Here is a 57125-nt window from a genome sequence, read left to right as displayed (position 1 = left end):
TAAAGGATGATCATCGCGAAGAAAACGTCTGATTTCTCCAATAATCATTGGCACCGCATAGGTAGAGAATTTGACACCATAGGAAAAGTCAAATTTATCAATTGCTTTAATTAGACCAATGGTACCAATTTGAAAAAGATCTTCAAGTTCGTAACCTCTATGGGCAAAACGCTGAACAAGGTTAAATATAAGTTTCAAGTTGCAATTGATTAACCGTTCTCTTGCTTCTGTATCTCCATCCTTAGCAGCATGAAGATTTTCCATCATCTCTTCATCAGAGAGAAGGGGAAAATGAGGAAGATTCATATCCGTTAGTCGTTGAATCATGTCCGGCCCCCCTAATGAGAAGCATTGGAGGTTTGTTTCAGCTGCTTCTTCATGGTTACAGTAGTTCCGATGTCAACAGTTGAGTCAACCTGCAGGTCATCCATAAATGACTGCATAAAGACGAAGCCCAGTCCCATGCGTTCCGGATCAGTGCTAAAGGCGGGCTGCATGGCTTGCTCAACATTAGAAATCCCACAGCCTTCGTCCTTAACAACAATCTTAAGGGCGTCATCCATTACTTCTAATTCGAGAAAGACAATATGATTAGCTTTGTTGCGGTAACCATGGATGATGGCATTGGAAACTGCTTCAGAAACTGCGACTTTAAGTTCTTCAATGTCATTAAGAGGCAGATCTAATTGAGCTCCGACAGAAGCTATGAGCAACCGCGCAATTCCTACATTTTCTGCGATGCTCGAAAATGAAAGGGCTAATTGATTTGATTTCATTTATGCTCTCCTTCCTTCCTCATAGGCATGGGTCTCATCATCATAAAAGTTAATAATTTTCGGTAAGCCTGAAAGTTCCATGATTTTATAAACATTCGGGGGTACATTGGTAATTTTTAGTTTTCCACCTAAGGAGAGTAACTTTTTATATCGGCCTAAAATAACACCTAATCCGGAACTATCAATGAATTGAACGTTTTGAAGATTGAGAATTACCGTACGAATCCCCCTTTTCTCAATTTCTATGTCTATGGCTTGCCTTACAAGATCTGATGTGTGCATATCCAGTTCTCCGTCTAAACGTAAGAACAGGGTAAGGCGCTCTATCTTTTTTTCAAGGTTCAAGACCATCCCCCCTAAAATGTGTTCAAAAGGCACAAGCCTCATTGGGAAACTATAGAGAAATTAAAGGTGAAGTATGTTTTCGCTTAATAACCATAATTTTCCTGCATGCTTTTTAAATAATTCTTGGCAAGCTCTGTCGAAATATCTGCATAAAAATGGAAATAATAAGTATAATTTATACTGTTTTCATTAATAATACAAATTAGTCTATAAAGGGAGGGAGCTGAATGCCTAATCAAACGCTGCGCAAACCCGCCATTTCAATCTCACCTGAAGAATACAAAGCACTAGCGCAAAAATACACTCCTAAACCACCGCTTACTAAGAATATTTTGAGGGCTTTTTTGGTTGGCGGCCTCATTTGTGCTTTGGGACAAGTGATTATAAATATTTTTTCCGGGATTGGGTTAACTCCAAAAGAGGCCTCAAATGCTGCCACTGCTGCGATGATTTTCTTAGGTTCCCTGCTCACTGGGCTTGGAGTTTATGATGAGATTGGAAAATTTGGGGGAGCCGGCTCAATTATTCCTGTCACAGGTTTTGCCAATTCCATTGTTTCACCGGCGATGGAATTCAAACGCGAAGGATACGTTCAGGGAGTGGGGGCGAAGTTGTTTACCGTTGCAGGTCCTGTCCTCGTATATGGTATTGCCGCCTCCATCATTATTGGCGTTCTAGCTTATTTCTTGCATTAAGACAAGAGGATTAATTGCTCTACGAAGATTTGGGATTATGGACATGAGTGAATGAATGGGGATGAACATATGACATGGGTTTAAAAAGAGCGGGTAATCAGACGGTGCTGTTTGACAATCCGCCGGTTATTTTATCGTCTTATGCCGTCGTTGGACCGAAAGAAGGAGAAGGCCCCCTTGGCAAAACCTTTAACTCAATTTGGCAGGATCAACTGAACGGTGAAAAAACTTGGGAATTAGCAGAGAGCAAGATGCTTCAAGAGGCTTTGCAAGGGAGCATCAATCAAGCAGGGATAGGAAAAGAACAAATTGACTTTATGTTGGCCGGCGACTTACTGAATCAGATTGTTTCTTCGAATTTTGCTGCTCGGCTAATGGCCTTACCCTTCATTGGAGTTTATGGAGCATGTTCTACCATGGCCTTAAGTTTGGCCTTGGGCAGTATGATGATTGATGGCGGATTTGCCGAGCACGTGCTTGTGGGAGTCTCAAGTCATCATGACACTGCAGAGCGCCAATTTCGTGCCCCAACGGAACAGGGAACACAAAGGGCCATGAGTGCTCAATGGACCGTTACCGGAGCGGGAAGTGTTCTCCTGGGCAAAAAGGGAGCTGGACCAAAAATCACTTCAGCAACGATTGGAAGAGTTATTGATTATGGAGAGACCGATGCCAGCAATATGGGTTCAGCAATGGCTCCGGCAGTCGCTGATACGATTCTTAATCATTTTCATGATTTGCAGTGTACAGGGCAGGATTATGATCACATAGCTTCCGGGGATTTAGGAACCGTTGGTCTAGCTCTGGCCAGTGAGGTTCTCAAACAAAGCGGTGTCGATACAGGGACGGAATTTACAGATTGCGGCGTCAGGATTTTTGATTCCACTCAGGATGTCCATGCCGGCGGCAGCGGATGTGCTTGTTCTGCCGTTGTTTTTGCCGGTGATTTAATGCAGAAGTTAAGGGCTAGAGCCTTGAAACGTGTTTTGCTTATAGGAAGCGGGGCTTTACACAGTCCCACTTCAGCGCTGCAGGGCGAATCGATCCCTGGGATAGGTCATGCCGTTGCTATTGAAGCATGAAAGGAGTCTTCTGATGTTTCATTTGATATTTCCAGCCTTTATCGTTGGCGGACTGATCTGTGTTATCGGGCAGTTAATGATGGATTTAACGAAACCATCTTTTACACCTGCTCATGTCTTGGTATCGTTTGTCACAGGGGGAGCTGTCTTGGGAGCTTTAGGTGTATATGAACCTCTCGTTAAGTTTGCCGGAGCCGGGGCGACGATCCCTTTATCTGGCTTTGGCTATAGTTTAGCTCAAGGCGCTATTGAGGGTGTAGGCAAACGGGGCCTGTTAGGCGCTTTGTCAGGCGGCGTCGAGGCAACGGCGGTCGGAATCGCTGCTGCAGTATTTTTCGGTTATTTGATGTCTGTGACCTTTAACCCCAAGGGATAAGCCCTTGTCTTTTGGCCTAGAAAAATATCCGGATAAAGGGAGGTTAGCATGAGCAATATTTCTAGTGAAAAAAACGTTCCTGTCAGTAAAAATTACCAGGAAAATGTAGATTACTTAAATAAGGAATTAGGGGTACCGGATAGTTTTGACGTTGTTGTTCGGGAAATGTCGATTGGCGGTAAAAAAATAGCAATTTATTCTATTAATGGTATGGTTGACACTCACGTTGCTAGTTATATTCTGGATGCCTTAATTGACTTGGAACGCTCTGATCTTATCGTTAATGCCCTGGACAAATTGGTGAAAGGCCGAATTGTTGATTTACAAGTTACAGAAGTTGAAACGATGGACAAAGTATTCTATTTTGTTTTGTCAGGTCCCATGGCAATTTTTGTTGAAGGGCAAGAAAAGGCAATTATCGTCGATTTAAGGACTTATCCTGCCCGTCAGCCCCAGGAACCGGATATCGAACGTGTTACCCGAGGATCACGTGATGGATTTGTTGAGACACTGGTGATGAACACTGCCTTAATTCGCAGGCGTTTGCGTGACCCCAAACTGCGCATGAAATTGGTGCAGGTTGGAGGAAGATCAAAAACCGATGTCTGCATTGCCTATATCGAGGATATTACCAATCCGGAGATGGTTCGAAAAATCCAAGAAGATTTGCAGGCGATTAAAATTGATGGGATTCCTATGGCCGAAAAAAGCGTTGAAGAATTTATTCTCGGGAGTAAGTTCTGGAATCCTTATCCCCGGGTCAGATATACAGAACGCCCGGATGTGGCAGCTATTCATTTATTGGAAGGGCACGTTGTCATTCTTGTCGATACGTCTCCATCGGTTATTATGGCGCCAGCAACTTTTTGGAGTCATCTCCAGCATGCAGAAGAATATCGCCAAGAACCTATTGTTGGCGCCTATCTGCGCTGGATACGGTTCGCCGGGGTATTCGCCGCCTTATTTCTCCTGCCGCTTTGGCTGGGAGCAGCTCTAAACCCTCAATTACTTCCCAAAGGACTCCAGTTTATAGGAGTTTCTAAGCCGGCAAAAATTGGTCTATTTCCCCAAGTGTTATTTGCCGAATTTGGCGTGGATCTTTTGCGGATGGCCGCTGTGCACACTCCGGCTCCTTTAGCGACGGCCTTAGGATTGATTGCCGCCTTTATGCTTGGAGATATTGCTGTTAAAGTGGGGATGTTTTCTCCGGAGGTAATTCTCTACGTTGCCGTAGCGACAGTGGCTACTTTTGCAACTCCGAGTTTCGAGCTGGGTTTAGCTAATCGGTTGGCGCGTTTATTCATTATTGTTCTGACAGGTCTCTTTAATTTTTGGGGTTTTTTGGCCGGAACAGTACTTGTTATCTTTCTCCTCTGGAGAACCAGATCCTTCGGTGTCCCTTATCTCTGGCCTCTGCTGCCCTTGAATTTCAAAGCTATGGGCACCGTTTTGGTTCGGTCGCCGGTTCCTATTAAGAACACACGTCCAAGTATCTTAAAACCTCAGGATCCAATCAGGCAGCCGGAGGGTAAAACAAAAAAATGATTAGAGAAAGGATGCCAAGAGAGTGAAAATTGGGTTTCCGCGTGCTCTTTTTTATTTTGATTATTTTCCTTTTTGGGCTGGCTTTTTTTATCATCTTGGCATAGAGGTGGAAACATCGCCTCCGACGCATCGTCAAATTATGGAGGACGGCCTTAAGAAAACCAGCGACGAAACGTGTTTGCCGCTAAAGCTTTTAGCTGGGCATATTCAGGCCCTAAAGGATGTTGATGCCATTTTTCTGCCTCGCATGGTGAGCATGGAAGAAAATACTTACAACTGTCCCAAGTTTCTTGGAATTCCTGAAAGTCTTCTTGCTGCAGTTCCCCCCGAGATTCCTGTTTTAAGCGCAGTGATCAATTGGCGCAAGGGTCAGCGTCAAGTTCTTAAAGATTTGCGAGTTTTAGGAATGCAGCTTGGCAAAAGCGGGGCAGAGATCCATAGGGCGTTTCTGGAGGGTCATGAATGGCAGCGGCATTACCAGGACTCCCGAGGGCGAAAATGGGATTTTGAAGAAAAAATGCAGGAAATAGAGTATGTCACGAGACAGACAAGAAAAAAAATAAAACCTGAAAATTTCTCGATGCAGGTCAGCGAAAACCATCAGAATTGCCAAAAGGACTTAAAAATCACCTTAATTGGCCATTCCTATCTTGTCCAGGAATGCTATGCCAATCTAAATCTTCTCCAACGTCTGAGAGAACATGCGGAAGTAAATCTTATCCAACATGTTGAACGAGAAGACGTTGAAGCGCATCTTTCGGGATTACGTAAGAAGCTTTTTTGGAGCCATGCTAAACAAATTTATGGTGCAGGGAATAAATTTGTCGAAGATCCTACGATTGACGGGATTATTTATTTAACTTGCTTCGGCTGTGGTACCGATTCGATGGTCCAAGAATTGCTAGCCCAAAAAGTTGGGAAGCACCATAAGCCTTATATGGTGATAACCCTTGATGAACATACCGGTGAAGCGGGATTAGTAACTCGCCTGGAAGCCTTTCTGGATATGGTTGAAAGGAGGAAGGTTCGTGAAAGTTACGTTTCCGCATATGGGGAATGCTTGGATAGTCATTCAAACACTCTTTGAATCTCTAAACATTGAGGTTGTTGTCCCTCCTCAGAACAGCAAACAGACGTTAACCTTAGGCTCAAAATTAGCCCCCGAAGCTGCCTGTTTGCCTTTGAAATTAAATCTGGGCAATTATATTGAAGCGGTTCGAGATGGTGCTGATACAATTGTTATAACAGGGGGAATTGGTCCCTGCCGCTTTGGCTATTATGGAGAGATTGAACGGCAAATCCTCAGAGAAGCAGGTTATCATTTTGATGTCGTGACCCTAGAGCCGCCGGATGGCAGTCTAAGGGGACTGGCGCAGCGAATTCGCTATTTAGCCGGCAAGAAAAATTCTTGGGCTTCAATCCTTAAAGCCCTGCGCTTTGCTTACCTTAAATGTGTTGCTCTGGATCAAGTTGAGGATATGATCCATGCCGCTAGACCAAGGCTGTCTGATTCTCACGAAACGGAAAGGCTTTATGAGGAAGGTAAAAAACGCTTGGCTCAGGCTATGACCGTTAAAGGGATTCGAGATTCGGTATGTTCAATACGCCAAAGTTTGCGTGATCATCAAATGACTGGTATTAAGAATGCTGATAGGTTTCATAAGCCATTGCGTATTGGAATTATCGGAGAAATATACACGATTTTAGATCCCTTTACCTCCGTGGGGATAGAGGAAGAATTAGGACGTCTGGGAGTAGAAGTAGATCGTTCAATTTATCTTTCAGGGTGGGTAGGAAATCATATTTTTCAAGGACTTGCTCCTGGTTACCGTTCAATTCGTTCCTATCCAAGTCATGCCAAACCTTTTTTGTCTCATTTTGTTGGAGGGCATGGGCAAGAGACTGTCGGAGCTGCAGTAAAATTCGCGAGGGAAGGTTTTGACGGGATTATTCAGATTTTTCCTCTTTCATGTATGCCTGAGATCGTGGCAGCCAGCGTATTGCCAAGAGTCCAAGAAACCTATCAAGTCCCCATTATGACGCTTATCGTTGACGAGCATACTGGGCACGCTGGAATACAAACACGTTTGGAGGCCTTTGTGGATTTATTGGAAAGACCCAGCCTCAAAGGCATTTCAGAAACTTCTAGGGAGGGTGTGTCGCTTGTTGGGGAACAATAACTATTATTTAGGCGCTGATGTAGGATCGGTCAGCACAAATTTAGTGTTACTCAGTGAAAAAAATGAAGTGGCTTTAACTCTATATCTGCGAACTCAAGGACGGCCTATGCAAACGATTCAGGAAGGAATTAAAGTTTTGAGGTCAAAGATTGGAAAATCTGCCAAAATAATCGGGGTAGGGACAACTGGCAGCGCTCGTCAGCTAGCGGCAACGTTATTAGGCGCGGATGTCATTAAAAATGAAATTACTGCTCACGCTGTAGCCGCTTCCAGAGTTAATCCTTCAGTTCAGACGATTCTGGAAATCGGAGGTCAAGATTCTAAAATTATTATCCTTCGTGATGGGGTTGTTTCTGATTTTGCCATGAATACGGTCTGTGCTGCAGGAACCGGATCATTTCTTGATCAGCAAGCAGCCAGACTTGGTATACCCATTGAGGAGTTTGGCCATCTAGCCCTTGAAGCCGCAAGTCCCGTCAAAATTGCTGGAAGGTGTTCAGTCTTTGCAGAATCAGATATGATTCACAAACAGCAGCTGGGACATGCACTGCCGGATATTTTGGCCGGACTCTGCCAAGCGATGGTTCGCAATTATTTAAATAATGTTGGCAAGAACAAGGATATACGAGGCCCAATTTTCTTCCAAGGGGGTGTGGCTGCCAATCCTGGTATTCGCAAAGCCTTTGAAGAGGAGCTTGGCCAACCTATTATAGTTCCTGAACATTTTGGTGTGATGGGCGCTCTGGGTGCTGCTTATTTGGCTCAGGAAAAGGTAGGAAGGCAATCAGAATTACGGACAAGGTTCCGAGGGTTACAATTGGGTGATATCCAGTTTAATGCTCGAAGTTTTGAATGTTCCGGTTGTGCCAATCGCTGTGAAGTTGTTGAGATTCTGCAAGAAGGATCAATCTTGGCACGATGGGGAGATCGCTGCGGAAAATGGGCCAACGCCGTTGGCAAGGGTACCTACAAGGGCAAATCACAAGAAGGTGAGCAACAAGGAGCATAAAAGAAAAGAATCGGAATATTTCTGGAAAAATTCCCAGAAAAATATTTTGACCTTCCATTAGAAGTTTGGTATACTAAAAAAAATTTCATATGCCTCATCTCTTTGGAGGTGTGGTAGAGGCGCGAATGACATAAGTACTATGGAGAAGGTTGCGGCAACTGATGAGACCATAGAAAAGGGGATTTCGCCGAAGCACAAAAAGCAGCGTAATTTTTGTTGCTGGTCCTATAGTCAACAACTGTGGGACTGTCATACGATAGTTTTATTAAAACTATCGTATGGAGAACTACTCCCAACAGGAGAAGAGGGTCAATGTTTACGTGCAGTCGTACGGCAACAGAGGACCTCCTTCTGTTGCCGTTTGTATTTTATTTACTAGAGAAGGAAAAGTAATAGGAGGAAGAGAATATGAGGCTGCACGGTACACAACGAGTTAATGAACAGGGACATTTGGAAATTGGTGGGTGTGACACCGTTTCATTGGCACAGGAATTTGGCACACCTCTTTATATTATGGATGAGGCCCATATTAGGGAAATATGCAGACAATATTATTTATCCTTTATCCAAGGGATGAAAAATGCCGAGGTGATATATGCTTCTAAAGCGTTTTCCACTCTGGCTATGTGTCGAATCGTCAACCAAGAGGGATTAGGCCTGGACGTTGTCTCAGGCGGAGAACTGCATACTGCTCTGCAGGCGAAATTCCCTGCCGAGCGTATCTACTTTCATGGTAATAACAAATCGGCAGAGGAATTGGCAATGGCTATTAAGGCCGGCGTTGGACGTATTGTTGTCGATAATTTTTATGAAATGAGTCTTCTCAACGGATTGGCTGAAGAAATGCATGAATCGGTCAGCATACTTCTGCGCGTGACCCCTGGCATTGAAGCCCATACCCATGAATACATTCAGACAGGACAAATCGACTCCAAGTTTGGCTTCACCCTTGTGAACGGAACCGCTGATCGAGCTTTGGATTTGGCATTATCCTCTTCGAACCTTGTTGTCAAAGGAATCCATGCTCATATTGGGTCGCAAATATTTGAATTGGAGTCCTTTAGTCACGAAGTTCACATAATGATTCAGTATATGGCAGATATTCACAAACGGACGGGATACCTGTTAGAGGAGTTAAACTTAGGCGGAGGATTTGGAATTTACTACGCTTCAGGTGATGAACCTGCCCGGATTGAGGACTATGCCAAAACCGTGCAAAATGCTCTTGAAAATGCCTGTCAAAATTATCAATTTCCAACTCCTAAAATTATCATTGAACCCGGACGTTCTATTGTCGGAACGGCGGGTACTACCCTCTATACGGTTGGGTCAATTAAAGAAATTCCCGGAATACGTAAATATGTTGCTGTTGACGGGGGCATGGCTGATAACCCGCGTCCCGCTCTCTATCAGGCACGCTATGAAGCTGTCTTGGCTAATCGTGCCGGTGAAGAGACTGCTGAGGAGGTTTCAATCACAGGGAAGTGTTGTGAATCCGGCGATATGTTAATTTGGGATATTAATCTGCCCAAAGTTGAATCAGGTGACCTATTAGCGGTATCTTGTACCGGAGCTTATAATTACTCGATGTCTTCCAATTACAATCGCCTTGTCCGCCCTGCTGTTGTTTTAGTTGAAGGCGGCAAGGGTGATGTGATTGTAAAACGTGAAACATATAGTGATTTGTTGAGAAATGATGTTCTCCCTGAACGTTTAACCCACTTGCCTATAGCCAGCCGCTAGGATTGAAGAAAGGATCCGTGTACGTTAATTCGTATCCGGGTCCTTATTTATTAATATCTCTTTTGAGGTCGGACTAGAGTTAAATCAAGGGCAACTAAAATAAGAATGGCAATTAAAATTAGGGTCAGACCGTTGGGAGAAACGCCCCTTGAGTAAATGTTGTCAGGAATTAGAACAGGGGGATAGCCTAAAGGTAATGGCGGTATGCTTCCTAATATAGGAGGCCTGTAAGGATAAGATTGATAGTAAGAGGGTGAAGATGTTGGAAGGGGGAAAGCGGGTTGGGTGTTGATGGAATAAGGTGAATAATTTTGTTGACCCAAATAGTGGTTACGATTTAAGATGAGATTGTTTTGATGAAAGAGTAAGGGGGCCCTTGTTACAGGTCCATAGATACGGGCGTTGCCAGGGTTCAATTCTGTTCCCCCTTTCCGATAAATTCACCCGTTGTGATTGTTTTTAATCAGGTATGCTGGGGTGTGACATGAAGTGTCACACCCCTCTTTTATTCACTCTTGGGATTGCGAAGGGGTAAGATTTTGGTCTTCAAAATGATGGCTGCCTTTATGGAAAAGTCGAACCGATTCATGTTCTGGAGACCAAGCTTCATTTTCGTAGAGGAACTCCGGAGGTGCTGACTGAACGTGTAACAATTTACTCATAACACTTCCTGATGCTTTTGGCTGATAATCATTGGCTTGTGGTTCTTCTTCTAATGTTGTATTTGCGGGCATCTCCGGTGAAGCACTCTCGTCTGAAGCTGAAGCAGAAGAAAGGGATCTGAAAAATAGTCGTTTTAGAATTACCATAACTATACACCTCTCAATGGCATTATATGTATTTGTTTAGTTAATGTACCAAGGGTACTGGGTTAAATTCTATAAATTGCTAAATATTACATTTTACTTAAAGAATATTTCCAAGGAGTTTGTTTGATCCTAGGAAGTAGAATATATAATGTTTTTGTGAGGTGGACTCGGGTGCAGAGAAATACATTCGGATTATTATTCCGAGTCTGCAAAGGATATTGCCTGCTTTTTTTGTTTGGAATAGTTCTCGGAGCAAGTTTTGTTTTAGGCCCGTTAATTTTTAGTCATATTTCTAATGAACAACGGCCTCTGCAGGCAGCAGAACCCAAAGAAAACAATTCCTTGTTAGAAAGAAACAATCAAGATTTTATCCCACAAGACGCTCAAGATCAGCCAGATTCGAAGTCTACATCAGATTTAAGTCCTAATTTTAACCCTGACTTAAACTCTTCACCTCAGGTATCATCCTCTCTAACCGGTAACCGGATGACGATTCTTTTAGTGGGAGTGGATCGTCGTCCTAATGAAAAATCGTTAAGTAATACGGATACTCTCATTGTAGCCAGCGTCGATATACAGAACGGGAAAGTTGCTCTCGTTTCGATACCTCGCGATACCCAAGTCGTTATCCCAGGTTACGGTATGAATAAGATTAACGCAGCGGCTCGAATCGGCAAGGGACTTAAGACAACGTCAAATATCATTGAGAAGTTAATTGGCCAAAGAATTGATGGTTATGTACTGACGAATTTCACGGGATTTAAGGATATTATAAATACTTTGGGAGGCATCACAGTCAATGTTGAAAAGGATATGTATTATGTAACTGGGGACAAAACAGATGGACTTATTAATCTCAAGAAGGGAATTCAGCGCTTAAATGGGAACCAGGCTTTACAATATGCCAGGTTTCGTCAGGATGCTTTAGCCGATATTTCAAGGACCTCGCGACAACAGACTGTCTTGAAAGCATTAGGGAAGGAATTCTTTCAAGTTCAGACGATTCCCAAGTTACCTCAGTTAATCCCTCAACTTATGAAATCAGTGGAAACCAATCTCTCTATCAGCAAAATATGGGCTTTATCCAATGTTATACTTCGTACCGGAAACCCAAAAATATCTTCACAGACTTTACCGGGAAACTTTCTAACAGAAGATGGAATTAGCTATTGGAAAGTTGATCCCCAGAGAGCCCAGGCTGTTATTCGACGCTTATTTATAGAAGGAAAGACATCCTCCGTATTTTTTAAATAAGGAGGGATGTTGATTAATTATTGAAAAGAGCCGACTAAGGAAAATCTTGTGATTTTCGCCAAATGGAGATATACTATTTAAGTTATTAGAAGGCGAATAATTTGGAGGGTGAACATTGGAGAAGCTATTTGATAAGTTGAAAGAATACTTACACATGGATACAGAAATATCTTTTGAAGAATTTACGGAGTATTATCGAAATTTGATCGCCGAACTAAATCAAACCTTTAACGACCTGGACAAGGATAATCGTCTTAAAGCACTTTATATTTGTTCTATAGTTCAGTCCAATGCTGATGCAAGGACTAAAACAAATAAATCAAATGCGAAAGTTTATAAAAAAGTCAGTGCTAAATGTGCCTTTTGGGCTGATGCGATAAAATTCCATTTGGGCAAAGACGGACTTTCTGCTGAAGAAATTGAGAAAGCTACTGAAGAAATTAATAACAGCATTTAAGGAAATTATAATTTCATGTATTAAAAAACTCCGCATTCCTTACGACTGCGGAGTTTTTTTATCTATTATTGCCATTGCGGCTTAAGCCTTTGAATTAAGCAACAAGTTGCTGTTAGTAGTCCATAGATGATATAATTTAATAATGAAACTCAAAAATAAAGGATTTAGGGTGTCGATATGGATATCATTTTGGCTCATCGTCAAATCGATTTTGATGCTTTAGCATCAATGGTAGCCGCTCAAAAGCTATATCCAAGCAGTGTTTTGGTTCTGGACGGAAAGCCAAACGTTTATGTTCAGGACTTTTTAGCGTTATCCAAGGATCAGCTGAGGTTTCTTAAATCACAGGAGGTCGACATTAACGACGTTTCTAAGGTTGTTCTGGTGGATACCCATGAATTAAAAAGAGCCGGTATGCTCGGTGAGAAAATATCTAAAACTCCCGGTATAGAAGTGGAAATTTATGATCATCATCCCTACAATGGCCCCATAAAGACTGGGATGTTTATTGATCATGTCGGATCATGTGCAACATTGCTGGTTGAAAAACTGGCAGGATTTGGCTTACCGTTAAGTGCCTTTGAAGCAACATTAATTGCTATTGGGATTTACGATGATACTGGAAGCTTATTATTTGATAGTACGACGGTACGCGATGTTCGCGCTGTAGCTTATTTGCTTGAACAAGGTGCTAATCTTGGGGTTATCGCTGAATATCTGCGTAAACCTCTTACTGAAGAACAAAAAGAGCTTCTTCAGCAATTGCTTGATCACGGCCAGACGGAATTTTTTGATGGCTTGCCTGTTTATCTGGCCTATGCAGAAACGGAAGAATATGTTGGTGGACTTGCCTTGTTGGCTCATAGGGTGGGAGAACTTGAAGGTGCAGATACTTGGTTTCTGTTGGTCAGAATGGATGACAGGGTCTATATTGTTGGCCGTTCCAGAGGCAGGGGACTGCCGGTCAACCGTTTGGTAGAGCCATTTGGGGGAGCAGGACATGATAGAGCTGCTTCGGCAACTATTAAAGACGGTGACCTTGAGTCAATTCTAAAAAAACTGCGCCTTGCCATAAAAAGCCGTGCAACTCGTCCTCATTTAGTGCGGGATATGATGAGTTATCCGGTTAAAACGGTTTCTCAGGAGACTCGTTTAGGTGAGGTTGAAAAAATTCTTCTGCGTTATGGTCATACAGGGGTTCCTGTGACTGAGGATAAGACCTTGGTAGGAATCATTTCGCGGCGTGACGTGGAAAAAGCGGTTAGACATGGACTTCAACATGCGCCTGTTAAAGGATTTATGACGAGAAATGTTGTGACTGTGGATTCAAATGCAACTTTAGATGAGGTTCAAAGAGTGATGGTGCAGCACGATATTGGACGGCTGCCGGTTGTTGAAGACGGCGAATTAGTTGGAATTGTTTCCAGATCCGATGTATTGCGTTTAGTGCATGGCGGGGCAGTTCCTTTCGAAACCCAACTTGTACGCGAACGCAGTATTGCCATGCGCCAGGACATCTTAGATTTGATAGGACGATTGCCCGTTAATGTGCAAGAAATCCTTGAAGCTGTGCGGGATACAGCTCAAGAGGAAGAATGTTCTGTTTATCTTGTAGGAGGGTTTGTCAGAGATTTACTGTTATCAGTTCCTACCCAGGATTTAGACTTTGTCGTTGAGGGTAACGGAGGTCAATTTGCTCAAGCTTTAGTAAAACGTTTGCCGGAAGGAAAACTAACTCAGCACGTGCAATTTGGTACAGCTCAAATTTCCTTTCCTGACGGGGGCCATTTAGATGTGGCAAGTACGCGAGTAGAGTACTATTCTTTTCCTGGTGCCCTTCCTCAAGTGGAAGAGTCCTGCTTGCGTGATGATTTGTTTCGACGCGACTTTACAATCAATTCCATGGCGATCTGTTTGAATTCTGAACGTTTTGGAGAACTCGTTGATTATTATGGCGGCAAGCGGGATTTACAACAAGGAAAAGTCCGTTTTCTACACAATTTGAGTTTTATAGAGGATCCTACCCGAATGCTGCGAGCCATTCGTTTTGGCCGACGTTATAACTTTAAATTAGCCAAAGAAACATTGGAAGCATTATTTACGGCCATCGAGACGGGAGTTCTTTTGAAGCTCAGCGTGGAGCGCTTTACGGAAGAACTGTTTATTATCTTTCGCGAAGATAACTATCTGTCAATGTGTCAGACTCTCATACGAAGCGGTTTGTTTCAAGCATGGTTTGGAGAAGATTATAGTTGGAACTTTAATAACGATGATGGGCAGGAGAGTCTTAACTGGCCCATAAACATAAGATGGTTAAGCGGCATTTCTAAAATGAGGCTTGAGGATATTGAGAAAATAATCAGCCGCTTGAGCTTGAGCAAAACGCTGCGTGAAGAAACCCTGATGCTTGTTCATTTGCAAAGAACGCTGCAGGAGACACTGACGTTGAGGGAATTAGATCAAGTATTGAGCAAAGCTCCTAACGGGGTTGTCACTGTTTTAGAGCGTGATGAGCGTTTTCATCGATTGATTAAGGACTATCAGGAAGCGGAACATCGGATTCGCATGACCCTTGACGGGAAGGCTCTCTTACAGATGGGGTTCAAAGAAGGACCGGAAATTGGAGGGATTTTAGAGCGGGTGCGAACAGCTTGGCTGGAAGGTCAAATTCATTCGCCTGAAGAAGAACAGGAAATCGTTCAACGGTGGATTGAATCCCTACGCTAGAGGAGGTAATTCTTTGTTTGGATTTGATATAACAACAATCATAGCCAATATTCCGGCCTTAATGATTGGGTTTGCTTTTCATGAGTATGCTCATGCCTGGGCAGCAGACCGTCTTGGAGATCCCACACCTCAGAGCCAAGGGCGGTTAACTATGAATCCGCTGGTACATCTTGATCTTTTCGGAACCTTGATGGCTCTTTTATACCAATTTGGCTGGGCGAAGCCGGTTATGATCAACCCCCATTATTTTAAAGGCAATAAACGCAGGGGAAGAATGTTAGTTGCCTTAGCGGGGCCGGCTGCGAATATGATTATTGCCTTTCTTGCCTTGTTGACTTGGTATATCAGCATGCACTGGCTTCATGGCACAGAATGGAGCTATGTCATTCAAATGGTGTTAAAATCCATTGTCTTTATGAACTTGGGTCTAGGGATCTTCAATCTCTTGCCAATACCTCCGCTTGATGGATTTTCAATTCTTACCGGTATCTTACCGGAACGGCTGGCCCGACATCTCTATTTACTTGAACAATATGGCCTGATTATTTTGGTAATACTCTTATTTACGGATGTTTTGAATATTGTTTTATACCCGGCAATGAATGGAATTGTTTTAATATACCAATCGATTATTACCATGATCTTAACCCCTATTTTTGGCCATTTATGGTTGATTTAATGTATTCGCAAGGTTACGGAGATTACTAAAGGAGTGTAATGGTATGAAAGGAAGAATATTGAGTGGAATGCGCCCAACAGGGGCGTTGCATATTGGTCACTTAAGTGTAATCCAAAACTGGGTTTCCCTGCAGAAAGATTATGATTGCTATTTTTCTGTTGTTGATCTTCATGCTTTAACTTCGGGGTATGAAGATAAATTAGACTTCACTCGCCTTCGCCGCGACATTGCTCTGGATTGGCTCAGTGTTGGTATTGATCCTGAGAAAAGTGCCGTTTTTATTCAGTCTGAGGTTAAAGAACACTCAGAGCTTCATTTGCTTTTATCGATGTTCACCCCTCTATCATGGCTGGAGCGTGTCCCTACCTACAAAGATCAAATTCAACAATTAAGTATTCAAGGAAAAGATTTAGGGACCTATGGATTCTTAGGCTACCCTCTTCTAATGGCAGCAGATATCTTAGTTTACAAAGCAAGTGTTGTGCCCGTTGGGGAAGATCAGCTCCCTCATGTTGAACTTTGCCGGGAAATTGCTCGTCGGTTTAATTATCTTTATGGTTCAGTATTTCCTGAACCGAAAGCTCTTGTGGGCAAAGTTCCCTTATTGCCAGGTGTAGATGGCCGCAAGATGAGTAAAAGCTACCATAATGCTATTTCCCTCACAGCCTCTTCTGAAGAGATTAAGACGCGGGTTCAGCAAATGATTACGGACCCGGCACGCCTTCGTAAAGATGACCCTGGTCATCCGGACGTATGTGTCGTCGATAAATTTCATCAGATTTACACGCCGGAAGCAGCAGAAGTCGCAGAAAATTGCCGGGCGGGAAAGATCGGGTGTGTAGCCTGCAAACGTCTTTTAGCTGAGAACTTGGAGAAGTTACTAAGCCCCTTTAGAGAGCGTCGTGTCTATTGGGAGGAACCGGGCCGGGTGGAAAAGGTCCTGGAAGAAGGCGCATTACGTGCTCATGAAGCGGCCGCAGTGACGATGAAAGAAGTTCGTAGTGCCATGGGGCTGTAAATGGAAAGTGGTAAGAACAGTCCTCAAATAGAATTGCCCGTTTATCACGGTCCCTTGGATCTGCTCTTGACCTTAATTCAGCAGGAAAAGGTAGATATTTATGATATACCTATTGCTCGCATTGCTGATCAGTTTGTCGAGGCAGTCCGAGAAATGGAGTCTTTAGATATGGAAGTAACAACTGAGTTCCTTGTTCTGGCAGCTCAGTTACTCTTTATGAAGTCAAGGGAACTTTTGCCAAAGCCTGTAAAGAATGGGCAAGATCAAGCTGAAGATGAAGATCTGCGCCAAGAATTAGCTGAACGACTTGTGGCATACAGAACGTATAAGCAGGCAGCCCAAATGTTGGAAAAAATCGAAATTGCTTCAGGACGTTCCTTTGATCGAGAAATTGATGTGGAGGAATTATTAGGAGACGTCCAGCCGGAGGATCCACTCAAGGGAATTTTCTTCGAGGATCTTTGGCGGGCCTTTTGTAAAGTCATAGAGCGAGCTGAAAAAGGGGAAGAAATTCGGGAAGTTGAGCCAGATGAAATTGCTATCGAGGTTATGCTTGCTGACGTGATGCGGCGAGTGCTTCTCCACCCCAAAGGCCTTCGTTTTACCCACTTATTGCGCAGCAGATCGCGCATGGAAATTGTCGTTTCTTTTCTTGCATTACTGGAACTGTTGAAAGCGGGTAAAGTTCGTGCTGAACAATCCGCGGTCCTTAGTGATATTATGTTATTCCCGACAGAAAAGGCATGGGAATTCATAGAAGAGGAGTAGATAAAATGCTGTTTCGGGAACCGGAAACGGCTGCCTTAGAGGCCTTATTATTTGTTGCTAAAAATCCGCTGACCGTTGATCTGCTGGAGGAAATTCTTGAGTTAGATCATTCAAAGATTGAGGAACTGCTGAATGAACTGCGAAACCGTTATTCTGCTGAGGCGTGCGGCTTAATGCTTTTAGAAATTGAGGGTGGATTTAAATTGGCAACGAAACCGGAAGTTGCCCGCTATATAGAAGCCCTATATAAACAGCCGGCTCAAGCCTTATCGAATGCGGCCTTGGAAGTTCTCTCGATTATTGCCTACAAACAGCCCGTGACTCGCGGGGAGGTTGATTTCATTCGAGGGGTTCAGTCCGATCGAGCCTTAAGTACTTTAGTTGAGAAAGGCCTAGTCAAAGAAGTTGGACGTAAAGATGGTCCAGGACGTCCTATCCTTTATGGAACTACCGAACAGTTCCTCCTACATTTTGGTTTGCATTCAATCGATGATTTGCCCAATCTAGAAGTGTTTACTCTGAGTGAAGGTGAAGCTGCAAGTTCCCTTGAAATAGATGCTGAACTATAAAGTTGCGCAGGTTTTTTACTGACCGGGCATAATAATTAGGAGAACTAAGAATGAGACTATTTATTGGTATTGATATTCCGGCTGAACTAAAACATTTCCTGCTCTCGTTCCAATCAGAACTTAGAGGACTGGGAGTCAATGGTTCCTGGAAATCGACAGATAATTTTCACATAACCTTGGAATTCTTAGGGGAACTTGATCCTAAAGCAGTACCGGTCATTTTCGAAAGTATGTCTTTAGCTGCTGAGAACTGTAAGTCATTTAAAATAGATATTGGAGGTTTGGGCGTCTTTCCCTCATATAAACGACCACACACTCTTTGGACCGGTGTGGGCGGAAACTTGATGGAGTTGAACCAATTGCGGGAGGGGATACATGCTTTACTCGTCAACAAAAGCTTTACGTTGGAAAGCAAAAAATTTAAACCGCATATCACCTTAGCATCTCGCCCAAATCTTAATCGAATTGACTTAAGCAGCCTGATGACCAAAAAATTAGGTGAATTTCAAGTTAAAGAGGTTACTCTTTTTGAAAGCACAGTCCTACAAGGAAAGAGGACTTACAAAAGTTTGAATCATGCAAGGCTGCAGTGATTGGATAAAGGGGCCAATTTAAGAAATGAGTATTTTGTTTTGCCGGGATTGCGGTGTTGATGTTTCTGGAGATCCGTTGTTTAGACAGGTGAGTTTTGCGCTGGAAAATGGAGAAAAGGCGGCTTTAGTAGGTCCCAATGGCGCAGGAAAAACGACATTGATTCGCGCGTGTTTGGGGGAAGTTCGTCTTGAAAGCGGTGAGAGCCAAATTTTCGGCACCTATGGCTACCTTCCTCAAATGCCCATTATCGAGGAGGAAGGGAACGTATTTCAGTGTATGCTCCAAGAAAGAGCTGATTTGCTCGCCATGCAGCAACAACTTCGGGATTTAGAACAAAAAATGGCGCATACCCCTAGTGATAAAATCATGGAACAATACGCCATGCTGACAGAACGTTTTGAACGTCAGGGCGGATATGCTTTAGAAGCCTTAATTCGGAGGATTTTGGCTGGGCTGGGTCTCGAAGGTGAAGCTAATACCCTTGTTCAGTCCTTAAGCGGAGGACAGAAAACGAGATTAGCTTTGTCTAAACTCTTACTTCGCTCTCCGGAACTTTTGATTTTAGATGAACCTACAAATCATCTGGATGTTGCGGCTTTAGAATGGCTGGAAGGGTACTTGCGAGATTATCCAGGGGCCCTTCTTATCGTTTCCCATGATCGGTATTTTTTGGATCGTACTGTCTCTAAGGTTTTATGCCTGGAAAATGGTAAATTAAAGGGTTACAGCGGGAATTATTCCGAATTTGAACTGCAGCGTGCCATAGAAAGCAAAACGATCAGTCGCGAAGCAGAACGGTTGGAAAAAAAGATTGCTAAACTTGAAGAATATGTCCGCAGAAATAAAGCGGGAGTTAATTCCAAGCAAGCCCGCGGACGGGAAAGTCAGCTGAATAAACTAAAGCCTATCTCTGTAGAGCGCTCAGACCATAAACTTTCAATTTCCCTGGGAAATGCAGACCGCAGCGGGGATCGGGTATTGCTTTTGGAAGATGTTATGATTAGTTTTGAGAATCGAACGTTGTTTCAGCACGTTTTATTGGATCTCCGGCGCGGGGACAAAGTTGCTTTATTGGGTAAAAATGGAGTGGGAAAAACTTCGCTTTTGAAAGGAATTCTCCGCCAAATTCCCTATCAAGGAACTATTCGCTTAGGGGCTAATGTTAAAGTGGCTTACTATTCTCAAGAACACGAGAACCTAGGCAACGCCGGGACTGTAATGGACGAAATCCGTACTGTCTCAAATTTAAAGGACCCGGAAATTAGAAATCTTCTGGCTCGATATGGTTTTAGAAACGACGATGTTTTTAAGTTTACAGCTGTACTAAGCGGGGGTGAAAAAAGCCGCTTGGCCTTGTGTAAATTATTCCTGGAACAAGGAAATTTGTTGTTGCTTGACGAGCCAACAAATCACTTGGATATGGATACTCGAGGTTTGTTGGAAGAAGCTTTGCAGGAATATGAAGGAACAGTCCTTGTCGTTTCCCATGACCGTTACTTTTTAGATAAGGTGGTCCAAAAGATTGCGGAATTAACCCCTCAGGGTTTGAGAATATTCGAGGGCGATTATACAAACTATCGGGAATCAAAACAAGAAGAAGACTCCTTCGTTGCTCCAAAGGAAAAAAGTCTTAAGTCCGGCTCTCAAGAGCAGCAAGAAAACCGTAATCTTGCGCGTGAAAAAAAGCGTCTTAAACAATTAGAAAAAGAGATTGAAGAGTTAGAAGAAACGCTTGGGAGGCTGGAAGGTGAACTTGCTTCCGCCGGCAACAATTATGAATTAGCAATGAGCCTTCATGAGGAATATGAAAGGGTGAAAAAACACCGGGATAGTGTACTGGAGGAATGGATCGCAGGGAGCGATTGATTTCACCAATTAACCCTTCTGCCCATATATTATCCTGAAGTCGCAAGGTGGAGGGATACATATATGGGAGTAGCTTTACTTATGGCTGTAGCATTAAGCTTAGATGGCTTTGGGGTTGGTTTGGCATACGGGCTGCGCCGTATTCGCATACCGTTTGCTTCATTAATCGTTATAGCCATGTGTACTGTCTTTGCTATGGGTATATCGATGTTTTTTGGAAGTATCGTTAAACTTTGGCTCACCTTTTTTCCGGCAAGGTTGTTGGGGGCTCTGATTTTATTGACTCTGGGAGTTTTTCAACTGGGCAGAGCAATAATCAATCGTAATCATGAGCAATTGCCTGAGGCAGTTCCAGCGATAGCTGTTATTGAGGAAAAGCCTGCCGCAGAACCAGAGTTTCGCTTCCAATTAGAATTTCTAGGATTCGTGATCCAAGTACTTAAGACACCGCAAATCGCCGATGTAGATGGGTCAGGCGGGATCAGTCTCAAAGAGAGTTTTTTGCTGGGAAGTGCCTTGGCTATGGATGCTTTTGCCAGTGGTATTGGAGCCGCAATGGCAGGAATGACAGCGTCTATCATTGGCGTGGTTGCTTTGACCCAGATTTTTATGTTATGTTTAGGCCAGCAAATGGCCGGTAAAGTCCCCGAGAATTGGATCAGTAAAGCGGAATTTTTGCCGGGGACTGTTTTAATTCTAGTCGGATTGGGTAAATTGATTTGAGGTGAGCTATTTTGTTAACAATCGGCTTGACCGGTGGTATTGGCAGCGGAAAGTCAACAGTTTCTCATTGGTTTGAAACCCAAGGTGTTTCGATCATTGACGCGGATAAAACCGTACACCGTTTGTTGGAATCGGATGTTAACTTAATTTCACAGCTGGTTGAAACGTTTGGCCCTGAAATCACGGGGAAACAAGGGAAAATTGAACGCAGGAAACTGGGGAAATTGGTATTTGCTGATCAACAAGCTCGAAATAGTCTTGAAGAACTTGTTCACCCCCGAGTACTTGCAGATATGAAGAGTGAACGAGAAAAATTGGAAAATTTAGGGGCAAAGGTCTGCATGTGGGATGTTCCTTTGCTTTTTGAAACAGAATTTGATCAACATGTTGATCAAATTTGGGTTGTCTGGGTACCTCGGGATATACAGCTTCAACGTGTGCTTAAGCGAGACAATTTGAGCCTTGGTGAGGCAGAAGCCCGGATTTCTGCCCAGGGATCGTTAGATGAAAAACGCCGGCGAGCCCACGTTGTCATTGATAATTCTGGAACTATCCAGGCAACAATAGAACAACTCAGAGAAGCTTGGAAAGAAACAAAAGAAACATATTTAAGAGGAAACTAGGATATATTCATATAACAGTCCTAATCGAGATGAGGAGATGCGATGTTTAAAAAGAAAGAAAGGATCAGAGCAAGCAAAAGGCTTCTTCTGGTCTTAATAGTCGTAATCCTTATAGGCTATGGCCTATTGAACATACCGTCATTTGAAAAAATTCTTTATCCCTACCCGAATCAAAAAATTGTGGAAAAATACGCAGCTGAATATGGTGTTGATCCTTTGCTCGTAGTTGCTATTATTAGGGAGGAAAGCAAGTTTCTTCCCCAATCCCAATCTCATAAAGGCGCTGTAGGCTTAATGCAGCTAATGCCCAGCACTGCCCAATCAATCGCCGAAAGCTTAGGAGATAAAAGTTACTCCAATGAAGATCTTATTAAGCCGGAAAAAAATATTCAGTATGGAACTTGGTATCTAGCCAGCTTGGAGAAGGTCTTTGCCAATAATCTTGTTCTTGTGATCGCCGCTTATAACGGTGGCAGAGGACATGTTCAGGAATGGATAGAATCCGGGCAGATCGATCCCAATAATGTCCGGCAAGAAGAAATTCCCTTTAAGGAAACCAGGGATTATGTAGGCCGTGTCTTGAAAAGTTATCAAAAATATATTAAACTTTACCGTACATAATTTTCTGCTGTTGTTAGGAGATTTCATGACGAGAAGGAAATGAGGAGAAACTACCGTGAAAGATGTGGACCAAACGGATACCAAAAAAATTATTACTCGACTTAAAACGGTGCGGGGTCATATTTCAGGGGTTGAGCGGATGATTGAAGAAGATAAACCCTGTGAGGATATACTATTGCAGCTCGTTGCTATCCGTTCGGCTGTCCAGAAAGTATCAGTGATTGTTGCTCAGCATTATGCTAATTCCTGCCTAGTCGAAGCTCTCGATAAAGGAGAAAATCGTCAAGAGGTTTTAAGTAAAGCCATTGAAACTCTAATGAAATTGAATCAGTGATTTGCGCCAGCAAATTTTGCAGCCACCGGAAGCTTAAGACTTTCGGTGGCTTATTTTTTCAGGCTAAACACTAATACTTGATTATTCCAATGATTGTGGCTATACTGTAATTGAGCATATGCCCAAAAGGAGCTGATACAATGTCAAGACGGCGTTGCTGCGGCCGAATTGATGAAACAATAGTTTGCCAAACGTTTATTCCTCAAGGATATTCACGTTGGCCAGAGGTATCAATCCAGCTTGAGGAACTTGAAGCCGTTCGTCTCAAAGACAAATTAGGTCTGGATCAAATTGAATGTGCAGCATCTATGGGAGTTTCCAGAGCTACGTTTCAGCGAATTCTTGGAGCAGCTAGAGAGAAAATTGCCACTGCCTTGTTAGAAGGCAGGCCTATCATTATTCAAGGGGGTAATTATACTGTAAAAAATAGGGTTTTCGAATGTCTTCATTGCCGACATATCTGGGAGGAAAAACCATGTTCTGCCGGTGGCAAGCATGGCTATGAAATAGTCTGCCCGAAGTGTGGCAACTTAGAGAAAATGCGTTTAGACAACGGGATCAAACGTCCTTGCGACAGTCACTTAAGAAAGAAAGATGACAGTGCTTGTCGTGAAGAAACTTAAACAAGTAATAATTAAAGGGGGTTTTTTTTATGGCAAAAAAGATAGCTATTCCGACTGATGGTGAGGTTTTAGATCCCCATTTTGGGCGGGCCGCAGGGTTTACAGTCTTTGAAATTGAGGGGCAAAGCGCTCGCTTGGTTGAAAAACTCAGTGCCACAGGTCTTCAGCACCAGCATGAGGGACTTGCCAATATGTTTAAGAACAAAGGTGTAGACGTTCTCGTTTGTGGCGGAATCGGCGGGGGAATGATCAACGGCCTTAATGCTGTAGGATTAGAAGTCGTCTCGGGAGCTTCAGGGAGAGTTGTAGATGTTGCCCAAGCCTATGCGGAGGGTAAAATTGTAAGCAACGGATCCGTATGCCAACATGACCACGGACATGAACACAATCATACCTGTCACTAAGTTAAGGTTCTGCCAATATTGGACAAACTTGACAAAGCAAGAATCAGGGGAGTAAGATGAATTCGGATTACCCATTTAGAGGGTAATTTATGATAGGAAAGGGAGGCTGTACCGTGAGTGAAGCGTGTAATAGCTGTTCTGCAGCAGGAACTTGTACAGGAGATAGTTGTTCCAATGAACCAAAATTGACAGATGCTCAAAAAGCCAGCCATATTGACAAGATTATTGCTGTTATGAGCGGCAAAGGCGGTGTTGGTAAATCCTCTGTTACGAGCATGTTAGCTGTGAGCCTAATGCGTCAAGGCTACAAAGTCGGAATCTTAGATGCTGATATTACAGGACCAAGTGTCCCCAGAATTTTTGGGGTTACAGGAAGAGCGGGTGTAAGTAAAACAGGAATCCTTGCTCCTCAGAGTCGTGACGGGATTAAACTCATGTCGCTGAATCTTATGATAGAAACAGAAGATGATCCTGTTATTTTAAGAGGACCACTCATCACTCAAATTGTTAATCAGTTTTATACTGAAGTGGTTTGGGGCGACTTGGATTACCTTTTGATTGATTTGCCTCCGGGTACAGGAGATGTTCCTATTACAGTCTTCCAATCATTGCCTGTCGATGGGGTTGTTATGGTAACAAGTCCTCAATCATTAGCAAATATGGTTGTTCGCAAAGCCATTAAAATGGTACGAAACTATAAACCTCCCATTTACGGCTTAATCGAAAATATGGCCTATGTACAATGTTCAGATTGTAATCATCGAATGGAGGTATTTGGGAAGCCTCAAGGCAAGGATGAAGCAGGACGAACGAATATTCCATTTTTAGGCGAGCTTCCTCTTGATCCTACTTTAGCACAATTATCGGATGCCGGTAAGGTTGAAGATTATCAATCACCTGTTTTTGACCAAATAGCGAAACGCTTAGCTGAAGAAATCAAAAAACATAGTGGTGAAAAGTTAGCCTAATATAAAGACAAAGGCCAAGGCTTACCCAGGACAAGCCTTGGCCTTTGTTTTCCTTCTAGCAATGCAGTTAACCTGCCGCTTTTACCAGAGGTGAATATGGTTCAGCTTTAGCTGAACGAGTTCACTGCCTGAGAGTGGCTTTCAGGCGCTGAGGTTTTAGGAGCAAACCAAAGGCGTCTTCAATATCCTTGACAATAATGTCGGAGGACAATAAGGCAGACGTACAAGCCCCTTCAAAGCCAATTACGCCAATCCCCAAATAGGCTTTTTCCAGCATTAACTGATCATTTGCACCGTTTCCGACGGCAACAACATGATCAGGGTTGAAATTTAATACGTAGTTTGCCTTTTCTTTGGTATGGTTCGAACTTGTTAAGACGTTTACTTGGACGGGTAAACCTTGGCACTGACGTTTGACGGTTCCGAAGGTATCAGACGTTAGAATATGAATGTCCATTAAGTGAGCTAGACGTCGCAGATGTTCTCTGACTGATTCTAACATGTTGCCATCTAAGGCCAAAGTTCCGTTATAATCCAAGACCAACACCTCTAAGGCGGCGACACCCTTGCCAGGGATCATTAATTCAATCATTCGTTTCACACTCACTTACTAAGTTTATTTAAAGGTTTCTTTGAAGAATATGATAACTAAATGAATATTAAATTTCAATAAAATTATTGAAAAAGACTCAATAACACTATATAATGTGATCATATTCATAAAGTGGTGGTGAGACGATGTATTCACAGAAGATTACTGAACTAATAATGAATCCTATTAACCAAGGAAAAATGCCGAATTCGGATGGCGAAGGAACAGTAAAAGATCCGCAAAGCGGGGATGTTTGTACTATTTATATTAAAGTTGAATTTGGTATAATAAAAAGTATCAGTTTTTGGGCCGAGGGAGATGTAGAGACTTTAGCCTGTTGTAGTATGGCCACCATTTTGGCCCACGAAAAACATTTGGCAGAGGCCTTAAGGATAAGCAAAAAAGATCTTATGGATGCTTTAGAATGGTCCGATGAGGTGAAACATTCTAGTTTGGACCTTGTCATCAATACTCTGGGAAAAACAATTCAAGACTATCTTCTTAAACGAGGAATTTACTATATTCAATATGAAAAACTGGATACCTAAGATCGGGAAAGTAAGATTACGTAGGGAAGTTTTTATACAATTTGGAAGTGACAAAAATGCTTGATGAGGATCAAGGATTGTATACGATTGGCACGGTTGCGGAGTTAATTGAAGAACATCCGGAGACTCTAAGAGTTTGGGAACGAAATAACCTTATACATCCGGAAAGAAAAGGAAGACAACGAAGATATTCAAACAATGACATTAAGAGACTGCAATTCATCAAATATTTAATAGATCAAAAAGGGCTGAATATCGCTGGTGCCAGACACATAATTTCTATGTATTCATGTTGGTATAATCGCAATTGTAAAGGGGGCGCTTATCGGAACAGTCCTATATCGGTTAATGAATCAAAAGCATGTTGGAAAATCAAAAACACATTTTGTCTCATTGCAAGTGACAAAGCCGAAATGTGTAATTCTTGTGCTCTTCTCAAGAGTTGCCAAGCGGGTGAGGAGTGTAACATAAAGGATAATGGTTAAAAAAAACGACTATAATGTCGTTTTTTTTTGACTTTTGAACCAGTTTTTAAGCCCCCTACTTCTTAGTCCTTAGTTAACTTCAGGTGGGGTAGAGTCCTCCTTCGCCGCTAAGTATTCCAATTGGGAAAGGCGGCTCGGCAATAATGTCCACTGGACATTATTGTTTCTGAGGCCCCGATGTTCAGCTTTAGCTGAACGAGTTCACTCGCGTCGAGCTAATTCCTCCTTAATAAGGACAAGAGAATCTTTTAGGATTGATAATTCGGCTTCATATTTTTTGACCGTATGGCCGGTAAGATGAAGCCCAGTTTGTTTTAAGACATAGTCTCTCTCTACTTCCAATTCTTCAAGTTCTTCGGACAAAGATTCTAAACGTTGGATTAGAATCTTTTTTTCTAATAAGGTTAAATCCTCCATAGGTTACCTCTCCTCTTTAGGCAGAATATTACAGTAAACGACATAGGGGTATTGTTTTTCTATATTGACCCTGCGAGATTTTCATTGTATGCTATAAGTAACCATACGACCCCCTCCCTAGGGGGTGGGACAAAACGAATTTGTAATTATATTACCATGGCTAGCACTTAATCGCTAGACGATTTTTTCAAAAGCAGTATTACATATTTCAATTCGATGGTTAAAAAAGTTAATTGTGCTGGCAAACTTAAATCAAGTTTTACCTTGGAGGTGATAAAAAGAGGATATACAGACAGCCTAAAATTATTTGATATTTTGAAATGAGGTGAGGAGTAAACGTGAAGCGGTTAAAAATGTCTATTATTGCCTTAATCTTGGGGATTGTCGGAATAGTTATCTTCGGATTTTCAGGACTGTCAAGTCCCAAAGACGTCCAAGCTGCCTGTGGGGCGTCAACGTCTTCCTGTAAAACGTGTCACGAGGTTCAAGGAGCCGATCCTGTTTCCAAAAAGGGAGATTGGCATACACAGCACTCCTTTGGAGACTTCTGTCAGGCTTGTCACTTGGGTGTGGCAACGGAAACTGATAAGACAAAGGCTCATGCCGGGATTATTGCTAACCCTCTAGCCCAGCCGGATCAATCGTGTGTCTCTTGTCATCCAACGGATGCTCCGGCAAGAGTTGCCAAATACGGAGGATCAGCAACAACGTCCAATGCTTCAGTCAATAGCTCGAAAGGAAGTTCCTCTGCAGCAGGGACGACTTCTTCTGCAGAGACGGGATCCGTCGCTCCTTCTCCGGCAGCAACTCAAGTTCCGCCGAGTTCTAATCCGAATTTTGATGTTCTTGACTTTAATAATAATGGCAAACTATCCTGGCTTGCTTGGTCTATTATAGCAGCCGATATTCTGATCCTTTTGGTTTTGACGATTTTGCTTTGGAAATGGAAAAAAGGTCTATGGCCCTGGGCTTATCTCCAAAGAAGGCAGAGAAACGTTCCCTTTAATACTTTGCCGCCGGAAGTTCAAGACGTATTCAGACAATTGCTTGCCGGGGATATGGAGACGGTTTTGCTGATTAAAAGTATACTAGAAGATCCAAATGGACGGCAAACCTTGCATTTCTTGTCTCAAGTGCCGGAGAATATCCTGATTCACTTGCAAAGGATGGATGAAAAAGAACTTAAACAATTAATATCCTTAGTTGAGGCTGAGACAGAGAAGAATACGGGAAAGGGGGAAGCTTAAGTGTCTTTTACCGAAAAAATGAAAGAAAAAACATGGTCCCCATGGGCCGCGGGTTTCCTCCTGGGAGTAACCGGCATAGCCTCCTATGTTCTGGTTGATAAGACGATCGGTTCTTCAGGAGGTCTCGAAAGCATTGACAGCATGCTTTTAAAGACGTTCCATTCTAGCTTAGCGAACTCTATGTATTTCAAATTTCAAATGCCTCCCGTACTAAGTTTCCAAATTATTCTGTTCATTGGCATGATCCTTGGCGCTCTCGTCTCAAGTTTATGGTCCCGTGATTTTAAAGTTCGCTTGATGCCAGATCAGTTGTGGATGCAAAATTATGGGCCCAGTAAGTTAAAACGTTGGGTATTGATTTTTATCGGCGGCATGATTATTGAATATGCTGCCGGGATTGCGGGCGGATGCACGAGCGGCTTAGCCATATCCGGGACAATGCAGCTTTCACCGGCAGGTTTATTATTTATTGTTGGCTTATTTGTGTCCGGAATTATTACAACTAAACTTTTATATGGGAGGGATTATTAAGATGACTACCTATGCTATTCCTTTAATTATTGGCTTTTTCTTCGCTTTCGCGCTGCAAAAAGCCGGCTTAGGTCATTATCATCGAATTGTCAACCAATTTCGTTTTAAGGATAACACCATCATGAAATTTATGATGACAGGGATTTCAGTGGGGCTTGTGGGTCTTTATGCCTTGAAAGATCTGGGTTTTATTCAATTGGACCAAATGTCCTCGACATATATTGTCGGCAATCTCCTGGGTGGACTTCTGTTCGGAGTTGGTATGGCGTTAGCTGGGACATGACCGGGTACTTTGATCACAGGTTGTGGTCAGGGAAATTTGGACTATTTAATTCCTGGAGTTTTAGGTTTTCTTGCCGGCGGTGTTCTCTTTGGGGCTACCTACCAATCAATCTTTTTAAAAATATCTACCATTGGGGCCTATGGGCAGCAATCCCTTGAGGAACTGCTTCATGTGAACCATTGGCTCTTTATCTCGCTCTTTGTTCTCTGTACGCTTGTATTTTATGTTGGCTCAAAGGTTTCCGAAAATTCAAAAAGCGACTCCGTTGATTCCCCAGTAAAATCAGCTAAGAATCTAAATTTGAACTAAACTTTATGGTTAATGTGGGAAGGAGGTCTGACTATGTCCAAAGTCTATACTTGGGACCAATTGTTCAGCCGCCGGCAATTTATTAAAGGTGCTGCCGCCGGTGTCGCTTTGGGTGTATCGGCTGGCCTGGGGTTCTTAGCGCCGGATAATATGTTTGCTGTGGAGCATTCTGCGTTAAAGACAGCGGCAAATGAGAGTTCTGAGCTTCAGAAGGTCACTACAATCTGTGAGCAGTGTGTCTGGCGCTGCGGCGTTATTGCCAAGGTCGATAACGGTATCGTGAAAAAGTTAGAAGGCAATCCCGATCATCCGAATAATGTCGGTAAACTTTGTCCGCGGGGGAATGCGGGAATTGAGACGTTATACAGCCCTGATCGTATTAAATTTCCTCTTATCCGGGCAGGGGCGCGGGGAAGCGGATTGTGGCGCAGAGCTTCATGGGATGAAGCTTTGACGTATACGGCGGATCAGATGAAAAAAATAAAGGATAAGTATGGGGCAAAAGCCATGATGTTTAACTCCACAGACAATTTGTCCCAGCCTTTTTTCGAGATTTTGCTCAAAGCCTACGGTTCCCCCAATTATGGTACTCAGAGAAGTCTATGTTTCAATGCAATGACCACCGGTTTTTTATATACCTACGGTGTTCCTCAACCAGGAACGGATTATAAGAATTGCAAGTATATGATCTTTGCGGGTAGAAATCTGGCAGAGGGAATCTCCAATAATGAAACTCAGGAAATGATCGAGATGATTGCCAGGGGGACTAAGGTTGTGGTCCTTGATCCGCGTTTCAGTAAAACAGCGGCCAAAGCCACTGAATGGCTGCCAATACGCCCGGGAACGGATTCCGCCTTCTTCTTAGCAATAATTAATATCATTATTAAAGAAAAACTGTTCAAGAAGGACTTTATCACTACCTATACTCAAGGTTTTGACGATTTAGTCCAAGAAGTCAAGGATTACACGCCGAAATGGGCGGAGCAAAAGTGCGAGATTCCTGCAGTGACAATAGAGAGGATCGCCCGTGAGTTTGCTGCAGCTGCTCCTGCCGCTATTGCTCATCCTAACTGGCGTACATCCAATTTTAAAAACTCATTTCAGACCGAGCGGGCAATAGCTGTATTGAATGCTTTGATCGGCAATTGGGCTCAGCCGGGAGGACTTATTCCCGATCAGGAAATTAATACGGCTAAGCTCGGAGTTTTGTCTCATCCCCCCTTCCCTCAGGCCCAGGGAATACGACTTGACGGTGTACCCTGGCAGTATCCCTTGGTACCCTTATCGTATGGTGTAATCCAAACTATGCGGGATAATATCTTGTCCGGCAAACCTTATGAGGCTAAAGGGTGGTTAATTTCTCGGCAGAATCCAATTCTTTCGATACCGGAACGACAGAAAACCATCAATGCTTTTATGAAGTTGGATTTTGTCGCTGTCATTGACATTCAAGCAAGTGATACTGCCTATTATGCCGATGTAATTTTGCCTGAATCCAGTTATCTGGAACGTTATGACGGGTTGATCCCTATTGGCAACAAAATCTTTATCAGACAGCCGGTGATTGAACCTTTATATGATACGAAAAGCAGCTTGATGATTTACAAAGAACTGGCTGACAAATTAGGCCTGGGCGATTTTCTTCCTTATAAGGACGAACGAGATCTTTTGGCCAAACAACTTAAACCCTTCTCAATTACTCTAGATGAGTTAGAGAAGGCTGGGCATTATGTTGTACCAAATTTCAAAAAAGATCATTCCAAAGACTTTGAGTTTCAAACCAGCAGCGGAAAAATTGAAATATCGTCGAGTATTATGGCTCAAATGGGCAAAAAGGCGGTGCCCGCTTGGGATGAGCCGCCTCGCCCTCCGAAAGACCATTATTATCTTTTAACGGGAAAAACGGCTCAACACACTCAGATGTTCACTCAAAACAATCGTTGGTTATTGGAAGTTTTCTCGGAAAATCGGGCCTGGCTGCATACTTCGGTAGCTGCCAAGCTAGGAATCAAGACGGATGATGACGTTGTGCTGGAAAGTGATGTGGGAAAAGTGACAATTAAAGCGAAGGTTACTGAGGGAATCCGGCCGGATTGTATCTTTATGGTCGGAGGATTCGGTCATGTGAGCAAAGGGCTTAAATCGGCTTATAAACTGGGAGCCAGCGATTCTGCTCTTCATAAGACTATTACAGATCCTCTCTCGGGCAGTTCGGCTTTGAGTGAAACCTTTGTAACGGTAAGTAAAGCGTAGGAGGGAACACTATGACAGTTCGCATGGGATTTGTCATTATCACTTCGCGCTGTATCGACTGCGATGCCTGTATGGTCGCGTGCCGCGCAGAAAATGACGTGCCCATCGGTAAGACACGGAATTGGGTCAAAAGCAGCGGTGTACAGGGTGAATTTCCCAAGGTAAAAGAAGTTTTTCAACCCGGAAATTGTATGCATTGTGATCACCCTCCCTGTGTATCCGTATGCCCTACAGGAGCGTCCCAAAAACGTCCCGATGGGATAGTCATTGTTGAAGCTAGTAAATGTATCGGTTGTAAATATTGTCTTACTGCTTGTCCTTATGATGCTCGTTTTGCTAATCCGGAGACAGGCAAAGCTGATAAATGCACGTTTTGTCTGCAACGTTTGGAGCAAGGCTTAAAGCCGGCTTGTGTCCAAACTTGTCTGGGAAAATCACGGCAGGCTGGTGATCTTAATGATCCCGAAAGTGTTGTGGCTAAATTACTCGCCAAATATCCAAGCCGTCAGTTGCTGACGTATGTGGGAACCGGTCCCAATATTTATTATATTGATGATGTGGTTCCGGAAATACCGGAGGGCAATTAAGAGGCGAAGGAGGGGTTTCACGTGGAAATAACTTGGGGCATATTAATTGTTATTTACCTCTTTACTGCCGGCGTGAGCGCAGGAGCCATGATTACCTCGAACCTGGCCTTGCTCTTGGGCGGTAATGATTTTGAAAGGGTTAGCCGCTGGGGGGCATTTATTTCACCCTTTCCAATTTCCTTAGGGCTGGGTGTGCTGCTACTCGATTTAGGAAGCCCTTTTAACTTCTATCGGTTATTTATGACTTTACAGGTAAGGTCCCCCATGTCTTATGGTAGTTGGGCGATTCTTTTATTCACTCTGCTGAGTGTTGTCTATCTTTATCTTTGGCTACCTCAGAAGTTTCAAATTATAGGGGAAACTAAATCTTTAGAACAATGGAAAAAACGATTGGCCAAAGTAATTCCCTTCTTGTCGGTAGGGGTGGCATCATATACCGGTCTTCTTCTCAATGCTGCAGCACGCCCCTTATGGACAGCCCCCTTGCTTCCGGTGCTCTTTTTAGTATCAGCTTTGTCTACCGGGGCAGCAACGGTGATTTTGTTCTCTGCTCTTAGTCCCTGGCAAAGGGCCAGGCATAGGGAACTACAGTTATTGACGAAGGCCGATGCTTTACTCATCGTTTTAGAATGTTTTATACTATTGGTAATGATTGTAATGGGCAGATTTAGTTCTCTGAGTATTGCTGAGGCTTACGGGAGTATGATCTACGGACAGTTTGCTATGATTTTTTGGTTTTTGATTGTGGGCTTAGGGCTAATTGTGCCCTTTTCCCTGGAGTACTTGGAACTAAAAGAGAAAATATCAGTTCGGTGGACATTGCCAGTAACCATTGGCAGCAGTTTCCTCGTTCTCTTTGGCGGTTTTTTTGTCCGCTATATTATAACCTTCGCTGGGCAGTGGAGTCGTTGGTTTTAGGTGAGGTATGGGAACCGCTCCGACTTGTAGATCTAAGGAAGAAAGGGCTGAGAAGGATGGCTAAGCAAATAGAGTGCTCGAGACGGACAGTATTACGGTTTGCTTGGGCCGGAATGGTTGCGGTGGGTGGATTAAGTGTCAAACCTCTTGTTGACTATTTGACGAGCAAAGAGGATCAACCGCGCTCGCCCTTAGTGTCTTATGCCAAAAGCCTTGAGGAAAAAACGGATTGGCAGCATGTTCCCAATTCACGTGTTTGGGTTAAGCGGGATGATCAAGGCATTGCCGCTTTGGTTGCGACCTGTACTCATTTGGGCTGCGAAGTGACATATCATCTGGAAAGGAAACAATGGTTGTGTCCCTGCCATGGCAGTATTTACGACACAGAGGGCAGGCCTGTAGCAGGGCCTGCCCCTAAAGCCTTGCCAAGGGCAGCTGTGGAACGGAAGGCGGATGGTTCCTTAATCATTAATACAGAGAAGCAAGTTGGATTGGATGTGCGGCTATGAAGGATTCTAAAGAAACGGAAACTTCGGTTCAAAGGCCAATACTGATGTCTGACCATGATCAAAAAGAGAAACTATCGCCAGTACATAAGTTGGAAGGAAATTCGCGGAATAATTTTATTAATCACGTGCGGCCGAGATTTATCTCCGAGCGAGTACTTTCGGTATTCTATACGTTTTGCCTCGGAGGACTGTCATTTTTGGCATTCCTAATGCTTGGAATTACAGGGATTCTTTTAATGTTTCACTATCAACCCGGTGCAAGTTCAGGCTACAGCAGTGTCCTTACGATCGGGTCGGTAATTCCTTACGGGTATGTCATTAGAAATTTGCATTATTGGTCGGCACAAATTATGATTGTAACCGTTAACTTGCATATGGTAAGAGTCGTATGGACTCATTCCTACAAGCCCCCGAGACAGCTTAATTGGCTCGTTGGCGTAGGATTGCTGGTACTTGTCTTGGTTTTGGATTTTACAGGTTACCTGCTGGTTGGTTCCCAAGAAAGCGGTGCGGCGGCAACGGTTGCCGCTAATCTATTGAAGCAGATTCCAGGTTTGGGAACAGCCTTGGCGCAGATCGCCTTAGGCGAACCTTCTGCCTTAAGCGGCAGCACTTTGGTTGTCTATGTCTGGCACTGTGCGGTCTTACCCTTGGCAATGTTATGGCTGCAGCTCTATCATTTTTGGCGGATTCGCCGTGACGGGGGAGTACGCCCTCTCTAAAGGAAGGAGATATAATGGCTCGTTCACCCATTAATAATCTTAAAGAAAATGAAGGAATTGCCGCGTTGATTTTTTTGATCCTTTGTACTTTATTGGCTTTTAAAATTTCTCCAGGTGTGGGAACGAGCAATTTGGCTCCGGCAGTTCCTCATGCAACAGCACCCTGGATTTTTGGGCCATTTCAAGTGCTGCTGCTGTATCTTCCGCCTTGGCTGGGAGCTTTAGCAGTTCCCGCCTTAATTATTATCGGGCTGGCCGGGGTGCCATGGGCTGCCCATTATTGGGGGGACAAATGGGGAAGGAGGATTTTCAACGTTCTTTTTAGCTTGGTCTTGATTCTTCTGTTTTGGTTTATGGTGAAGGAATTGTGGTGGACTCGCCTATGAAAAAAGCTCTGATCTTAGCAAGCCTTTTCTTGAGTCTTGTTATTTTAATTCTTTTTATTCAAGGCAGCACTCCAAATTGGGCTCAATATCAACGAGAGTATTTTAAAGAACAGGCAGTAAGACTGCAGGCTCAATTAAATTCAACCAAAGATACAGCAAAGAGAACTCAACTCCAGCAAGAAATAAAGAGCCTTCAAAATCGCAAGCCTGAGGTCATTGATCTGGTTCTTCCCAACGGGAACGTTGAGCGCTGCAAAACCTGTCACATCGGTATAGAGGAAATCTCCAGCTCTCATCCCAGTAATACGTTTGGCTGTGTCGCTTGCCACGGGGGAAATCCTCTCTCTTTGGACAAAGCGACGGCCCATGATCAAATGTATGGCGGGGGACACCCGGGTTCCTTGAACGCAGTTTCTTTAAGCTGCGGGGGAAAGGCCGAGAATGGGATGTCCTGTCACTCAGGCAACCAGGAAACAGCAAAAAATGAAGTCGATCTCGTGAAAACGTCGATTATGTCCACAAAGGCCGGCGAGCTCAGTGTTGTACGCCGGATGTTCGGATTTGATAAAACGAATGAGGTGCCGGGACTTGTCAAGGGGCAGTCAGCAGCGCTTTATCCCAATCCGCTGCAGGGACATCCCAATCAGAAGGCGTTTCAGCAGAACTGTTTGAGTCAATGTCATCAAAACGGAGGGGAGATCCCCGCTTTTCAGACTCCTGATAATCATTCTCTCGAGGGCAGCCAAACCGGAGTTAAATCTCAAACAGAGAATAAGATTACAGCGAACGGGTGCGAGGTATGTCATGTTTTAACGAACCCTATGCATACTTATATCGGGACAGATACGACCATGAGATCTGCTGATCTCGGCTGGGGGATGACCCACAGCTTGACAACCCAAATTCCTTATACCCAGTGTAATCAGTGCCACAATCAAGGAAATCATGACCCGCTCAAAATGAGTTTTGCGTTTCGTTCAGATATGACCAAAGTCATTAGTGACTGGAAATCCGGAGATACCAATTATCTGGACCGGGTCAAAGATTATTATTTGCCCGGAGAAATCTTCGCTCAATGTGAAGTCAGCCTGGATTGCATTGATTGTCACACAAGGCAGGATGTCATGGGAGACAACCTACTCCACACCTCTCAATATGATGCAGTTCACCTTCAATGCCAAGATTGTCATGGCACAAAAAACACCCTCCCCAAGACCAAGAAGATTGTCAACCCTAAGGACTTAGCCTTTGAAGAACAATTAACCAATCCTAAATTTCCTGTTCTGAAACTTGGCGATGAGGTTCTTGTTACAGGAAAAGGGGAGGAGTTGCCGTTTATTCGCCATGAAGGAAATAGTTGGCTGCAGACCAGTCGTGTCACAGGCAAAACCTTTAATATCCCATTAGTTTATGGAAGCACCTGTCAGCAATCGCTTCTGGAGCAGGGGGCAGACTCCTGTCACAAATGTCATGACCGAAGCGCAGCACATCCCTGAGGTGTTAACTTGTCTGAGGTTATAGTGAACTCGCTTACGCTAAAGCTGAACATCGGGGCTTCAGATACAATAATGTCCGGTGGACATTATTGCCGAGTCGCCTTTCCCAATAGGAATACTTAGCGGCGAAGGGGGACTCTACCCCACCTGAAGTTAACGAAGTACCCACCCCCACTTCTATAAGTGGGGGTCTGTTTCATTAGTTGTCCTCTTCAAAGGAAAGGTTCATAGGCTTTTCTGGCAATTCACTGCTGAGGTCGACATCCGTAGCCGGAACATTTTTGTCAACGATGTCAAAAGAAACGTTATCCATCCATAATTCTCCCGTGCCGTTGAGCAGCATACCGATATTGATGATCGCGCTGTTTTCCGGTACATCAAGCACCACCGAATAATGATTCCAGTCCGTATCGCCCGTTATAGGGCGGTTTTGCATATTATCAATTTTGATCACATTGGCGGTTATGCTGTCAATCCTCATCCAGAGTCCACCCCAGCCTGTCACGTCTCTTGCTTTTAGAAACCCTGATAAACGGACTCTTTTTCCAAGATAGTTTTTGGCTTTAAATTGCTGCATTACCGCATAGTAGTCGCCTGTCTCCAGTTCTGTACTGGTGCTCTTTAAAAGCACTGATTTTGTTCCTTTAAAAAACACTTCGTGGTCAAATGCAGCTTCAAATTTTCCTGGAGCTGTTCCTGTTATGATCCATCCGGGAATCTGCTCATTCGTTTTCATATCGTTCACCTCATTTATAGTTACTAAATGGTTTATGGCACGGCGGTATTTTCCGGGAGGAAGCGCGTAGACCTTCTTAAATGCTCTTGTAAAGGCCTCTTGAGATTCAAAACGGCAGTAGAGAGCAATATCCATAATACTAAACTTCGATGACAGAAGAAGTTTTGCTGCCAAAGATAACCGACGGCTTTGAATATGCTCCTTCAACCCCAAGCCGATCTCGCGCTTAAAAATGCGCACAAAGTGATATTTTGAAAATCCGGAAACTTTTACAATCTCATCCAATGAGAGCCTCTCGCAGAGGTGTTGTTCAATGTATGTGATGGTGTCCTGAATGCTTTGAGAATAGTTCATGAGCGCTCCTCCTAGATGATAGTATAGTACCAATTAGAAGATTTTTTTGATTTGTATTGCGCAAATTTGTATTGCCTGCAATCCTTGAGTTGGTGTATTACTATAGAAATCAGAGAAAGAAAATTCCAACGGGTTGACAAATCATTGATAAGCGAATATATTGGAATTAACACAATACCCTAGAGGGGTATAGGGGATAAGGATAACATTTCTGTTTCATTTAGTATACGACAGACTCATCTCCAAAATATTAAGCGTGTACAGCACAAAAGGAGCTGGGATCCAGGAGTAAGGATCGGGATTCTGAATATGAGGCTGGAGCTGAGCTAAGAAGTTATTATGAACTAAAGAGTTAATTTAGGAGGATTGAAGACGATGCCAAGTTATGATTTAATCTGTCAGATGTGTAATCATAAGTTTTCTGTCTTTTGCAGCATAAGCCAAAAAGACCGGCAAGTATGTCCGGTTTGCGGAAGTGACCAAATAAAACAGCGATTTACCACAATTAATGTTATGGGGAAAAGCTCAAGCGGGGGATCTTCCATAGGCTCAAGCTCTGGTCCTCAGCGCTTTGGCTGAGCAGGCTGCTAATGAGGAACCGGGTGTTCCTTTAATCTGCGGGAATAAGGAGGAGAGAAGGAATGTCAGCGTTTATCTTAGAAAAACTTTGCCGGGGCTGCAAACGCTGTGTCAATACCTGTCCCGAACAGGCTATTGCCATGTTGTCACATTTAGCAGTGGTAGATCCTAAGAAATGTGTGGAATGTGAAGCTTGCATGGAAGCTTGCATGCATGGCGCTATTACCTTTGTGGATGTAGGGGAGATGAATGCTAATGGCGGATGATGGACAAGTGCATGAAAAACCACTGGATCAACAGGAAGTATTACAGCAGCTTAAAGAAGTTGAGAAAAAGCTTATTGATCTTAGAGCTCGTTGGCCGTTTCATTCTGTGCAGCCGCGGATGGTAGCGGAACGAGAAGATTTGGAAGAGGAAAGAGACCGTTTATTGGGTATCCTAAATGTATTGGGAGTTGTTTCGGATTAATTTGCTTATACTATTAGAATGAAGAAGTCTATCGCGTAAAATCGCCGAGATTGAATTATTATCCGATAAAGCGAGGAAAAGTCATGGATTTAAAGTATGAGGTCAAAACGAATAAACCTTTTGAGACAGCTGTGGAAGATTTAAAGAAAACATTAAGCAACAATAGTTTCGGCGTTTTGTGGGAACTTGATTTTAAAGACAAATTGGCAGAAAAAGGGCTGGATTTTCAAGGTCACTTTAAGGTTTTAGAGGTCTGTAATCCCAAACAAGCAAAAGAAGTATTGGAGCTTCAGGTTGAAGTTGGATATTTTTTGCCTTGTAAGGTGGTCGTATACGAAAAAGAAAAAAGTGTGTATATGGGAATGCTGCGGCCGACGTCTTTGATAGGTATGATGGAACACGAACAATTGCTGAGTGTTGCTCAGCAGGTAGAAAGCGTGTTAAAGATAGCGTTGGATGAGAGCTGTCTAAAAACTTAACTTTAAAAATCCAAAATGGGTGCAAATAACCAAAGGCGTTCTCGCTTCACTAATATAGTGGAGTGAGAACGCCTTTATTTAATGATTACCTTATCAGGATTTCTCAGTGCAATATTAAAAGTTAATAGTTAATTTGGGAAATTTGGGGAACACTTCTGCTATAAAGGAAATGAATCGAGGAGGTTTAAAACGTGTCTGAGGATCTTAATAATATCAAAGATCATTATGAACTTGCAATTATTGGATGCGGTCCGGCAGGAATGGCGGCAGCCCTTAATGCAAAAATCAGGAAACGAGATTTTATTTTGTTGGGTTCGGAATTCTGCAGCCCAAAGCTGTCTAAGGCACCTCAAATCGACAATTGGCTCGGTTTTCCTGAAATAAGCGGTGAGGATTTAAGACAGCGGTTTTTAAAACATCTTAAGGAAAAGGACATATCTATTATTCCTTTTAAAGTTACAAGTATATATCCGGGCCCTCCTTTCACCATCATGGGCAAGGAGAAATCCCTGGAAGCCGATGCTCTTATTTTGGCGACGGGTGTTTCGGCGAGTAAATTATTTCCTGGCGAAGCCGAATTGTTAGGTATGGGCGTCGGCTATTGTGCTACCTGTGACGGTCCCTTGTATAAAGACAAGAAGGCAGCGATTATTTCTTATAACCATGAAGGTGAGGATGAGGCCAATTTTATGGCCGACATCTGTTCCCAAGTCTATTATATTCCTTATTACAGTGACGTTCCCTCCCTTGATTCCCGGGTTGACGTTAAGAAGAGCAACGTTGCGAGGATTGTGGGGAAAGAAAGGGTAGAACAACTTGACCTTGGGGAGGAACAATTAACCGTTGACGGAGTATTTATCATCAGAGAAAATCTTCCTGCCGAACAGCTTATTTCAGGTCTGGAAATGGAAGACGGTGCCATTAAGGTAAATCACAAATTAGAGACTAGTTTTCCGGGGTTATTTGCAGCCGGCGATTGCACGGGACAACCCTATCAGTTAATTAAAGCTGCAGGAGAAGGCGGAACTGCGGCCCTTCAGGCAGTGAAATATTTGGATAGTCAAGAGCGAAGAAAGTATCTTTGAGCGCCAAGTTTCTCTTAATTCAATGTGTCGCAAGAATTCCTTATTCGCCTGAAGAGAAGGCACCGCAGTGATCAATATCAAGTATGATGGCCTGGGCCTCAACCCCAAAATGCTTTATCGTTGTCAGCATGCTCTGGCAAACTTCGTTCTTTGAAGATTCCGGAATTAAGGCAATTAGTGTCGGGCCTGAACCGCTTAGAGCTGTTCCATAGGCTCCGGCTTGTTCAGCTGCTTTCAGTGTTTCAAACATACCCGGGATAAGAACGGAACGCTGGTTTTGATGAAGCATGTCGCGCATTCCCTCTTTCAGGAGGGGATAATCTTCACGAATAAAGGCGTCAATTAATAATCCTGCATGGGAGATATTAAATACGGCATCTTGACGAGATACTTCGGGAGGTAAAATGCCTCTGGCCTTTTCTGTTTTTAGGCGCAAGTTCGGAATAAGAACCACTGCCTTCAGATTTGCTCCCTGCCCTAAAACTCTGGGTTGAACTCCATCATCTGTAGAAACAGCTAAGGTGATTCCCCCATATAAAGCAGGTGTGACGTTATCAGGGTGTCCTTCAAGAGCATTGGCCATCTGCAGCAGCTCTAATTTTGCTAAAGGGGCTCCGGCCAAACTATTGGCTGCTACAAGTCCACCCACGATGGCAGCGGAGCTGCTGCCGAGACCGCGAGCTGGAGGAATATGATTTTCCAATGTCAGGGCAACCGTCGGAATGGGATAATTAAGTTGCTCCCAGAGGCGGCACATGGTTTGCCAGACAAGGTTGCTCTCATCAGTTGATATACCTTCCTGATAGGTTCCTGTTAATGAGATTTGGAAGGGGCGGTTGATGTCGATTTTAATTGAGTTATATAGTTGAAGGGCCAGGCCAAGACAGTCAAAACCGGGTCCGAGATTGGCAGAGGTAGCAGGGATTTTTACGATCATGGGTTCGACTCCTCCCCTTTTTCAAAGCGTATTACGTTGTGAATCATGAGAACTTTACTATACGCCCGAACAGAGTCCAGAGCCTCTTGAAGCGCGCCTTCGCGGCAGGGGTGCGTCACTAGTACGATTTCGGCTTGCTGTTCGCCGCGTGGCTTTTGAATAATAGAAGCAAAGCTGATGTTGGCTTCGGCAAAGAGGAGCGCCAAGGTGGCAAGGACGCGGGGCTCATCTTTCACGAGAAGACGGATATAAAAGGCAGTGAAGAATTCCGAGGAGGCTTTGATTCCGAGGTCACGATAACAGGTGCAGTTAATCATCGACGTGGAGTTAGCCTGGATGTTGCGAATGACACGAATGATATCAGAAACTACGGCACTGCCGGTCGGCAGTGATCCTGCCCCCCTGCCGTAAAACATGGTTTCTCCCACGGCATCGCCCACAACATAAATGGCATTATAAACACCGTTTACGGCAGCTAGGGGATGGTTCATGGGCAAAATTGCCGGATGAACACGAACTTCGATGCTTTCTTCGTGATGTTTTGCGATTGCCAGTAATTTGATGGTGCATCCGAGTTCTGCTGCATAGGCTAAATCTTGGCGAGTGATTTTGGAGATGCCTTCTACAAAAACGTCCTTGAGGGTAACCCGTGAATTAAAGGCAATAGAAGCTAGGATGGACAGCTTTCGTGCTGCATCTAATCCGTCGACATCGGCCGAAGGGTCAGCTTCAGCATAACCCAAGCTTTGTGCTTCAGCCAATACTTCAAAATAATCCCGGCCTTGTTCTGCCATAGCAGACAGAATATAGTTGGTCGTTCCGTTAATGATTCCAATTAAAGCCGAAATTCGATTCGCAGCCAAAGCGTGTTTAAGGGCAGCAATGATAGGGATTCCACCGGCGACACTTGCTTCAAAATAGAGGTCTTTACCTGCCGTATTGGCAGCGTCCAGGAGTTCTTGCCCATGGAGAGCCAATAAGTCCTTATTCGCTGTGACCACATGTTTGCCTTGGCGCAGCGCTTCTAATATATAAGAACGAGCGGGTTCAATCCCTCCTATAACTTCAACAATGATATCAATCTCAGGGTCCTGAAGGATATCATTGGCTTGGTCCGTGAGTTGAAACTTCCCCTGAATATTTCGGGGAAGTTCGGGATTGCGGACTAGGATCTTCTTTATCTGAATTTCACTTTGAGTTCTCGTTTGGATGTCTTCGGCATTTTGCTGTAATATGCTGACAACGCCACTACCAACTGTTCCAAGACCTAAAATTCCAATGTTAATTGGCATCTTTGGCAGCTCCTCTCAATAAAAACAAATGTATTTTAATAGTGGACATTATACCGCTAACTATCAAGTTTTGACAAGGGATCCCGTGAATTAATATGAATTTCATGGAAAAAGGGTTGACACTGAGGATTGTATTCTGTATCATATACACAACGTATGCAGTACAAATGTCTTATAACAGAGGAGGAAGTGTATCTAGGGTTCCGGGGGCAACCTGACTGGTCCAAGCGATACAGAATCCAATTACGGATTTACACCGTGGGTAGAAAAAACCCAAGCGGAAAGTTCCACGTTGCTAGGGACTAGGCTTGGGTTTTTAAGTTGTCTGAATTATTGAGGATATTTTATAGAAAGGGGTAAACTAATGGGACTTGTAATTTACTGTAAAGGGGCTTTCGTTTCTGAACAAGAGGCCAAAGTATCAATTTTTGATCATGGCTTTTTATATGGAGACGGAATTTTTGAAGGAATTCGTGCCTATCATGGCCGAGTCTTTAAATTAGATGAGCATTTAAAACGGCTCTATGAATCGGCAAAGTCGATTCATTTATCTATTGGGATAGCGAAGGATGAAATGCAGGAGATTGTCTTGGAAACGTTACGCAGAAATGGGTTAAGAGATGCTTATATTCGTTTAGTTGTTTCCCGTGGCAAAGGGGATTTAGGACTTGACCCTAATAACTGTTCTCAAGCTTCGATCTTTTGTATCGCGGATCAAATAAAAATCTTTGAGCCGATTAAATATGAACGAGGATTGGAAGTCAAAACCGCTGCCACCCGAAGAAATAACCCTGATTCCTTAAATCCAAGAATTAAATCTCTTAACTATTTGAATAATATTCTTGCTAAAATCGAAGCCAATCAAGCGGGAGTTGTGGAAGCAATCATGTTGACTCAAGATGGCTACGTTGCCGAAGGAACTTCTGACAATATTTTTATTGTGCGCAACGGAGTACTGATGACACCCCCTTTATCTGCGGGGGTTTTGGAAGGTATAACCAGGAATTCAGTTCTGGAGCTTGCGCGTGAATTGGGGATTAGAACCGCTGAAGAATTATTTACCCGTCACGATCTCTATACTGCCAGTGAGTGCTTTTTAACGGGTACAGCGGCTGAACTTATCCCCGTAGTTAATGTCGATGGCAGGGACATTGACAATGGAGCTCCCGGAGAAGTCTTTAAAAAACTTCTCGCTGCTTTTAGGGCTTTAACTCTTGTCAACGGTCCTGAGATTTATAAAGCGCAAAGCGCAACCGCCAGATAATAGAGGAGGGAAATGAAATGAGTGAGGAAAAGAAGGGATTAAGTGGAGCAAAACTATTATTAGATGCCTTACGAGAGGAAGGTGTGGACATTATCTTTGGCTATCCCGGCGGGGTATTGCTTCCTCTATATGATGCTATGCTGGATTCGCCCATACGCCACGTCTTAGGGCGCCACGAGCAAGGGGTTGTTTTTGCTGCTGATGGCTACGCACGAGTTAGTGGTAAAGTAGGAGTATGTCTGGCGACGTCAGGCCCCGGGGCTACAAATTTGGTAACCGGTATAACTAATGCCTATTCCGATTCCATTCCTCTAGTCGTTTTAACAGGGCAAGTGCCAACAAGCTCCCTTGGATCGGATTCTTTTCAGGAAGTCGATATTATTGGCATTACAATGCCGATAACAAAGCATTCCTATATCGTTAAAGATCCTCGTGATCTTCCCAGAGTAGTTAAAGAAGCCTTCTTTCTTGCCCGAACCGGACGACCAGGTCCAGTTGTAATTGATCTGCCGAAGGATGTTTTAGCCCAGGAAAATGTTGAACCTTTTCCCAGCGATATGAAGCTTAAGGGGTATAAAATCTTTGGCAGGGGCAATAACAGTAAAATCGAAGAGGTAGCTCAAGCACTTTCCGAAGCGCGAAAACCTGTTCTTTATGCTGGCGGGGGAGTCGTGACAGCGAACGCCGAGGAAGCTCTGCGTCAATTTGCTGAAAGGGCAAATTTGCCTGTTGTTACCACGTTAATGGGGATCGGCAGTCTTCCTTACGGTCACCCTAATCTTTTAGGAATGGTCGGCATGCATGGCACAGTGACTGCCAACTATACAGTGGATGATTGTGACTTACTGATTGCTGTAGGAGTTCGCTTCGATGATCGGGTAACAAGCGGTTTAGGCCATCGTTTCGCGACTAAAGCAAAAGTCATTCATATGGATATTGATCCTGTAGAAATTAGTAAAGTTGTAAAAACACACATGCGAATTGTCGGAGACGCTCGTAAAATTCTTGAGGAACTCCTGGAGGTCCTGCCCGGACATTCGCTTCCTGAACTTTCCGAATGGTGGGGACAAATTCGTAACTGGCAGAAGGATAATCCCTTAGGCTGTGATTTAGACTCCTTAACTCCTCAATTAGTTGTCAAGACACTTGGTGAACTGGCTGGCGGAGAGGCTGTAATAGCTACTGACGTAGGACAACATCAAATGTGGGTGGCTCAGTTTTATCCGATAGCCCATATGCGCAATTATGCAACAAGCTGCGGTCTAGGAGTCATGGGTTATGGACTGCCGGCTGCAGTTGGGGCTCAATTGGCTCGTCCTCAAGATAATGTATTTTTAATAACCGGAGATGGTTCACTGCAAATGTCTATTCAGGAGCTGGGAACCGTCGCTCAAAACAAACTGCCAATTAAAATTATCTTGCTTAATAACGGTGTTCTTGGAATGGTTCGTCAAATGCAAAAGATGTTTTATGACGGACGGTACAACCATATTCAACTTGAAGGAAATCCGGATTTTGTCAAAGTGGCCGAGGCCTATGGAATTCGTGGAATTCACGTTAATTCTGTAGATCAGGTCCGTGGTGCTATTGAGGAAGCGGTTAATTCTTCTGGACCGATATTGCTGGATTTCAAGATTTCTCCTGATGAAAATGTTTTACCGTTAGTCCCTCCAGGAAAAGTTATCACTGAAATGATTGTGAGGTAATGAGTATGTTGCATACACTTGCAGTTCTTGTGGAAAATCACCCTGGTGTTTTGATTAAAGTAGCGGGACTTTTTGCGCGCAGGGCTTACAATATTGAGAGCCTGACCGTTTGTCAGACTGAGGATCCTGAAGTATCAAGGATGACGATTGTTGTAGCCGGTGATGATCAAGTTATCGAACAAGTTAGAAACCAGTTAAGTAAACTTGTTGTGGTTCACTCAGTTGTAGATTTAACTGAGAAGAGCGTAGTGGATAGAGAATTGGCCCTGGTGAGGATTCCTATTAATTCGGAAACGCGCTCTGAAGTCTTTCAAACCGTGGATGTTTTCCGTGGACGGGTTGTTGATATGGGCAGAAGCAATATCACGGTTGAATTGACCGGGGACATTGATAAAATCGATGCCTTTGTTCATGCGCTTCGTCCCTATGGTTTATTAGAATTAGTGCGAACGGGCAAAATTGCTATTATGCGTTCTGAGGCATGAGGTGTATAATAGATGTTGTTTGCAGCTTATTTTAATATAATAGTTTAGAATTAGAGAGGAAGATATTAAATGGCAAAAATGTATTATGAAGTTGATGCAAATCTCGAATTACTCAAAGGAAAAGTTATTGCGGTAATGGGTTATGGCAGTCAAGGACATGCTCAAGCTCAAAACCTTAAAGATTCAGGCCTTAAGGTCTTAATTGGACTTCGCCCCGGCAGTGCACGCTGGAAACGGGCTGAAGAAGCCGGTTTTGAAGTGATGACGGTTTCCGAAGCAGCCGCTCGTGCTGATGTCATACAGATTCTGCTTCCTGATGAAACCCAAAGTAAAGTTTATGAAAATGAAATTAAACAACATTTAACCTCAGGCAAAGCTCTCGTCTTTTCCCATGGCTTTAATATTCACTTTGGCCAAATTGTTCCTCCCAGTGATGTTGATGTATTCATGGTTGCACCAAAAAGTCCGGGACATTTGGTTCGCAGAACCTATACTGAAGGCGCAGGGGTACCATCCTTGATTGCAGTTCATCAAGATGCTACAGGTAAAGCCAAAGAGTTGGCTTTAGCTTACGCTAAAGGAATCGGTTCCACTAAAGCCGGAGTATTAGAAACGACCTTCGGCGAAGAAACCGAAACAGATTTATTCGGTGAACAAGCTGTTCTGTGCGGCGGTACTTCTGAGCTTGTTAAAGCCGGATTTGAGACTTTGGTGGCAGCCGGCTATCAACCGGAAATTGCTTACTTCGAATGTATGCATGAATTAAAGCTGATTGTAGACTTAATGTATGAGGGCGGTTTGAGCTGGATGCGCTATTCAGTATCTGATACGGCTCAATATGGTGATATGACTGTAGGAAAACGAATTGTAAATGATGAGACCCGCAAAGAAATGAAAAAGGTACTGACTGAAATTCAAGATGGGACATTTGCTAAGAACTGGTTATTGGAAAATCAGGCTAATCGTCCGGCCTTTAATGCTATGGCTCGTCGTGAAGAAAATCATCTCATCGAGAAAGTTGGAGAACAATTACGAGGTATGATGAGCTGGCTGAAAAAACACGAATAGAAACAGCAGGTAAAATCACCAGTGAATAATACAACAGGTATGGAGTTTCAGGCCAGATCGTTTCCTCCAATTATGCAGGAGTTGATTCGTACGGGCGAACTGATTCCATATTCGAGGGAGGGAACAGAATGCCTAAAGTCGTTGTTCTTCCGGGAGATGGTATTGGTCAAGAAATTACCCCGGAAGCAATTAAAGTGTTAAACGCTGTCTTAAAAGACAGTGCAGTTAAGCTAGAGTTTGAAAATCATTTAATTGGCGGGGCGGCCATTGATGAAGCTGGAAAGGCTCTTCCGGATGCTACTCTCGAGGCAGCATTAGCCGCAGATGCAGTTCTTTTAGGATCAGTAGGCGGACCAAAGTGGGATACCCTGCCCGCCCCGCAGCGCCCAGAGTTAGGCGGTCTTCTTGCAATTCGCAAGGCACTGACTCTGTTTGCTAATATACGTCCCGTTAAAATGCTGCCCATGTTAGTTGAAGCATCAACTCTTCGCCCTGAAGTCGTACAAAATGTTGACCTCGTGGTTTTGCGTGAATTAACGGGCGGGTTATATTTCGGAGAAAAAGGCAGAACCAAGAACCCTCCCAGTGCTTTTGACACCTTGATTTATTCGGAAGAGGAAATTCGCCGGATCGTTGAGCTTGGTTTCCAAATGGCTCGCCAGCGTCGCGGCAAGCTCTGCTCAGTGGATAAGGCCAATGTTTTGGAATCTTCTCGTTTTTGGCGGGAGATCACTCGGGACGTTGCCCAAAAGTATCCTGAAGTTGAATTAACCCATATGTACGTTGATAATGCTGCCATGCAGCTTGTCCGTTACCCAACTCAGTTTGATGTCATCGTGACAGAGAATATGTTTGGTGATATTCTAACGGATTTAGCCTCTATGCTCATGGGCTCTATTGGTATGATTTCTTCAGCAAGCTTAAACGGGAAGAAAGGGCTTTATGAACCGGCTCATGGTTCGGCTCCCGATATTGCCGGTAAAAATATCGCCAATCCTCTGGCTACGATTCTTTCAGGTGCGTTGATGCTGCGTTATTCCTTTGATCTGGAAGAGGAAGCTAAGCTGATTGAGCGTGCCGTGGAAAGAGTGTTAGAAGAGGGATACCGCACGACGGATCTTGCAAAACCTGGGGATAAAGTCCTGGGTACTCGTGAGATGGGGGACGCAGTCGTAGCTGCCCTAGGGAAAAAATAACAAGTCGGTGTGTCTAACCATCGTTTACTGCTGAGAAAAATACTTAATGTTTATGATTTACAAGATTATCAGACTTGCATATTATAACTATATACGCTACAGTATAGTTGAATTGTATATTGAATGAAGTCAAGGATCGACCCAGTATGATCGACGTGGAGTTCAGAGAGGAAAACAAGCGCTGAGAGTTTTTCCTTCTGCGTTGTCAGAAACCCAGTCGTGAGACTCTGATGATGAATCAGACGGTTTCCACCGTTAGAGGGATTGTTTATTGGATTACTCTGATAACATTGAGCTGGCTTTGCAATAAAGGTGGTACCGCGGAAGGCTTCTTTCGTCCTTAAATTATGGACGAAAGAAGTCTTTTTGTTTTGGATTATAGTCCCAGCAGGTGTTTATCAAGGATTCCAGTTAATAAAAAACTAATGGATAGACAGAATAAGAACAATGATCTGTTGCAGATGAGCTTTCAAAAATTATTAGTAATATGGTTTAGAAAGGATGTTAACTATGAAACTAAGCGTTGGCTTCATTGGCGCTGGTAATATTGCCGAGGCGATGATTAGCGGTTTGACGAAAGTAGACCAATCGATACAAATTAGAGTGACAAACCATGCAAATACTGAGAGGTTACAACAGCTGGCTGTTAGATATAATCTTCTCGCTTCCAACTTGAATGAACTTGTGGAGAACTCCCGTGTCTTAATCATTGCTGTAAAACCCAAAAACGTTAAAGACGTTCTTGAACAACTAAAAACCTTTGATCTTGGTGGTAAACTCATCATAAGTGTCGCAGCGGGTGTTCCCCTCAAATTATTTTATAAGTTTTTGCCGGGAGTTGCTGTTATAAGGGCAATGCCGAATACCTCAACAACGGTGCTTCATTCTATGACGGGATTAGTACGCGGTGAAGATGTTACTCCGGAACAAGCAGAAATGAGCGAACAAATCTTTTCTGCTGTAGGGAAAATTTTATGGATTCCCGAGGAAAAAATGAATGCCCTTACAGCAATAAGCGGAAGTGGACCTGCGTACTTTTATCTATTTATCGAAAGCTTAATTATGGCTGGAGTTCAATTGGGATTAAGTGAAAAAGAAGCAGAAATGTTAGTCCTTGAAACTTCAATCGGAGCAGGAAAAATGATTGCTGAGAGTGAGAAGTCACCAGGCAGGCTGCGAAAGGAGGTCACCTCTCCCAACGGAACCACCTATGCGGCAATTAATATTTTTATGGAAGAAAAATTAGCCGAAACGGTAGTGAAAGCTGCGAAGGCCTGTGCTCTGCGCTCAGAAGAAATGGAAGGAGAGTATTCGGTGTGACCACATTTTCGGCTCGTCGAATTGTTTTGAAAATTGGAAGCAGCAGTTTGAACCATTCTCGGGGAGGCTTAGATGAAGAAGCTATCGCAGAAGTTGTCGATGTAATTGCCGCTTTGAAGCAGTCAGGGATAGAATGTATTTTAGTAACATCCGGAGCCGTAGCAGCGGGAATGGGAGAATTGAGACTTCATACACGACCACGTGATTTAGCCGGTAAACAAGCAGTAGCGGCAGTTGGACAGGGCGTTCTTATTGAAAAGTACGCTCAAAATTTGGAACGACATGGGTTAGTCGGGGCCCAAATTTTATTATCGCGGATCGATCTTGCAGAAGCATCGCGCTATCATAATGCGCAAAACACTTTGGAGAAACTTTTGCGGCTGCAAGTAGTTCCGATCATTAATGAAAATGATACAGTAGCCATTGAAGAACTTTGCTTTGGAGACAACGACAGCCTTTCGGCCCTGGTTGCGGGATTAGTTCATGCAGATTTGTTAGTCATTCTCACAGATGTAGATGGGCTGTATACAGCGAATCCCAAAAAGGACAGCTTAGCTCAACTTATCGAAGAGGTTGCCGATATTTCAGCGGTCGAGACGATGGCCGGAGGAGCAGGAAGTATTCTGGGAACTGGCGGCATGCTGACAAAATTAAGAGCAGCCAAGATTGCTACACGTTTTGGTATTGGGATGCTTTTACTCAATTTTACGCGGATTAGGGAGCTAGTGGAACTGAACGAAAGGCAGGGAGCTAGAGGAACTTATTTTCACCCTGTGAAGCATCGCCTGGCAGGGCGTAAACGCTGGATTGCCTATGCAGGACTGTCGGAGGGAAGTATTCAAATAGATGACGGAGCTGTAAAGGCCTTGGTAGAAGAAGGAAAAAGTTTGCTGGCTAAAGGGATCAAATCTACTGAAGGAACATGGGAACGAAAAGAAATTGTGCGTATCTTGAATCTTGTTGGTGATGAGGTGGCCAGAGGAGTTATTGAATTGAGCAGTCACGAGGTAGAACTTGTTAAGGGTTTGCACTCTGAAAAAATGCAGGAACTTATTCCCGATTCTTCTGGGGAAGAAGTTGTTCACCGGGATAACATGACTCTGATGATTGATTGTGTAAAAACTATTATGACTGGGAGGGATTTAGTGTGATTCAACAGGAACTCTTGGAGATTGGGAAAAGGGCTAAACAAGCTGCCCGTCAGTTGGCGTACGCGAGTACGGAGTCAAAAAATAAGGCATTGCTTGCAATGGCTGAGGCACTACTGGAGAATGAGCAAGAAATACTTCAGGCTAATTCGATTGATGTTCAAGCTGCTGAGCATAAGGGTATTAAAAAAAGTCTCATAAATCGGTTGAGACTAACTTCAGAAGGGATTTCCAATATTAGTAATGCTTTGAAGGAAGTTATTGCTTTGCGGGACCCGGTTGGAGAAGGGGAGGTTTGGACTAGACCTAATGGTTTAAGAATTCAACAGACACGCGTCCCTTTAGGGGTTGTGGCGATGATCTATGAGGCAAGGCCTAATGTAACGGTTGATGCGGCGGCCTTATGCCTAAAGTCCGGTAATTCCGTAATTCTGAGAGGAGGATCTGAGGCCTTAGAAAGTAATAAAGTTCTAGCAAAGGTTATTGCCCAAGCAGCTGAAAAGAGCGGCTTGCCCGAAGGATGTATTCAGTTGATAACTGAAACAAATCGAGAATGGGTTCAGCAGCTTATGCGGATGAATAACTTTGTGGACGTTATTATACCACGAGGGGGAGCTGGATTAATTCAGACTGTCGTCCAAAATGCAACTGTCCCGGTCATAGAAACGGGAACAGGAATGTGTCATGCTTTTGTTGATCGAGATGCGGATTATGAAAAGGCGATCGCCATTATTATTAATGGTAAAACGCAAAACCCCGGAGTATGTAATGCGTTAGAGACTCTTTTGGTAGATGGACCAATCGCCCAAGATTTTTTGCCAAGAATAGGTGAAGAATTGAAGAAACACCAGGTTGTAATTAAGGGGTGCCCAAGAACCTGTGAGATTTTGCCCTTCGCTCTTCCCGCTGAAGAAGACGATTGGGTTTTAGAACATTTAGACCTTATTCTCAGTGTAAAAGTTGTTCCGAATTTGGATGCAGCTCTCGACCATATCTATCAATACAGTACTAAACATTCAGAAACAATTATAACTGAGAATTATTCTAAGGCTCAGCGTTTTTTGAAAGAGGTTGATGCTGCTGCAGCTTATGTTAATGCTTCAACGCGGTTTACAGATGGCGGACGCTTTGGCTTTGGAGCAGAGATTGGGATCAGCACCCAAAAATTGCATGCTCGCGGGCCTATGGGTCTTAAAGAATTAACGACCATTAAGTATATAGTCTATGGAGACGGACAAATTGTAACTTAGAAATAATTCATGGCAACCGTTACCCTTTCGGAGACCGCATTGAGCGTAAGGCAGAACGATATTCCTCGTCTCTGCGCTTTACTGAAGGGGTAACTGTCTCTTTCCTTTCACTAAGCGATTGACGTAACGCATTTCTATAGTGTTGATCAGCCATCTGCGATAAACTTTTCTTGTTGAGATTAGGAACGGATTTTTCCAGATTTTGTGGCGAAGCTTCCGGTTCCTTGTCACTTATAACTTCGCTTAAGGAATCTGTTTCGCTTGGAGTTTCTTTTATCGTTGCTGTTCGATTAAAAGCACGTAAATTGTATGTCAATAGAAGAGCAACAGCAATTACAACGACAATTCCGAAAGCAATAAACGAAAGCATTTCTGATCACTCCTTTACGTTTAGCGGCAGAAGAAAAATTTTTTCTCATATAAATTAATAGCGCTTTGTTCAAAAAAGACTTGGAAGTTTGCCAAGTCTTTTTTTTATTCACTATTGCCAGAACGAATATCTTTTGGTAATTATCTACTGGATTATTAATGGCAATTTATGTCTGGATCTCTAAACTCGGCAAAACTTAAGGGCGATTTCAGCAACTCGTTGACCGAGGGCTTTTCCCAATGCTAAATCCGATTCCGTGGGCATGTTTGGAGGACTATCAGGGCTGCTTTCCACTGGGCATGTAATTCCGGCTCCATAATACGAGCCGAAGAGGGCGTTTTCCGGAATATTCCCGGGTAAACCGACAATGATCATTCCTTGATGAAGCATGGTTGTTATGAGGTTAAGGAGAGTGGATTCAGTTCCGCCGTGAACTGAGGCTGTTGTACAAAAAACGGCACCAACTTTATTAATTAATTTGCCTTCAGCCCAGATAATCCCGAGATCATCAATCCAGGCTTTCAAATTGGCACTTATCGTTCCAAAATGACCGGGGCATCCCCAAATAATAGCATCCATATCTACTAATTCTTCGGGTCTGCTTTCCGAAACATGTTTTAGATGTACCTTAGTATCCTTAACACTTTCAGCACCTGCGGCAATAGCTTTGGCAAGCATTTCAGTATGACCGCTTTCACTGTCATAAACAACATAGACGTTCATTTATTTTTAAGCCTCCTTTAACAACCTCTTTCGTTAGATTACCAATTTTAATAAACTACTATACAAATGTCCTGATTCCTTAGCTTCCTAATATTCCCTGTCATAGCTAATAAGAATATGACACAAATTAGCTGCAGTTTAACGATTAATTAGTTGTGTCTAGAAATCGCAAATGTACAGGAGCTTAAGGAGGTTATATGAGAATGGCTGATGGACGGGCATCAAATACGAGCCGCATTATTTTAATTAATATTCTTGTTCTGGCGCTGATCATAGGTGGAGGAATTACGGTTTATTATTATTACAATCAATCCTATTATTACGTTACGACAGATAATGCCCGCATTGATGGTCAACAAATTACAATCAGTGCCTTGGGCAATGGCAAAATTGCAGATTGGAATGGATCAGTAAACAGCCGATTCACTGCAGGACAACGACTAGGCGGGCTTCAAGTTGTCGGGGGAACCACAGCAACTGCTGCCGCAACAACTTCTCCAACAATGGATATAACAATGCCGGTTAATGGTACGATTGTTCAGCAAAACGTTATCCCTAATAGTTTTGTAGCTGCAGGAACTCCTTTAGCTTACGCTTATAACATGGATGCCTTATGGGTAAGCGCTAACATAAATGAAACGAATATCAACAACATTCAACAAAATCAGAGTGTTGATGTATACGTCGATGCCTATCCCGGTACTGCTCTTTCAGGAAAAGTAAGCCAAATCGGACTGACAACTGCCGCACAGTTTTCACTTCTTCCCCAACAAAATACTACCGCTAATTTTACTAAGGTGACACAGGTTATTCCCGTAATAATAACGCTAGATGGTTATAAGGGGTTGAATCTCGCTCCGGGGATGAGTGTAACAGCACGAATACATATAAGATAAGGGAGTCAAGGCAATGATTATTCTAGCGTTTGTCTACATTTTTTTAGGCTTCGTTTTATTAATGTTTGTTAATATGGGACTCCTGCGAAGGAAGAAAGGCAACGTAAAGGAAGTAAATGATAAGTCTTCACAAGAGCCGGTTTTAATGGCTTCTAGAGCTGCTCAGCCTTCAGTTATGAGTCAGACACGAGTACCCGCTGATGCTATAAGAGATACCGGCGTACAAGACTTTAATACTCTTCAAATTCTGATTGTTTTAATGCTGGGTGCCTTTGTTTCCATTTTGAATCAAACTTTGGATAATGTAGCAATACCGCATATGATGCTGGATTTTAATGTTTCGGCAAGTACTATCCAATGGATCGTAACGGGGTATATGCTTGTCAATGGAGTGCTGATTCCTATTACCGCCTACCTTATGGAATCAGTAGGAAGCCGGAAACTGGTTTTTGTGGCAATGATCAGTTTTACGTTGGGTTCACTGATCTGTGCCATATCTCCAACATTTCCCGTTTTTATGACCGGAAGAATCATTCAAGGAATTGGGGCCGGAATTCTTATGCCCTTATTGACCAATGTGTTTCTTGCTATTTTTCCCCCTCATCAAAGAGGTAAAGCTTTAGGAACTATGGGGATCGTTATGGTTTTTGCGCCAGCCATCGGACCAACTCTTGGTGGGTGGGTAGTTCAGACTTACTCTTGGCGTCTTCTTTTCTCCGCTCTCGTACCAATTGGAGCCTTGGATTTGTTTTTAGCCGTAATCTGGATGAAAGACGTTTTGAAGTTAACTTTTCCGAGGTTTGATGTATGGGGAGCAGTGTTTTCGACAATCGGTTTAGGAAGCTTACTTTATGGAGTTAGCGAAGCGGGCAACAAAGGATGGGGCAGTATGGAAGTAATACTTTTTCTAACCGTCGGGATTTTTGCCATACTGCTCTTTATAAGACGCGAATTTACAGTAGATTCTCCGATGCTGAACCTGCGTGTTTACAAATACCGAGCATTTACTCTGACAATAATAATTAATGCTGTCGTTACGACAGTTATGTACGCAGCAATGATGCTGCTGCCAATATACTTGCAAAATATCCGGGGTTTTACGCCTTTACAATCAGGTTTCCTCCTATTACCCGGAGCATTGTTGATGGGAATTATGGGGCCTATTGCCGGCGCAGTATTTGATCTTATTGGCCTTAGGGTTTTAGCGGTAGTGGGAATGACGATTACAGCGATAGCAACCTGGGAATTTACCAAACTCACTAATGCTACTATGTACGACAATATATTATTGCTCTACACGATTCGTTCTCTGGGTGTATCATTAATTATGATGCCGCTGATGACGGCTGGCCTAAATGAATTACCGAGACATTTGAATAGTCATGGTACTGCCATGTTCAATACGATGCGTCAAGTTTCTGGTTCGTTGGGTACAGCTATTTTGGTCACAATAATGTCGACAAGAACTACTATCCATTTTGCCACCTATTCAAGTACAATTACCTCACTCAATCCGTCGATTCTTGTCCAGCTTAACAATTTTATATCCCATTTAGGTCTTTCACCCCAAACAGGGCGTATTCTCGGATTGCAGGAAATATACGGCTTAGTATCTGAACAAGCTACGATTCAGGGGATTAATGATTCTTTTATCGTTGCAACAGTATTGGCGATAATTGGTTTGATCCCGGCGCTTTTTATTAGGAAAGCAGTTGCTTCCAAATCAGATCCCGCCTAATGAACCAAAAATAAATTACTGACTTAAAGGAGCATTGGTTAGAAGCCGTTGCTCCTTTTCATTACAAACTATTCTTTAAATGTTTTCAGAAAACTCGGAGGTTATTCTTTAGAACAGTAGAATAAATACATATAACAATTGTGTGAGCAAAGCTGTAGGTGTTCTTGAGTTCTTAACATATAATCGGGAAGGTGGGATTGCTCCTCGTGCGGCACTTCAACGTTCGCAGAACGTAAGTGGTGGGAGCATGTTTGCTCTGTCGATAAAAATCGAAGAGATCTTTTTAAGAGGTGAATTTTTTGAATATTTCATGCAGCGCTGAGAAAAGAGTTTTAGAAATACCTCCTAAGGGCCAGGCAATTATTGGAGGATTCTGGAGTCCGGAAAATGGTTTGAATTCCTTACCTACTGTCCTTCAATGGAAAGATGGCAAAGTTCATAGTCTTGAACCTTTAAGGATTACTGAAAACATTGATGCGGAATGTTATGATTGGAAATCCTATTATCTCCAGCCTGGGTGGCTTGATGCTCATGTCCATTTGGCTTTGGACAGTTTGGATTTTTATCAATGCTTAAAAAACTGGGAAAATCCGAACTTAATTTACAAAAACATTCAAGCTTATCTGCAAACCTATCTTAATCTGGGGATTGTTGCGATCAGAGATGGAGGAGATCAACCTGGGTTTGCTTGGTTTGCCCGGAATCGACTTTATGAGGGTAGTTGGCTTGGACCTAGAGTGATTTCTGTACATGAGGCAGTAAATCGCAAAGGTATGTATGGGCGTTTCTTAGGACGCGGTTTTGATGGGATTTCTGATTGGCAAACGAACATCATTAATTTTTATACTCAAGGCATTGACCAACTTAAAGTCATTGTTTCAGGACTGATACGTTTCGATAATTTTCGGGTTGTTGGACCGACACAATGGACCGTTGAAGAATTGCAAAGGATTGTCCTGACTGCTCACCAGAGAGGTGTTTTGGTGATGGCCCATGCCAGCGGTGAAGAAGGGATCTCTGTCGCTATTGACGCCGGGGTTGATTCGATTGAACACGGATATTATATGACGTCTGAACACTTGAATAAGATGAAAAATCAGGGTATTGCCTGGATACCGACGGTTTCTCCCATTGGTAATATTTTAAAATACCCGACAAACCGCTATTCTGCCAAGGAGATTGATACCTTAAAACGAATTCTTGAGACACAACTTGCTGTGATTTATGAAGCCTATCAAAAAAATGTTCGCATTGGAATTGGCACGGATGCCGGTGCCTATCTTGTACCTCATGGCGAGAGCTTGTATGATGAAATGGATTGGCTGATTCAAGCTGGAATTCCAAGGCTAGAAGTGTATTCGATGGCAACTCGAGAAAATGCCCGAATTTTAGGGCAAAACGATTTAGGCCGTTTAACTATCCATACGCCGATGAATCTATTACAGCTTACTGCAAAATACTATGGTTAAACGTTTACATTTTATCCAGTTTACCAGAATTAGGCGGATTGAATAAGAAAATGAAAAAATCTGTTGACATAGTTAAGGAAGAAGTGGTATTATAACAAAGCGCTCAAGAACAGCGCTTCTAAATACCTCTCAAACCTGTTGCTTGAAAAAAAGTTGTTGACAGCATTAAGAGAGAGTGTTAGACTGAAATTCCTTGGTCTTTGAAAACTAAACAACAAGGACAGCCAATGANAAAAAGTTGTTGACAGCATTAAGAGAGAGTGTTAGACTGAAATTCCTTGGTCTTTGAAAACTAAACAACAAGGACAGCCAATGAGAGAAACTCGCAAGAGTTTCAAAAGAATCATGGAATCATGAGCAAGTCATCATCTTCTTCAAGAGAAGTTGAAATAACTTTTTTGGAGAGTTTGATCCTGGCTCAGGACGAACGCTGGCGGCGTGCTTAACACATGCAAGTCGAACGGAGAGAATTCTAAGTTTACTTAGAAGGA

63 protein-coding genes, 1 rRNA gene and 1 riboswitch (1 of these 65 running past the window's edge) are annotated in these 57125 nt (G+C 43.3%); of the genes, 53 read left to right on the top strand and 11 right to left on the bottom strand.

All coding sequences use genetic code 11. The features are described 5' to 3' along the window. The 3 genes in view from sigF to spoIIAA are tightly spaced (at most 11 nt apart) and all read right to left on the bottom strand, a layout consistent with a single transcriptional unit that may run on beyond the window. A protein-coding gene (gene sigF, locus B5771_RS09145) for an RNA polymerase sporulation sigma factor SigF (protein ID WP_088187250.1) crosses the window boundary here: on the bottom strand, positions 1 to 327 show its 5' portion. Its footprint begins 483 nt before the window's first position; only the first 327 of its 810 coding nucleotides appear in the window; it begins with the start codon at positions 325 to 327; its stop codon lies off the left edge, out of view. 11 nt (positions 328 to 338) lie between these two features. Further along, complete coding sequence (gene spoIIAB / locus B5771_RS09140) at positions 339 to 776, bottom strand: anti-sigma F factor (protein WP_088187249.1); 438 nt, start codon at positions 774 to 776, stop codon at positions 339 to 341. Then, entirely contained in the window at positions 777 to 1121 is a 345-nt protein-coding gene (gene spoIIAA / locus B5771_RS09135; protein WP_047809516.1) for an anti-sigma F factor antagonist, read from the bottom strand. A gap of 227 nt (positions 1122 to 1348) precedes the next feature. On the opposite strand from spoIIAA, the gene spoVAC reads away from it, so the two are divergent. The 8 genes from spoVAC to lysA all read left to right on the top strand — a co-directional run bounded on the left by spoVAC (position 1349) and on the right by lysA (position 9751). Then, complete coding sequence (gene spoVAC, locus B5771_RS09130) at positions 1349 to 1816, top strand: stage V sporulation protein AC (protein ID WP_088187248.1); 468 nt, start codon at positions 1349 to 1351, stop codon at positions 1814 to 1816. Between the two features lie 74 nt (positions 1817 to 1890). Then, positions 1891 to 2898 (top strand): stage V sporulation protein AD, encoded by a 1008-nt coding sequence (spoVAD, locus tag B5771_RS09125; RefSeq protein WP_088187247.1) that lies wholly within the window; start codon positions 1891 to 1893, stop codon positions 2896 to 2898. Positions 2899 to 2911: 13 nt separating this feature from the next. Then, entirely contained in the window at positions 2912 to 3274 is a 363-nt protein-coding gene (gene spoVAE / locus B5771_RS09120; protein WP_047809513.1) for a stage V sporulation protein AE, read from the top strand. A 48-nt stretch (positions 3275 to 3322) separates the two neighbouring features. Next, positions 3323 to 4819 carry a spore germination protein gene (locus tag B5771_RS09115; protein ID WP_088187246.1) on the top strand — a complete coding sequence of 499 codons (1497 nt, stop codon included), beginning with the start codon at positions 3323 to 3325 and terminating at the stop codon, positions 4817 to 4819. 22 nt (positions 4820 to 4841) lie between these two features. Then, complete coding sequence (locus tag B5771_RS09110; protein WP_088187245.1) at positions 4842 to 5906, top strand: acyl-CoA dehydratase activase-related protein; 1065 nt, start codon at positions 4842 to 4844, stop codon at positions 5904 to 5906. After that, positions 5848 to 6999 (top strand): acyl-CoA dehydratase activase-related protein, encoded by a 1152-nt coding sequence (locus tag B5771_RS09105; protein ID WP_088187244.1) that lies wholly within the window; start codon positions 5848 to 5850, stop codon positions 6997 to 6999. Before B5771_RS09110 ends, B5771_RS09105 begins: the two co-directional genes overlap by 59 nt. Beyond that, positions 6986 to 8008, top strand: a complete 1023-nt coding sequence (locus B5771_RS09100; protein WP_088187334.1) for an acyl-CoA dehydratase activase — start codon at positions 6986 to 6988, stop codon at positions 8006 to 8008. The genes B5771_RS09105 and B5771_RS09100 overlap by 14 nt, the downstream gene beginning before the upstream one ends. 106 nt (positions 8009 to 8114) lie before the next feature. Then, a riboswitch (Lysine riboswitch) is annotated at positions 8115 to 8305 on the top strand. A gap of 111 nt (positions 8306 to 8416) precedes the next feature. After that, positions 8417 to 9751, top strand: a complete 1335-nt coding sequence (gene lysA / locus B5771_RS09095) for a diaminopimelate decarboxylase (protein WP_088187243.1) — start codon at positions 8417 to 8419, stop codon at positions 9749 to 9751. 509 nt (positions 9752 to 10260) lie between these two features. Here lysA and B5771_RS09085 read toward each other — a convergent pair. Then, on the bottom strand, positions 10261 to 10560 hold the full coding sequence (locus B5771_RS09085; RefSeq protein WP_088187241.1) for a hypothetical protein: 300 nt from the start codon (positions 10558 to 10560) through the stop codon (positions 10261 to 10263). A 171-nt stretch (positions 10561 to 10731) separates the two neighbouring features. Here B5771_RS09085 and B5771_RS09080 point away from each other — a divergent pair, with 171 nt between their 5' ends. The 16 genes from B5771_RS09080 (at position 10732) to B5771_RS09005 (ending at position 24788) form a co-directional block, all read left to right on the top strand. After that, on the top strand, positions 10732 to 11814 hold the full coding sequence (locus B5771_RS09080; RefSeq protein WP_088187240.1) for an LCP family protein: 1083 nt from the start codon (positions 10732 to 10734) through the stop codon (positions 11812 to 11814). Positions 11815 to 11929: 115 nt separating this feature from the next. Continuing rightward, entirely contained in the window at positions 11930 to 12271 is a 342-nt protein-coding gene (locus B5771_RS09075; protein WP_088187239.1) for a hypothetical protein, read from the top strand. A gap of 177 nt (positions 12272 to 12448) precedes the next feature. Further along, positions 12449 to 14998: a CBS domain-containing protein gene (locus B5771_RS09070; RefSeq protein WP_088187238.1), complete on the top strand. Its 2550-nt coding sequence runs from the start codon at positions 12449 to 12451 to the stop codon at positions 14996 to 14998. Between the two features lie 13 nt (positions 14999 to 15011). After that, positions 15012 to 15677, top strand: coding sequence for a site-2 protease family protein (locus tag B5771_RS09065; RefSeq protein WP_242966805.1), 666 nt, complete (start codon positions 15012 to 15014; stop codon positions 15675 to 15677). A 43-nt stretch (positions 15678 to 15720) separates the two neighbouring features. Then, positions 15721 to 16695, top strand: coding sequence for a tryptophan--tRNA ligase (trpS, locus tag B5771_RS09060; protein WP_047809502.1), 975 nt, complete (start codon positions 15721 to 15723; stop codon positions 16693 to 16695). Next, complete coding sequence (locus tag B5771_RS09055) at positions 16696 to 17463, top strand: segregation/condensation protein A (RefSeq protein ID WP_047809501.1); 768 nt, start codon at positions 16696 to 16698, stop codon at positions 17461 to 17463. Positions 17464 to 17468: 5 nt separating this feature from the next. Beyond that, positions 17469 to 18032, top strand: a complete 564-nt coding sequence (scpB, locus tag B5771_RS09050; RefSeq protein WP_047809500.1) for an SMC-Scp complex subunit ScpB — start codon at positions 17469 to 17471, stop codon at positions 18030 to 18032. A gap of 50 nt (positions 18033 to 18082) precedes the next feature. Then, positions 18083 to 18625: an RNA 2',3'-cyclic phosphodiesterase gene (gene thpR, locus B5771_RS09045; protein ID WP_047809499.1), complete on the top strand. Its 543-nt coding sequence runs from the start codon at positions 18083 to 18085 to the stop codon at positions 18623 to 18625. Positions 18626 to 18650: 25 nt separating this feature from the next. Further along, on the top strand, positions 18651 to 20492 hold the full coding sequence (locus tag B5771_RS09040; protein WP_088187237.1) for an ABC-F family ATP-binding cassette domain-containing protein: 1842 nt from the start codon (positions 18651 to 18653) through the stop codon (positions 20490 to 20492). Between the two features lie 63 nt (positions 20493 to 20555). Continuing rightward, entirely contained in the window at positions 20556 to 21215 is a 660-nt protein-coding gene (gene ytaF, locus B5771_RS09035) for a sporulation membrane protein YtaF (RefSeq protein ID WP_047809497.1), read from the top strand. 11 nt (positions 21216 to 21226) lie between these two features. Further along, on the top strand, positions 21227 to 21838 hold the full coding sequence (gene coaE / locus B5771_RS09030; RefSeq protein ID WP_088187236.1) for a dephospho-CoA kinase: 612 nt from the start codon (positions 21227 to 21229) through the stop codon (positions 21836 to 21838). Positions 21839 to 21880: 42 nt separating this feature from the next. Then, a complete protein-coding gene (locus tag B5771_RS09025) occupies positions 21881 to 22459 on the top strand; it encodes a lytic transglycosylase domain-containing protein (protein ID WP_088187235.1) in 579 nt (192 codons plus the stop codon). Between the two features lie 55 nt (positions 22460 to 22514). Next, positions 22515 to 22793 carry a metal-sensitive transcriptional regulator gene (locus tag B5771_RS09020; RefSeq protein WP_047809494.1) on the top strand — a complete coding sequence of 93 codons (279 nt, stop codon included), beginning with the start codon at positions 22515 to 22517 and terminating at the stop codon, positions 22791 to 22793. A 140-nt stretch (positions 22794 to 22933) separates the two neighbouring features. Next, a complete protein-coding gene (locus B5771_RS09015) occupies positions 22934 to 23416 on the top strand; it encodes a DUF134 domain-containing protein (protein WP_088187234.1) in 483 nt (160 codons plus the stop codon). A 29-nt stretch (positions 23417 to 23445) separates the two neighbouring features. Then, positions 23446 to 23820: a NifB/NifX family molybdenum-iron cluster-binding protein gene (locus B5771_RS09010; protein WP_088187233.1), complete on the top strand. Its 375-nt coding sequence runs from the start codon at positions 23446 to 23448 to the stop codon at positions 23818 to 23820. 113 nt (positions 23821 to 23933) lie between these two features. Further along, positions 23934 to 24788, top strand: coding sequence for an Mrp/NBP35 family ATP-binding protein (locus B5771_RS09005; protein ID WP_088187332.1), 855 nt, complete (start codon positions 23934 to 23936; stop codon positions 24786 to 24788). A gap of 121 nt (positions 24789 to 24909) precedes the next feature. On the opposite strand, the gene B5771_RS09000 is transcribed toward B5771_RS09005, so the two are convergent. After that, positions 24910 to 25380 carry an HAD family hydrolase gene (locus B5771_RS09000; RefSeq protein ID WP_088187232.1) on the bottom strand — a complete coding sequence of 157 codons (471 nt, stop codon included), beginning with the start codon at positions 25378 to 25380 and terminating at the stop codon, positions 24910 to 24912. Positions 25381 to 25526: 146 nt separating this feature from the next. Between B5771_RS09000 and B5771_RS08995 the strand changes: the two genes are divergently transcribed. Both B5771_RS08995 and B5771_RS08990 read left to right on the top strand, forming a co-directional pair. After that, positions 25527 to 25928 (top strand): iron-sulfur cluster assembly scaffold protein, encoded by a 402-nt coding sequence (locus tag B5771_RS08995; RefSeq protein WP_088187231.1) that lies wholly within the window; start codon positions 25527 to 25529, stop codon positions 25926 to 25928. Between the two features lie 56 nt (positions 25929 to 25984). Beyond that, entirely contained in the window at positions 25985 to 26413 is a 429-nt protein-coding gene (locus tag B5771_RS08990) for a MerR family transcriptional regulator (protein ID WP_088187230.1), read from the top strand. 201 nt (positions 26414 to 26614) lie between these two features. Here the strand turns inward: B5771_RS08990 and B5771_RS08985 are convergent, their stop codons facing one another. After that, positions 26615 to 26830, bottom strand: coding sequence for a hypothetical protein (locus tag B5771_RS08985; protein WP_088187229.1), 216 nt, complete (start codon positions 26828 to 26830; stop codon positions 26615 to 26617). Positions 26831 to 27168: 338 nt separating this feature from the next. On the opposite strand from B5771_RS08985, the gene B5771_RS08980 reads away from it, so the two are divergent. Genes B5771_RS08980 through B5771_RS08935 form a run of 10 tightly spaced genes read left to right on the top strand, consistent with a single transcriptional unit; the run spans position 27169 to position 36071 of the window. Further along, entirely contained in the window at positions 27169 to 28077 is a 909-nt protein-coding gene (locus B5771_RS08980) for a hypothetical protein (protein WP_088187228.1), read from the top strand. Further along, a complete protein-coding gene (locus tag B5771_RS08975; protein WP_088187227.1) occupies positions 28078 to 28608 on the top strand; it encodes a YeeE/YedE thiosulfate transporter family protein in 531 nt (176 codons plus the stop codon). A 1-nt stretch (position 28609) separates the two neighbouring features. Next, positions 28610 to 29200 (top strand): YeeE/YedE thiosulfate transporter family protein, encoded by a 591-nt coding sequence (locus B5771_RS08970; RefSeq protein ID WP_172408217.1) that lies wholly within the window; start codon positions 28610 to 28612, stop codon positions 29198 to 29200. A gap of 33 nt (positions 29201 to 29233) precedes the next feature. Further along, entirely contained in the window at positions 29234 to 31453 is a 2220-nt protein-coding gene (locus B5771_RS08965; protein WP_088187226.1) for a molybdopterin-dependent oxidoreductase, read from the top strand. 11 nt (positions 31454 to 31464) lie between these two features. Continuing rightward, complete coding sequence (locus tag B5771_RS08960) at positions 31465 to 32040, top strand: 4Fe-4S dicluster domain-containing protein (RefSeq protein ID WP_088187225.1); 576 nt, start codon at positions 31465 to 31467, stop codon at positions 32038 to 32040. 21 nt (positions 32041 to 32061) lie between these two features. Beyond that, positions 32062 to 32958 carry an NrfD/PsrC family molybdoenzyme membrane anchor subunit gene (gene nrfD / locus B5771_RS08955; RefSeq protein ID WP_088187224.1) on the top strand — a complete coding sequence of 299 codons (897 nt, stop codon included), beginning with the start codon at positions 32062 to 32064 and terminating at the stop codon, positions 32956 to 32958. Between the two features lie 56 nt (positions 32959 to 33014). Then, on the top strand, positions 33015 to 33467 hold the full coding sequence (locus B5771_RS08950; protein ID WP_088187223.1) for a ubiquinol-cytochrome c reductase iron-sulfur subunit: 453 nt from the start codon (positions 33015 to 33017) through the stop codon (positions 33465 to 33467). After that, entirely contained in the window at positions 33464 to 34189 is a 726-nt protein-coding gene (locus tag B5771_RS08945) for a cytochrome b N-terminal domain-containing protein (protein WP_088187222.1), read from the top strand. The genes B5771_RS08950 and B5771_RS08945 overlap by 4 nt, the downstream gene beginning before the upstream one ends. A gap of 14 nt (positions 34190 to 34203) precedes the next feature. Then, positions 34204 to 34575 (top strand): hypothetical protein, encoded by a 372-nt coding sequence (locus B5771_RS08940; RefSeq protein ID WP_088187221.1) that lies wholly within the window; start codon positions 34204 to 34206, stop codon positions 34573 to 34575. Further along, on the top strand, positions 34572 to 36071 hold the full coding sequence (locus B5771_RS08935) for a hypothetical protein (protein WP_088187220.1): 1500 nt from the start codon (positions 34572 to 34574) through the stop codon (positions 36069 to 36071). The genes B5771_RS08940 and B5771_RS08935 overlap by 4 nt, the downstream gene beginning before the upstream one ends. Positions 36072 to 36270: 199 nt before the next feature. Here B5771_RS08935 and B5771_RS08930 read toward each other — a convergent pair whose 3' ends face one another. Beyond that, complete coding sequence (locus B5771_RS08930; RefSeq protein ID WP_088187219.1) at positions 36271 to 37161, bottom strand: AraC family transcriptional regulator; 891 nt, start codon at positions 37159 to 37161, stop codon at positions 36271 to 36273. A 375-nt stretch (positions 37162 to 37536) separates the two neighbouring features. On the opposite strand from B5771_RS08930, the gene B5771_RS08925 reads away from it, so the two are divergent. From B5771_RS08925 to B5771_RS08905, 5 genes are all read left to right on the top strand, one after another. Then, entirely contained in the window at positions 37537 to 37740 is a 204-nt protein-coding gene (locus B5771_RS08925; protein WP_088187218.1) for a zinc ribbon domain-containing protein, read from the top strand. Between the two features lie 62 nt (positions 37741 to 37802). Beyond that, positions 37803 to 38006 carry a 4Fe-4S dicluster domain-containing protein gene (locus B5771_RS08920; RefSeq protein WP_047809477.1) on the top strand — a complete coding sequence of 68 codons (204 nt, stop codon included), beginning with the start codon at positions 37803 to 37805 and terminating at the stop codon, positions 38004 to 38006. Continuing rightward, positions 37996 to 38208 carry a hypothetical protein gene (locus B5771_RS08915; RefSeq protein WP_172408215.1) on the top strand — a complete coding sequence of 71 codons (213 nt, stop codon included), beginning with the start codon at positions 37996 to 37998 and terminating at the stop codon, positions 38206 to 38208. The genes B5771_RS08920 and B5771_RS08915 overlap by 11 nt, the downstream gene beginning before the upstream one ends. A gap of 83 nt (positions 38209 to 38291) precedes the next feature. After that, a complete protein-coding gene (locus tag B5771_RS08910) occupies positions 38292 to 38687 on the top strand; it encodes a DUF302 domain-containing protein (RefSeq protein ID WP_088187216.1) in 396 nt (131 codons plus the stop codon). A gap of 191 nt (positions 38688 to 38878) precedes the next feature. Then, positions 38879 to 39772 carry an NAD(P)/FAD-dependent oxidoreductase gene (locus tag B5771_RS08905; protein ID WP_088187215.1) on the top strand — a complete coding sequence of 298 codons (894 nt, stop codon included), beginning with the start codon at positions 38879 to 38881 and terminating at the stop codon, positions 39770 to 39772. Between the two features lie 40 nt (positions 39773 to 39812). Here B5771_RS08905 and thrB read toward each other — a convergent pair whose 3' ends face one another. Then, positions 39813 to 40709, bottom strand: a complete 897-nt coding sequence (gene thrB, locus B5771_RS08900; RefSeq protein ID WP_088187214.1) for a homoserine kinase — start codon at positions 40707 to 40709, stop codon at positions 39813 to 39815. After that, on the bottom strand, positions 40706 to 42001 hold the full coding sequence (locus tag B5771_RS08895) for a homoserine dehydrogenase (protein WP_088187213.1): 1296 nt from the start codon (positions 41999 to 42001) through the stop codon (positions 40706 to 40708). The genes thrB and B5771_RS08895 overlap by 4 nt, the downstream gene beginning before the upstream one ends. Positions 42002 to 42365: 364 nt before the next feature. Here B5771_RS08895 and ilvE point away from each other — a divergent pair, with 364 nt between their 5' ends. The 8 genes from ilvE (at position 42366) to B5771_RS08855 (ending at position 51438) form a co-directional block, all read left to right on the top strand. Beyond that, positions 42366 to 43265 carry a branched-chain-amino-acid transaminase gene (gene ilvE, locus B5771_RS08890; RefSeq protein ID WP_088187212.1) on the top strand — a complete coding sequence of 300 codons (900 nt, stop codon included), beginning with the start codon at positions 42366 to 42368 and terminating at the stop codon, positions 43263 to 43265. A gap of 17 nt (positions 43266 to 43282) precedes the next feature. Beyond that, positions 43283 to 44971 (top strand): biosynthetic-type acetolactate synthase large subunit, encoded by a 1689-nt coding sequence (ilvB, locus tag B5771_RS08885; RefSeq protein WP_088187211.1) that lies wholly within the window; start codon positions 43283 to 43285, stop codon positions 44969 to 44971. 5 nt (positions 44972 to 44976) lie between these two features. Then, a complete protein-coding gene (ilvN, locus tag B5771_RS08880; protein ID WP_047809469.1) occupies positions 44977 to 45456 on the top strand; it encodes an acetolactate synthase small subunit in 480 nt (159 codons plus the stop codon). A 69-nt stretch (positions 45457 to 45525) separates the two neighbouring features. After that, positions 45526 to 46524 carry a ketol-acid reductoisomerase gene (gene ilvC / locus B5771_RS08875; RefSeq protein ID WP_088187210.1) on the top strand — a complete coding sequence of 333 codons (999 nt, stop codon included), beginning with the start codon at positions 45526 to 45528 and terminating at the stop codon, positions 46522 to 46524. A gap of 128 nt (positions 46525 to 46652) precedes the next feature. Beyond that, on the top strand, positions 46653 to 47720 hold the full coding sequence (gene leuB / locus B5771_RS08870; RefSeq protein WP_088187209.1) for a 3-isopropylmalate dehydrogenase: 1068 nt from the start codon (positions 46653 to 46655) through the stop codon (positions 47718 to 47720). Positions 47721 to 48230: 510 nt separating this feature from the next. Then, the gene (gene proC, locus B5771_RS08865) at positions 48231 to 49040 is read left to right on the top strand and encodes a pyrroline-5-carboxylate reductase (RefSeq protein WP_088187208.1); all 810 of its coding nucleotides are present in this window, start codon (positions 48231 to 48233) and stop codon (positions 49038 to 49040) included. After that, positions 49037 to 50191 carry a glutamate 5-kinase gene (proB, locus tag B5771_RS08860; protein WP_088187207.1) on the top strand — a complete coding sequence of 385 codons (1155 nt, stop codon included), beginning with the start codon at positions 49037 to 49039 and terminating at the stop codon, positions 50189 to 50191. The genes proC and proB overlap by 4 nt, the downstream gene beginning before the upstream one ends. After that, complete coding sequence (locus B5771_RS08855; protein WP_088187206.1) at positions 50188 to 51438, top strand: glutamate-5-semialdehyde dehydrogenase; 1251 nt, start codon at positions 50188 to 50190, stop codon at positions 51436 to 51438. The genes proB and B5771_RS08855 overlap by 4 nt, the downstream gene beginning before the upstream one ends. A gap of 19 nt (positions 51439 to 51457) precedes the next feature. Here B5771_RS08855 and B5771_RS08850 read toward each other — a convergent pair whose 3' ends face one another. Both B5771_RS08850 and B5771_RS08845 read right to left on the bottom strand, forming a co-directional pair. After that, positions 51458 to 51808: a hypothetical protein gene (locus tag B5771_RS08850; RefSeq protein ID WP_088187205.1), complete on the bottom strand. Its 351-nt coding sequence runs from the start codon at positions 51806 to 51808 to the stop codon at positions 51458 to 51460. Between the two features lie 180 nt (positions 51809 to 51988). Then, entirely contained in the window at positions 51989 to 52531 is a 543-nt protein-coding gene (locus B5771_RS08845; RefSeq protein WP_047809462.1) for an NAD(P)H-dependent oxidoreductase, read from the bottom strand. Between the two features lie 203 nt (positions 52532 to 52734). Between B5771_RS08845 and B5771_RS08840 the strand changes: the two genes are divergently transcribed. From B5771_RS08840 to B5771_RS24550, 4 genes are all read left to right on the top strand, one after another. Further along, positions 52735 to 53427, top strand: coding sequence for an efflux RND transporter periplasmic adaptor subunit (locus B5771_RS08840; protein WP_088187204.1), 693 nt, complete (start codon positions 52735 to 52737; stop codon positions 53425 to 53427). A 13-nt stretch (positions 53428 to 53440) separates the two neighbouring features. Beyond that, positions 53441 to 55165, top strand: a complete 1725-nt coding sequence (locus B5771_RS08835) for a DHA2 family efflux MFS transporter permease subunit (protein WP_088187203.1) — start codon at positions 53441 to 53443, stop codon at positions 55163 to 55165. 299 nt (positions 55166 to 55464) lie between these two features. Continuing rightward, positions 55465 to 56634: an amidohydrolase family protein gene (locus B5771_RS08830; RefSeq protein ID WP_088187202.1), complete on the top strand. Its 1170-nt coding sequence runs from the start codon at positions 55465 to 55467 to the stop codon at positions 56632 to 56634. Between the two features lie 395 nt (positions 56635 to 57029). Next, a 16S ribosomal RNA gene (locus B5771_RS24550) occupies positions 57030 to 57125 on the top strand; the annotation flags it as partial.

Origin of the sequence: Desulfosporosinus sp. FKA, from assembly GCF_002196785.1 — a bacterium.
Lineage (GTDB): Bacteria > Bacillota > Desulfitobacteriia > Desulfitobacteriales > Desulfitobacteriaceae > Desulfosporosinus > Desulfosporosinus acididurans.
This window is presented reverse-complemented; position numbering and strand designations above follow the sequence as displayed.

What these genes read in the sequence shown, in the direction of transcription:
- spoIIAB (WP_088187249.1), bottom strand. Translation starts at nt 776, where the DNA reads ATGAAATCAAATCAATTAGCCCTTTCATTTTCGAGCATCGCAGAAAAT.
- spoVAC (WP_088187248.1), top strand. Translation starts at nt 1,349, where the DNA reads ATGCCTAATCAAACGCTGCGCAAACCCGCCATTTCAATCTCACCTGAA.
- spoVAD (WP_088187247.1), top strand. Translation starts at nt 1,891, where the DNA reads ATGGGTTTAAAAAGAGCGGGTAATCAGACGGTGCTGTTTGACAATCCG.
- spoVAE (WP_047809513.1), top strand. Translation starts at nt 2,912, where the DNA reads ATGTTTCATTTGATATTTCCAGCCTTTATCGTTGGCGGACTGATCTGT.
- B5771_RS09115 (WP_088187246.1), top strand. Translation starts at nt 3,323, where the DNA reads ATGAGCAATATTTCTAGTGAAAAAAACGTTCCTGTCAGTAAAAATTAC.
- lysA (WP_088187243.1), top strand. Translation starts at nt 8,417, where the DNA reads ATGAGGCTGCACGGTACACAACGAGTTAATGAACAGGGACATTTGGAA.
- B5771_RS09085 (WP_088187241.1), bottom strand. Translation starts at nt 10,560, where the DNA reads ATGGTAATTCTAAAACGACTATTTTTCAGATCCCTTTCTTCTGCTTCA.
- B5771_RS09070 (WP_088187238.1), top strand. Translation starts at nt 12,449, where the DNA reads ATGGATATCATTTTGGCTCATCGTCAAATCGATTTTGATGCTTTAGCA.
- trpS (WP_047809502.1), top strand. Translation starts at nt 15,721, where the DNA reads ATGAAAGGAAGAATATTGAGTGGAATGCGCCCAACAGGGGCGTTGCAT.
- B5771_RS09055 (WP_047809501.1), top strand. Translation starts at nt 16,696, where the DNA reads ATGGAAAGTGGTAAGAACAGTCCTCAAATAGAATTGCCCGTTTATCAC.
- scpB (WP_047809500.1), top strand. Translation starts at nt 17,469, where the DNA reads ATGCTGTTTCGGGAACCGGAAACGGCTGCCTTAGAGGCCTTATTATTT.
- thpR (WP_047809499.1), top strand. Translation starts at nt 18,083, where the DNA reads ATGAGACTATTTATTGGTATTGATATTCCGGCTGAACTAAAACATTTC.
- B5771_RS09040 (WP_088187237.1), top strand. Translation starts at nt 18,651, where the DNA reads ATGAGTATTTTGTTTTGCCGGGATTGCGGTGTTGATGTTTCTGGAGAT.
- ytaF (WP_047809497.1), top strand. Translation starts at nt 20,556, where the DNA reads ATGGGAGTAGCTTTACTTATGGCTGTAGCATTAAGCTTAGATGGCTTT.
- B5771_RS09025 (WP_088187235.1), top strand. Translation starts at nt 21,881, where the DNA reads ATGTTTAAAAAGAAAGAAAGGATCAGAGCAAGCAAAAGGCTTCTTCTG.
- B5771_RS09015 (WP_088187234.1), top strand. Translation starts at nt 22,934, where the DNA reads ATGTCAAGACGGCGTTGCTGCGGCCGAATTGATGAAACAATAGTTTGC.
- B5771_RS09010 (WP_088187233.1), top strand. Translation starts at nt 23,446, where the DNA reads ATGGCAAAAAAGATAGCTATTCCGACTGATGGTGAGGTTTTAGATCCC.
- B5771_RS09000 (WP_088187232.1), bottom strand. Translation starts at nt 25,380, where the DNA reads ATGATTGAATTAATGATCCCTGGCAAGGGTGTCGCCGCCTTAGAGGTG.
- B5771_RS08995 (WP_088187231.1), top strand. Translation starts at nt 25,527, where the DNA reads ATGTATTCACAGAAGATTACTGAACTAATAATGAATCCTATTAACCAA.
- B5771_RS08990 (WP_088187230.1), top strand. Translation starts at nt 25,985, where the DNA reads ATGCTTGATGAGGATCAAGGATTGTATACGATTGGCACGGTTGCGGAG.
- B5771_RS08985 (WP_088187229.1), bottom strand. Translation starts at nt 26,830, where the DNA reads ATGGAGGATTTAACCTTATTAGAAAAAAAGATTCTAATCCAACGTTTA.
- B5771_RS08965 (WP_088187226.1), top strand. Translation starts at nt 29,234, where the DNA reads ATGTCCAAAGTCTATACTTGGGACCAATTGTTCAGCCGCCGGCAATTT.
- B5771_RS08960 (WP_088187225.1), top strand. Translation starts at nt 31,465, where the DNA reads ATGACAGTTCGCATGGGATTTGTCATTATCACTTCGCGCTGTATCGAC.
- B5771_RS08950 (WP_088187223.1), top strand. Translation starts at nt 33,015, where the DNA reads ATGGCTAAGCAAATAGAGTGCTCGAGACGGACAGTATTACGGTTTGCT.
- B5771_RS08945 (WP_088187222.1), top strand. Translation starts at nt 33,464, where the DNA reads ATGAAGGATTCTAAAGAAACGGAAACTTCGGTTCAAAGGCCAATACTG.
- B5771_RS08940 (WP_088187221.1), top strand. Translation starts at nt 34,204, where the DNA reads ATGGCTCGTTCACCCATTAATAATCTTAAAGAAAATGAAGGAATTGCC.
- B5771_RS08935 (WP_088187220.1), top strand. Translation starts at nt 34,572, where the DNA reads ATGAAAAAAGCTCTGATCTTAGCAAGCCTTTTCTTGAGTCTTGTTATT.
- B5771_RS08930 (WP_088187219.1), bottom strand. Translation starts at nt 37,161, where the DNA reads ATGAACTATTCTCAAAGCATTCAGGACACCATCACATACATTGAACAA.
- B5771_RS08925 (WP_088187218.1), top strand. Translation starts at nt 37,537, where the DNA reads ATGCCAAGTTATGATTTAATCTGTCAGATGTGTAATCATAAGTTTTCT.
- B5771_RS08920 (WP_047809477.1), top strand. Translation starts at nt 37,803, where the DNA reads ATGTCAGCGTTTATCTTAGAAAAACTTTGCCGGGGCTGCAAACGCTGT.
- B5771_RS08915 (WP_172408215.1), top strand. Translation starts at nt 37,996, where the DNA reads ATGGCGGATGATGGACAAGTGCATGAAAAACCACTGGATCAACAGGAA.
- B5771_RS08910 (WP_088187216.1), top strand. Translation starts at nt 38,292, where the DNA reads ATGGATTTAAAGTATGAGGTCAAAACGAATAAACCTTTTGAGACAGCT.
- thrB (WP_088187214.1), bottom strand. Translation starts at nt 40,709, where the DNA reads ATGATCGTAAAAATCCCTGCTACCTCTGCCAATCTCGGACCCGGTTTT.
- B5771_RS08895 (WP_088187213.1), bottom strand. Translation starts at nt 42,001, where the DNA reads ATGCCAATTAACATTGGAATTTTAGGTCTTGGAACAGTTGGTAGTGGC.
- ilvE (WP_088187212.1), top strand. Translation starts at nt 42,366, where the DNA reads ATGGGACTTGTAATTTACTGTAAAGGGGCTTTCGTTTCTGAACAAGAG.
- ilvB (WP_088187211.1), top strand. Translation starts at nt 43,283, where the DNA reads ATGAGTGAGGAAAAGAAGGGATTAAGTGGAGCAAAACTATTATTAGAT.
- ilvN (WP_047809469.1), top strand. Translation starts at nt 44,977, where the DNA reads ATGTTGCATACACTTGCAGTTCTTGTGGAAAATCACCCTGGTGTTTTG.
- ilvC (WP_088187210.1), top strand. Translation starts at nt 45,526, where the DNA reads ATGGCAAAAATGTATTATGAAGTTGATGCAAATCTCGAATTACTCAAA.
- leuB (WP_088187209.1), top strand. Translation starts at nt 46,653, where the DNA reads ATGCCTAAAGTCGTTGTTCTTCCGGGAGATGGTATTGGTCAAGAAATT.
- proC (WP_088187208.1), top strand. Translation starts at nt 48,231, where the DNA reads ATGAAACTAAGCGTTGGCTTCATTGGCGCTGGTAATATTGCCGAGGCG.
- B5771_RS08850 (WP_088187205.1), bottom strand. Translation starts at nt 51,808, where the DNA reads ATGCTTTCGTTTATTGCTTTCGGAATTGTCGTTGTAATTGCTGTTGCT.
- B5771_RS08845 (WP_047809462.1), bottom strand. Translation starts at nt 52,531, where the DNA reads ATGAACGTCTATGTTGTTTATGACAGTGAAAGCGGTCATACTGAAATG.
- B5771_RS08840 (WP_088187204.1), top strand. Translation starts at nt 52,735, where the DNA reads ATGGCTGATGGACGGGCATCAAATACGAGCCGCATTATTTTAATTAAT.
- B5771_RS08835 (WP_088187203.1), top strand. Translation starts at nt 53,441, where the DNA reads ATGATTATTCTAGCGTTTGTCTACATTTTTTTAGGCTTCGTTTTATTA.